Raw genomic sequence first — 57,671 nt, 5'->3', positions numbered from 1 at the left:
TGATACGGCTGGACGGAGTGCGTGGTCGTGGCCAGCACGTCGTTGAGGTCGTCGCTCAGCACCCAGTACTGCTCGGTGCGAAGGGTGAAGTCCTCCACGCCGGCCATGATCTCGTGCGAGCGCCCGAGCTCGGTGAGATCCACGGTGTAGCAGAGGAAGTTGTCGCGCTCGTCACCTTCGCGCGCATCGGGGTGCTTGGACGGATGGGTGGCGAACTGACCGCCGATCAGCTGCAGGTAGTCGGAGCTGTCGCGATACGAGTCAGCGATGCCGCCGTGCCACCCGGCCAGTCCCGTGCCCCGCTCGACGGCGCCGCGCAGGCCTTTGAGCGCGTCGGCCGAGATCTCGGACATCGTCACGCACTGCACGATCAGGTCGGTGCGGTCCATCTCGTCGCGGTCGGCGTAGACCTCGTTGGACTCCTCGATGCGCACGTCGAACCCCCGCTGCTCGAGGAAGGGCAGGAACATCTCGGTCGCCTCGACGGGTCGGTGACCTTCCCATCCCCCGCGCACGATCAAGGCGCGGCGTCCCTCGCGAGTCGTCGTCATCGACCTCATCCCTCCGCATCGACGGGTGCTACGCCGTCACAATGCCAGCCGACGGAAACGAAACGGATGAAGTTTGCGCAAAATGGTTGCATGACCGATGGTGCACGAGTGACCCTCAGCGCGGTGGCCCAGCGCGCGGGGGTGAGCATCGCCACGGCGTCGCGGGCGCTGCGCGCGCGCGGCGAGATGTCCGCCGATACGCGAGCGAGGGTCTTCCGCGCGGCCGCCGAGCTCGGCTATCCCGGCACCGGCGCAGGGAGGGGCCGACCGCGCCGCGGCACCGCGTTGATGTTCGACCTCGTGCTCGGGCACTTCCACGACCCGTACACCGAGGAGATCACCGCCGGCGCCCGCACCACCGCCTCGTCGCTCGGCTACGACCTCGTCCTGACAGCTGAGCGGGACGACCCGGCCGACGACTGGCCCGAACGCATCCGCTCCCGCGGCTCCGCCGGCGTCGTCACCGGTCTCATCACCCCCACGAGCGCGCAGATCGTCGCGATGCAGCGTGCCGGCATCCCCCTGGTGCTGATGGAGCCGCCGTCCGAGGCGTCGAGGCCCCTGCCGAGCGTCCGCACGACCGACCGGGCAGGAGGCTCGGCGGCCGCCGAGCACCTCATCTCGCGGGGAGCCCGTCGCTTCGTCGTCATCGGCGGCGCCCCCTCCTACCGCTACGGCCGAGCGCGCGTCGAGGGGTTCACCGCCACCCTGGGCGAGCTCGCGCCCCAGGCGCCGTGCGTGCGTACGAGCGCGGACTGGAGCGCGTGGGACGCTCGCCGCGCGTGTGCACGGGCGCTGTCGGAGCTCGGCGGCGAGGGGCCGGTGGGGATCTTCGCCTGCTCGGACGAGATGGCCGCCGGCGCCTATCGGGCCGTCGCCGACAGCAGGCTCACCATCCCCCGCGACGTGCTCGTGGTCGGCTTCGACGATGTTCGAGGCGCACGGTGGCTGCATCCGTCCCTCACGACGATCCGCCAGCCGATCCGCGAGATGGCGGCGACCGCGGTGCGGCTCCTCGCCCGCTCCGCAGCGGGCGAAGAGGTGGCACCCGATGCGATCGTCATGCCGACCGAGCTCGTCGAGCGCGGCTCGACCCGCGCCGCGATCTAGAGATCGGCGCAGCTACGCCGGGCGCACCGGGAAGTACACGGAGTAGCGCTCGTCGACCACCTCGTGCAACGGCACGAACCGGATCGCCTGCGGCTGCCCCACGCTGCGATGGCGCACGAGCCACTGGGTCCACTGCCGCTCGTCGTCGGGGGCGAGCATCGTGGCCGGGTCGCCGGGATCGCCGATGAGCGACACCTCGCGATCGACCAGGCCCGCCAGGACCGTCGGGCCCTCCACGAAGGCGACCGTCGACGGCTCGTCCGGGATCGGAACCGTCCGCACGGCGAAGGGGAACTCCACGGCGATCTCGGTCTCGCCCCCGGGATGATCGATCTCGAGCCACCGGTCGGCATGGCGCCAGGACGCCTCGGTGTGCACGCGGGGCGCGGCCGATATCCACGCCGGCACGCGCAGACGCACCCGGTTCGCGCTCCCCGTGACGGTGACGCGCACGCGCAGCGCGCGCGGACGATGGCGGTCGCCGCCGGGTCCGGCATTGGCGTCGGGGCCGACGTACCGCGCGTCGTCGAGGAGGACGATGTCGATGCGCGCGTCGCGCTCGGGGATTTCGGCTCGGACAGGCACGTACTGCGCCACCGTCACGGCGGCGCCCGGTCCGGCGTACACCGCTGACTGCGCATGACGGGTGTGCGCCTGGACGAGCGTGCCGTGGCAGCACCAGAAGTCCTCGGTGGGGCTGCCCCACTCCTTGCGCGCGCCGCCTTCGAGCGGGAGGAAGTACGCCACCATGCCGGTGCGCGGGTTCTGCTGGGCGAGCAGGCCGTTGTGCAGGTTGGTCTCGATGTAGTCCAGCGCCTCGACGTCTCCGGTCCAGCGGAAGATCACGCCCGCCAGCCGGATCATGTTGTACACCGAGCAGTGCTCCTGGGTCTTCGGCCCCCGACGGGCGGCGAAAGCGAAGGGCGGCGTCCAGATCTCACCCGAGGTCTGGCCGCCGGTGCAGAAGGTGCCGCGCTCGACGACCGCCGACCGCCAGTAGGCGGTAACGACCTCGCGCCACCGCTCGTCGCCGGTGACCTCGTACGCGCGAGCGGCTCCGAGCACCTCGGGAATCGTGGTGTTGGCGTGCATGTTGGTGAGCACGTCCTCTCCGGCCCGAAGCGGGTCGAAGAGGGTGCCGTGCCAGTAGCGGTCGAGCAGGTCCCGGTACCGCTCGTCGCCGGTGGCCTCGAGGAGATCGGCCCAGACCTCCAGCATCCCGCCGGTCTCGACCTCCAGGATCTGCTGGAATCTCCCGGGGTCGAACCCGCGCGCCCACCGTGCGATCGCCCCCGCCGCGCGGTGCGCGATCCCCAGCGCGCGCTCATCACCCACATCGCGCCACACGTCGACCAGTCCCATCAGCGTCTTGTGGATCGCGTACTGGGGCGCCCACGTCTCGCGACCCTCACCCAGTCGCCGCAGGAACGACTCGGGGGTGGCGAACACCCACTCGCCGCCGTTCTCGTCCTGGCACCGCTCCAGCCCCGCCACCACGTTCTCGAGGCGACCGCGCAGCAGCGGGTCGCCCGTGGTGGCGACCTCGCGCGCCGCGGCCGACATCCAGTGCCCGAGGAAGTGCCCGCGCAGGAGCGACCCCGGGGTCTCCCAGCCCCAGTGGCGATCGAGGCCGCGGTCGGCGAGGTCGGCGCGCGACGGATGCAGGTGCCACGCCTGATCGGTGACCCCGGCCTCGAGAAGGTGATTCTGCAGCAGATTCCGCTCGGTCAGTGACGCGACGTACTCGCGGTTGAGGCGTCGGCGGTTCTCGAACGTTCCGGACGTGAGCCGGATCCGGCCGGGCTCGAGGGCGGTGGCGGACGGAGCGGGCGAGCCAGGGGCGTCGGCGGCAGTGCGGGGCGCGGCCGAGCGGCGCGCGGCAGGGTTCGCAGTCACGGTTTCTCCTCGGTGAGATCGATCTCTGACTGTACTCCTCTGCACCTCGACCACCACAATGGTCCGTATGAGCGAACTTCGCGTGGTCCACCTGTCATCCGCCGACGTGTCGCTGGTGGTGGCCCAGCACGGGGAAGAGCTGCCGGCGATCGTGCACTGGGGCGCACGCCTGGACGTGTCCGGCGACGACCTGCGCACACTCGCCACCATCGACGATCGGCCGGGATTGTCGGCGGATTCCGACGTGCCGTACCGACCGAGCGTGCTCCCGGAGCACTCGCGCGGCTGGTTCGGACGACCCGGGCTGAGCGTGCACCGCGGGGGTCGCGCATGGTCTCCGCGCTTCCGCGCCGCGCCGATTCATGTGGCGGGAACCGCGGCCGCCGTCGGCGCGACCTCGCTCGGAGCGGCGGGCATCACCGTCGAGGCGAGCGACGAGTGGGCCGGCATCGCGGTCACCCTGGAGATCGATCTCACTGCCGGCGGCCTGCTGCGCACACGTGTAGGGGTGCGCAATACCGGCACCGGAGCGGGCGAGGTGGACGTCGTCGAAGCGCTGCTCGCACTCCCGGTGCCCCTGCGTGCGAGCGAGATCCTCGACTTCAGCGGCAGATGGGCTCACGAGCGCATTCCGCAGCGTCACCCCGTGGTCCGCGGCACCCATGCGCGGGTCTCGCGCCGCGGCCGCACGGGCCTGGACGCCACCACCGTCCTCGCCCTCGGCGTGCCGGGATTCGCCGCCGACACCGGTGAGACATGGCTCTGTCACGTGGGGTTCAGCGGCGACCACGAGCACGCCGTGGAGCGCACGGACGGCTTCCTGGCGTTCCGCGGCGGCGAACTGCTCCTTCCCGGGGAGGTGCGCCTGAAGGCCGGTGACCAGTACGTGTCCCCGTGGATCTTCGGCGCCTACGGCGACGGGTGGGACGCGGCATCCGCTCGGTTCCACGCCTACCTGCGGGAGCGCAATCGCGCCGGCACGCGTCCGCGACCGGTCACCCTGAACGTGTGGGAGGCGGTGTACTTCGATCAGGATGCCGCAACCCTCACCGAGCTGGCCGAACAGGGCGCCGCCCTCGGCGTCGAACGGTTCGTGCTGGACGACGGCTGGTTCCGCGGGCGACGGGACGACCGCGCCGGCCTCGGCGACTGGGAGCCGGATCCGCACGCGTGGCCGGACGGGCTCCGGCCCCTCGCCGATCGGGTGCGCTCGCTGGGGATGGAGTTCGGGCTGTGGGTCGAGCCCGAGATGATCAACGAGGACTCCGACCTCGCCCGCGCCCATCCCGACTGGATCCTCCGCGCCCGCGACACCCTGCCCGCACGCTACCGCTTCCAGCAGGTGCTGGACTTCACCAATCCCGACGCGTACGCGCACATCCTCGGCCGGCTGGACGCCCTCGTCACCGAGATCGGCGTGAGCTATCTGAAGTGGGACCACAACCGCGATCTCGTCGACGCCGGGCATCCGGCCACCGGCGCCCCGGCGGTCCACGAGCAGACTCTGGCGGTGTACCGGCTCCTCGACGAGCTGCGGCACCGGCATCCACAGCTCGAGATCGAGAGCTGCGCGTCGGGCGGAGGGCGGGTCGACCTCGGCATCCTCGAGCGCACCGACCGCATCCATCCCTCCGACAGTCACGACCCCGTCGACCGTTTCCACATCCTCGGCTGGACGGGCCTGCTCGTGCCGCCGGAGATGATGGGATCGCACGTGGCCTCGGCGGTCTCGAGCACCACCGGACGCACCTCCACGCTCGCGTATCGCTGTGCCGTGGCGTTCCTCGGGCACTTCGGCATCGAGTGGGACATCCGCGAGCTGACCGACGACGAGCGGGAGGTGCTCTCGACGTGGATCGCGCGCTGGCGTCGTCACCGCGACCTCATCTCCACCGGACGAGCCGTGTCGGGCTCGAGCGACCTCGCCGCCCCGTCGCTGCGGGGCGTCGTGTCGCCCACCGGCGACGAGGCGATCTACACCGTCGTCACGCCGGCCACCAGCGCCGACGCGATGGCGCACCTGCGTCTTCCCGGGCTGGACCCGAGCCGCCGCTACCGGCTGAGGGCGAGCGCGCCCGAGTCGCTGGGTCCGCCCTGGCAGGTGCCGGCCTGGCTCGACGCGGCGACGCTCGACGGCGACGACGACGCCGCGGCGCCCGTGCTCAGCGGGGCCGCGCTCGGGATCGTGGGGCTCGACTTCCCCGTCTTCCACCCCGAGCGCGCGGCCGTCCTGCACGTCGAGGTGGTCGACTGAAGGGCGTCAGCGCGGCGGTGCCCCGCGCCAGCGCGTGATCGCCTCGGCGACGGCGTGGTCGCCCGCTCCCCGCGCCGCTTCGGCGGCGTGTGCGGATGCCGCGGCGAAGACGTCGTCGAGGCGCACCGACTCACCGGACCGAGCCGAGGCGAGGGCGGCCTCGACCATCGCGAGGCTCCAGATGTTGGCCCGCACTTCGCCGGAGGGGGTCGGGCCGCCGTCCAGCGCGGCGACGAACTCGGCCAGCGCGGCATCGAGCCCTTCGTCCCCGTCCCCGACCGGCACCGTCCGCGGCTCTCCGTCGCGACCCTGGGCGCTCACCCCGGCTTCGCCGTCCCACGTCACCGAGCCGGCGGCGGCGCTCGCGCGCCACGATCCGTTCCACGAGGTCGTCAGGCCGTCGGCGCACCAGCTGCCCGAGTAGGAGAAGCGGGCGCCGTCGTCGAAGCGGAACACCGCTTCTGCCGCCGCGCCCCCGCGGTACCAGCTCCACGGCGGCGAGAACTCGTCGCAGTACACCGAGACGGGGTCGGCGCCGAGCACGTATCGCGCCTGATCGAAGGTGTGGATGGCCATGTCGATGAGGAGGGGCGATTCCATCTCGTCCCGGAATCCGCCGAAGCGCGGGTTCTGGAAGAACAGCGCTGTCAGCTGCGCCGCGCCCCCGGCGGCGGCCACCTCGTCGCGGAAGGAGCGGATGCCGGCGGAGTACCGCCGGGACTGGCTGGTGGCGAGCAGCACACCGGTGAGCTCGCTCACCGCGGCGAGCGCGAGCGCGTCAGACACGGTCGGGGTGACGGGCTTCTCACTCAGCACGGGCACGCCGTGCCGGAGCGCGGCTTCGCTGACCGCCCGGTGCGCCTCGGGGATGGTGACGTTCAGCAGCATCCCCGGGCGTCCTGCGGCGGTGAGGGCCTCGTCGACCGACGCGACGCACGGGATGTCCCACCCGCGCTCGTCGGCGGCCGCGCGTGCGGCCCCGACCGACACGTCCACGATCGCGCTCACGCGGAGGTCGTCGCGGCGGGCGACGGTGTCGAGCCACGCGCGTCCCATCCCGCCGGCGCCGACGACGACGACGTCCCTCATGCGAGCACCTCGCCGTCCCACTCGCGGGGCGTGTCGAACTCGCCGGCGCGGTGCATCGTGAGGCGCGGGACGACGCGGGGGCGCTCCTGCCTGGCCCACGCCGCCGCGTTGGCGAGCACCCGCTGGATCTCTGGCTGGTGGTAGACGGGGTACTCCTGATCGCCGGGCGAGAAGTAGAAGATGCGCCCGTGACCGCGCGAGAACGTCATGCCCGAGCGGAAGACCTCTCCGCCGGTGAACGTGGAGACGAACACCAGCTCGTCGGGGACGGGCACGTCGAAGAACTCGCCGTACATCTCCTGCGAGGGGATCACGATCGGATGCGGGACGCCGACGGCGATCGGATGCGTCGGCGCGACCGTCCACACCAGCTCGCGGTCGTCCGCCTGCCGCCAGCGCAGCGAGCACGTCGTGCCCATGAGGCGGATGAAGATCTTCGAGAAATGGCCCGAGTGCAGCACGACGAGCCCCATCCCGGCGAGGACGTGACGCTGGACGCGCTCGACCACGGCGTCGTCGACCGCGTCGTGGCGCAGATGACCCCACCAGAACAGCACGTCGGTCGCTTCGAGTCGCTCCTCGGTCAGGCCGTGCTCGGGGTCGTCGAGCGTGGCGGTCTCGACGACCGCGTCGTCCGGCAGCAGCCGGCGGAGTCCCGCCGCGATCGTGCCGTGCATGGTGTCGGGGTACAGCCGCTGCGTCGTCTCGTCGTGCTTCTCGTGGTGATTCTCGCCCCACACGAGCACGCGGATCCCTGGGTCCGGTGCTGATGTCGTCCGTCCTGATGTCACTGCGCTGACCTTCCTTCCGTGCCGTCCTCAGCCCACGCGGTCCGGCCCGCCCGGGCGAGGAGGATGCACCGGTCTCCGGACAGACGCACCCGCGCCTCGACGGGCCGATCGGCGGCCGACGGCCCCGCCGAGAGCATCACGACACCGGGGTCGACGGCCAGGCGGCCATCGGCGCCGGTGGCGGCCAGCCGTGCCGCCTCGAGGGTGAAGCGCACGGTGCGCCGCTGCCCGGCAGGCACGTGGATGCGGGCGAACCCGACCAGCTGCACGTCGGGGCGCACCACGGACGACGACGGGAAGGATGCGTAGAGCTGAACGACCTCGATGCAGTCCTCGCCGCCGTTGCCGACGGTCACCGCCACCTCGGCTGCTCCCGTCGTGGGGACGATGAGCGGCGTGGAGAGGTCCTCATAGGCGATCCGACCGGGAGTGAGGCCGAAGCCGAACGGGTACAGCGGGGTGGGGTCGGCCACCGTGATGCCCGCATTGTGCCGGCCCAGAGGCGGCTGCAGGTAGGTGCCGGCGGCGGCGGGCGACCGCGGGATCTGCACCGGCAGCCTTCCGCTCGGGGCCACACGCCCCGAGAGGACCCCGGCGACGGCGGCGGCCCCCTCGGCTCCGGGGAAGAACGCCTGCACGATCATGCCCGCCGCGCCGTAGTCACCGAGGGCGTACGGCCGCCCCGACACGACGACGAGCGCGGTCGGTGTGCCCGTCGCGAGGACCGCCCGCACGAGTTGGTCCTGGCGGCCGGGCAGTCGCAGATCGTCGGCGTCGCATCCCTCGCCAGAGGTGCCGGCGCCGAAGAGCCCCGCCACGTCGCCGACGACGAGGATCACCGCATCGCTGTCGCGGGCCAGGTCCACGGCCTGCGCGATCCGGGCGTTCTCGTCGCCCACGATCGCGCACCCGGGCTCGGTGACGACGACGGATGCCTCGAACTCGGCGCGCACCGCCTCGTCGATCGTGGGGATCGCGATGCCGGGGTCGTGTCCGGGGTACTTGGTGAGGACGTGGTTGGGGAAGGCGTAGCAGCCGAGCAGGCTGCGGTACTCGGCGGCGGCCGGGCCGATGAGGCCGATCTGCGCCCCCGGCCGCAGCGGCACCGTGCCGTCGTCCTTGAGCAGGACGATCGATTCCTCGGCCAGCCGCGACGACAGCGCGCGATTGCGGTCGCCGTCCAGGCATACCTGTTCCGCACCGTCCGGGACGATCGCCCCGCCGTCGAGGAGTCCCGCCTCGATCTTGTGGCGCAGGTGCCGGACGGCGGCACGGTCGATGTCACTCTCGTCCACCAGCCCCTCGCGCACCAGACGCGGCAGGGCGGCGTATGCCACCGTCGAGGGCAGCTCGACATCCACGCCCGCCCGGAGGGCCAGCGCACCGGCGGCCGCGGCGTCGGCGGCCACCCGGTGCATCGACACCAGGAACGGCACGGCCCAGTAGTCGGCGACCACCGTGCCGTCGAAACCCCACTCGGTGCGAAGCACGCCGTCCAGCAGCTCGCGGTTGGCGGTGCTCGGGATGCCGTCGACGTCGGTGTACGAGGTCATGACGCTGCGGGCCCCGCCCTGCCGGAGCGCCGTTTCGAACGGGGGCAGCACCGTGTCGGCGAATTCGCGCGGGCCCATGCTGACCGGGGCGTGGTTGCGGGCTGCGCGCGAGGCGGCATACCCGGCGAAGTGCTTGAGGGTGGCGATGACGCCGGCGCTCTCGAGCCCCGCGACGTAGGCCGCACCGATCTGGCCGACGACGTAGGGGTCCTCGCCGAGGGTCTCCTCGACGCGGCCCCAGCGGTAGTCGCGCACGACGTCCAGGACCGGGGCGAGTCCCTGGTGCACGCCGATCGCACGCATGTCCTCGCCGATGGCGCGAGCCATCTCGCGCACGAGATCTTCGTCGAAGCTCGCGGCCCACGCGAGCGGGGTGGGGAAGGCGGTGGCGCCGAACGCGGCGAGACCGGTGAGGCACTCCTCGTGCACCAGCGCCGGAATGCCGAGCCGCTGCTGCGCGATCACCTTCCGCTGCAGCTCGCGTAGCCGGGCCACGCCCTCGGGCACGGTCACCGGCGCCGTGCCGTACACGCGGGTCAGCTGACCCAGGCCGTGGGTGAACGGGTCACCGGCGTCGGAGGCGTCGGCGTCCGCCTCGAGCTTGGGGGCGAAGGCGTCGGCGGAATCGGTGAGCCACACCGACCCCAGCTGCGCGACCTTCTCTTCCAGAGTCAGTTCGTCGACGAGTGCCTGGGCGCGCTCTCGCGCGCTCAGCGTCGTATCGCGCCACCGACCCTCGTCGACGACGCCTGCGTTCACGCTCATCAGCCCTTGAACGCTCCGTCCATGATCCCGGCGACCATGCGACGGCCGACGAAGAAGAAGACGATCAGCAGCGGCAGGGTGGCCATGAACGACCCGCCCATCGTCAGCGCCAGGTCGATCGTACGGTTGGCCTGCAGCTGCTTCAGCACGATCTGGACCGTGAACAGCTCGGGCGACTTCAGCACGATGAACGGCCACATGAAGTCGTTCCACACCGCCGTGAAGGTGATGAGCCCGAGCACGAACGCCGCCGGACGCACGACGGGGAAGCCGATGCGCCAGAAGATCTGCCAGCTGTTGGCCCCGTCGATGCGCGCGGCCTGCATGAGCTCGTCGTTCAGCGTCGTGGCCATGTGCTGACGCATCCAGAAGATGCCGAAGGCGCTCGCCAGCCCCGGAACGATGATCGCCTGCAGCGTGTCGACCCAGTCGAGCCACGAGATGATCAGGTACTGCGGGATCACACTGAGCTGCGCCGGCACCGTCATGGTGAGCAGCACGATCAGGAACAGTGCGTTGCGGCCGGGGAACTGCAGTTTGGCGAAGGCGAAGCCGGCCAGTGCGCACAGCAGCGAGGCGATCACCGCGATCGACAGCGACACGATCACGCTGTTGAGCAGCGATTGGAAGAACGGCACGGTGTCGAAGACCTTGCCGGCGATCTCGAAGAAGTTGAGCCCGGGGTAGAGGCGCGGGGGGATCGAGGTGACCGCCGAGGCCCCCACCGACGCGATGACGAACATGTAGTACAGCGGGAAGACGCTGACGAGCACCGCGATGATGAGCATCAGGTAGACGGGCCACGACACGCGGCCTGCCCGGGCCCCGCGCCCGGGGCGACGCTTCTGCGGACGAGTGAGCGCCTCCTGGCCCGCCTGCGGGACCGCCTGATCGATGACGTCGGACATCAGCGCGCCTTCCGGGTGCGAGTGGTCAGGTAGAAGTTGATGAGCGACACGACGACGACGATGAGGAACAGTGCGACGCCGATCGCCGAGCCGTAGCCGAACTCGAACTGCCCGAAGCCCTGCTCGTAGAGGAACAGCGCGAGCGTCTGGCACTGGCGTCCGCCACCGCAGGTGAGCCCGGACTCGGGTGCCACGAGAAGCGGCTCGGTGAAGATCTGCAGCCCGCCGATCGTCGACATGATGACGGTGAAGATGATGATCGGGCGCAGAGACGGGATGGTGAGGTGGATGAACTGCTGCCACCCGGATGCCCCGTCGACCGAGGCCGCCTCGTACATCTCCCGCGGGAGCGCCTGGAGCCCCGCGAGGTAGAGCAGCGTGTTGTAGCCGAACCAGCGCCACATCACCATCGACGAGATGACGATCCACGACCCGACCTGCGAGGACAGGAAATTGACCGCGGGGATGCCGAAGATGCCGAGCACCCAGTTGATGAGGCCGAAGTTGCGGTCGAAGATCTGGGCGAAGACGAGCGCGGTGGCCGCCACGGAGGTGATGTAGGGCACCAGCAGGGCCATGCGGAAGAAGTTCGCCCACTTGAGCATGGCGTGGTTGAGCAGGTGGGCGAGCCCGAGCGCCAGCAGGAGCTGCGGGATCGTGGAGATGAGGAAGATGCCGAACGTGTTCACGAACGCGTTCCAGAAGCGGGGGTCCTGGAACAGCCGCTCGAAGTTGGCGAGTCCGACGAAGGTCTGCTCGCCGATGGGGTTCCAGTCGAACAGCGCCACGTAGAAGGTGAAGACGAGCGGGAACAGCCCGAAGATCGCGAAGATGACGAAGAACGGCGCGATGTAGACGTACGGCGCGATGCGCTCGCCGAAGCTCTGCCGGATGCGCGACGGCGGTCGGTCAGCTCGGCGGGTCTTGCGCACGGAGATGAGGGTGGCGGTTTCGGTCGCGGGAGCGGTGACGGTCATCTTCCTTAGCCTCGGTCGGGACGGTGGCCCGGGCGCGCCGGGCCACCGTCTGTCGAAGGGGGTCAGCCCCCGATGGCTGCTTTCGCGCTGTCGAGGCCTGTCTGCCAGGCATCCTCGGGCGCGACGTTGCCCGCCTGCATGTCCACGAGCGCGTTGAGCAGCGCACCGCCGATAGCACTGGTGTCGGGACCGTTGTAGAACGACTGGAAGTTCATCACCGAGTCGCTCATGATCTGACCGATCGGAGAGTCGCCGTAGAACGGGTCGGTGTAGCTCTTGACCTCGTCGCTCTCGAGCGCCGCTTCGGCCGCGGGGAAGGTGCCCGTCTCGGCGAAGTGCTCGGTCTGACCCTCGGGCGACAGCATCGTCTCGATGTACTGCCAGGCCGCCTCTTTGTTCTCAGCACGGGCGGGGATGGCGATGACGCTGCCGCCCCAGTTGCCGCCGACGCCGGGGATCGAGGCGATGCGCCACTTGCCCTCGGTGTCGGGGGCGTCGTTCTTGAGGCCCGAGAGGATCCAGGACGGCGCCGTGGTGACGGCGAACGCGCCGTTGGCCTTGCCGGGCGCCCAGCCCGAGGACCATGCCGGGATGTCGGCGCTGATACCGGCCTCGTAGGCGCGCACCGCGACGTCGAAGGCTTCCTCGACCTCGGGGTTGGTGTCGTAGACGAGCTCCCCTTCAGGCGTGTAGTACTTCTCGCTCACCTGGTTCACCGTGGAGAAGAAGACCGAGGTCTCGACGTTGTCGACGAACGGCTCGCCGGTGGCCTCGGTGTACTGCTCGCCCATGGCGATGAAGTCATCCCACGTCGACCACATCTCCGCCACCTCCGCCGGGTCGGTGGGCAGGCCCGCCTGCTCGAAAAGGTCCGCGCGGTACGCGAAGGCCAGGCCGCCGACGTCGGTCGGGATGCCGATGATCGATCCGTCCTCGGCGGTGGCCCCCTCGATGGCCCAGTCGAGGTATCCGTCGCCGATGTCGTCCCCGCCGAGCGTGCGCAGGTCGACGAAGTTGCCGGGGTTCTCGACGAACTTCGGCAGGTCGTCGTTCTGGATCATGACCAGGTCGGGCACCCGACCGCCTGCCAGGGCGGCCGTCAGCGCGGTCGCCGTCTCGGTGGTGCTGCCGACCTCCGAGAGCTTGACCTTCGCGTCGGGGTTCTTCTCGAGGTACCGGTCGACCGAGTCCTTCTGACCGATTCCGGTGAATGACCAGAACTCGAACTCGGCGTTCGGGTCTCCGGCCTCGGAGCCGGAGCCGGAGCCTCCTGAGCATCCTGAGATCAGCAGCGCGAGTGCGCCGACGGCGGCGATGGGCAGGGCCAGTTTGCGACGATTCACAACTGCTCCTCTTCCTTGGGGACATGTGAGTGCGGGAGACGACGGAATCTCACCGTTGCGAGAGATCGATCTCTCGTCCGCGAGCCACAGTAGCGATGCAACGTTGAAAAGCGCAAGCCTGCTCACGGAAAGCGCTTCTCCCAGACGTGCATTGCCGTTCCCACGGCACGCTGTCAGAGCGCAGCACGTCCCGAGCACGCGTACGTGCAATGATCGACGTGATCGTGAGATCGATCTACGGCGGATGTGCATTTCTTCGGAGGGGAAGCCATGGCCCGACCCACCATCGTCGACGTCGCCCAGGCGGCGGGCGTCTCACGCGCCACCGCCGCTCGCGTGCTCGCCGGGGCGACGAACGTCGACCCGGCGATGACGGAGGCCGTAGCGCGCGAGGCTCGGCGACTGGGCTACGAGACCAACTTCGCCGCACGGGTGCTGCGCGGCGGAAGGGCCGGCTCGATCGGCCTGGTCATCGCCTTCGACGAGCTCGGCAGTCTCAGTGGCACGTTCTTCACGGCCGTGCTCAAGGGTGCGGCGAAGGGCCTGTCGGCCGGCGAGGTGCAGCCGGTTCTGCTTCCCGCCGATCATGAGGACCTCGACCGGATCCCGCGGTTCCTGCGCTCGGGAGCACTCGACGGCGTGATCGTCATCCTGCAGCACGAGATCACCCATCTCGTCGAGAGCCTCGCCGAGTCGCCGATCCCGGTCGCCTGGGTGGGCAGACCGCACGCCGACATCGGCCCCGACCCGATCGTGATCGACTCCGACAACTACGGGGGCGGGGTCCTCGCCGCGCGTGCGCTCGTCGAGCGCGGGCGGCGTTCGATCGGCATCATCACCGGTCCGCTCGATCTCGAGCAGGCTCGCGAGCGGACGCGCGGATGGACGGACGAACTCGCCCGTCACGGCATCCAGCCCGGCCCGATCGTCCACGGCGACTTCACGCTCGACAGCGGCACCGCGGCGATGGCGCGTCTGCTTCAGCGCGACCCCGATCTCGACGGGGTCTTCGCGTCGTCCGACCTGATGGCCGCCGGTGCGATGCGCGTCCTGCAGGCGGCCGGTCGTCGCGTGCCGACGGACGTGTCGGTCGTCGGCTTCGACGACGTGCTCATCGCGAGCACGTCCGACCCCCCGCTCACGACGGTCCGGCAGCCCTTGGAAGAGATGGGCCGCGCGGCGGCCGACACGCTCCTCGCCACCATCCGGGGACTGCCAGCCGAGAAGGAGCAGCTGCTGCCCACGTCGCTCGTCCGTCGCGAGTCGCTCTGAGATGCCCGTCCCGCCGCACAAGGTGCTCATCAGCACGGATGCCGCGAACGAGGTCGACGACCAGTTCGCCGTCGTGCATGCTCTGCTCTCGCCCGTCCTCGACGTGCGGGGGATCCTGCCGGCTCACTTCGGACGATGCGGGCGGGATGACGGGGAGCGGCCGAGGGACGAGGTCGATTCGCGTCACCGCCGAACGCGGTAGCCGAGGTACACAGCCCCGTTGCCGAAGCGGCGCTCGTCGATCAGCTCGAGGTCGAGTCGCAGCCCCTCGTCGAGGAATCGGATGCCGCCGCCGACCACGGCCGGCGACACCACGACGTGCACCTCGTCGAGGATGCCGGCGCGCGCGGCCGCCGAGGCGAGCCGCCCGCCGCCGATCGCGACGGGTGCGGGCGAGGCATCCGCCATCCGTCGCACCTCGGCCACGTCGAAGTCCGGCCGCAGCGCGGTGCGGCTCGTCGTGACCGCGTCGAGCGTGCGTGAGTACACGATCTTGTCGCTCCCGCGCCACTCGAGCGCGAACGCGCGCTCCGGCGGCGACAGCTCGTCGAGGTCGAGCTCGTCCCACACCTTCATCACCTCGTAGACCCTGCGGCCGTACAGGTGCGTGCGGGCGGGCGCGACGAGGTCGTTGACGAACGAGTGCACTTCCTCATCGGGCACGGCCCAGTCCCAGCGGCCGTCCGGACCGGCGATGTAGCCGTCGAGCGAGGCGGAGTTGAAATACACGAGCGAGCCCATGAGTCGGCACGCTACTCGCCGCCGATCGGCGGCGTCACCACCCGGGGAGAGGCAGTCAGTCTTGTCAGGACTATTGAACATACGCACAAAGCCGGGCTAGGTTGTCGGAAGGCGCTTGCCGAAGACAGGACGACGAGGTCGCATCTCCTCCCCGTGACGACCTCGCCGGGGTCCTCTTCGGCGTGCAACGGCGCGTCACGGGAGTCTGTCGAACGAAGGAGTTGACGTGGTGAGAACCACCCCCCACCGGCCTCGATCCCCGCGACGCGCCGTCGCCACCACCGTCGGGTGCGTCGTGCTGACGTCGCTGGTGCTGCCGCCCGCCGCCGCGCATGCCGGGGCTGCCGCTCCTCCCGCCCATTCCAGCGCGCCACGGGCTGCCGGCTCCGGAGACCCGGCCGCGTTCACCCCGGCGACCGCGATCGAACCGCGGCCAGGCGTCTACGGCACGTTCACCGACACCTATCGTCAGAACGTCTCCGCGAACGACACCCCGCAGGCCAATCCCGCCATCGGGGTGTTGACGCCCATGCTCGACTACTTCACCCCGGGCTCCTCATGGAACGACGGGACGGTGCTGAACGCGCAGCTCCACGCCGAGAACATCGGCATCGTCGAGGACATCACCCGGAACCGCACCGACGCCGAGTCCGACCAGGCGTGGATCGATGACCGCCGCCACCAGAGCTACTCGCTGATCGCGGGCCTCGGCGAGGACGCTGAGGAGTTCGCGTCGCTGACCGGCGCCGGCACGACGATCACGGAGGTGCCGGCCGATGCGCTCACCGTCCGCTACAGCGACGAGGGCAACGCCAACGGCGTCTGGGCCGACGCCGACTCGCCCCTCGGTTCCGCCGTGCGCCTCGTGAACACGCTGCGCGGCCCGTACGCGTCGGGCAACCACGCGAAGTTCCACTACCAGTACATGCGGCCCTTCCGCTGGAGCTCCGACGTGGAGGTCGTGCCCGAGCTCGTCGTGCGCCTCGTGCCCGAGGCCGACGCCGCCTCCGACGGCGGGTTCCCGAGCGGCCACACCAATGCCGCCTTCATCGCGGGTCTCGCGCTCGCCTCTTCGGCGCCGGAGCACTACGACGAGTTGCTCATGACGGCTGCCGACCTCGGACGCACGCGGGTCGTCTCGGGCATGCATTCGCCGCTGGACGTGATCGGCGGCCGCATCCTCGCGACAGGCCTCGCCGGCGCGACGCTGGCCGACCCGGAGAACTCCGCGCTCATCGCCCAGGCGCGGACCGACACCCGCGAGCTGCTCGATCTGACGCCGCAGCTCGACGCCGACCGCGAGGCGTACCAGGCGGAGCTCGCGCGCTATCACGACCTGACGACCTTCGGGCTCACCCCGGTCGGCGCCTCGGGCGAGCCCGTGCACGTGCCGGCGGGTGCGGAATCGCTGCTTCGCTCCCGGTTCCCGTATCTGAGTGACGATCAGCTGCGCTGGGTGCTGTACTCGACCGCCGTCGACTCGTCGCTGCCGCTCGTGGGCGACGCCGAAGGATGGGGGCGCATCGACCTCTACTCGGCCGTCCACGGCTTCGGCACGCTCGACCGCGATGTGAGCGTGACGATGGATGCCGCGGCCGGCGGCACCGCGGCCGCCGATGTGTGGCTCAACGACATCGACGGCGCGGGCGGGCTGACCAAGCACGGCACCGGCAGCCTCACCCTGGCCGGAGAGAACTCGTTCGCGGGCGGCGTGCTCGTGGCGGGCGGCGACGTGGTCGCGACGCTCGCCGAGTCGCTCGGCGCGGGCGCGGTCGAGGTGCGCGCCGGCGCGTTGGTCGACACCGCCGCAGAGACGGTGCAGGTGGCGGACTCGTACGTCCAGGGACGCGACGCGACCCTGCGGCTCACCCAGGAGACCGCGTCCGCACCGGCGCTCGCCGTCGAGGGGACGGCGCGCTACGCGGGCACGCTCGAGGTCGACGTGGCGGGCCTCGGCGCGTCGGCGGACGGCGTGCGCGTCATCGAGCACGACCGGTCCAACGGACGGTTCGCGTCGGTGGCCGTGACCGGGGGCGCCGAGGGCACCCAGTACACCGTGGACTACCGCAAGGACGGGGTGTACGTGGTGGCCGTCGCACCGCGCGGACAGGCTGACGCTACTCCGGGCGCCGCGCCGGCAGCCGCCGGTGAGCCCGGTCTGCCGCGCGCCGTGCGGTTGATCGCGTAGCGCCGCGCCTCACCGCGGCAGCTCCCACAGGAGCCGGCCCCGCCCCCGTTCGCGCCGGAGGCGGGGCCGCTCCGGTTCGGCCGGCCCGCCGGCGTGGGGGAGGTACTCGACCGGGCGCCGGATCAGGGCTCGAGCGTGACGTCGACCTGGATCTCGGCCGCGAGACGCTCGAGCTCGGCCGTCAGAGCGTCCAGGTCGACGGATGCCGGAACCCGGGCGACGACCGACGCCTCGAAGAGCCGGCCGCCGTACATCGCCGCGTCGGTCGTCGTGGTGGTGAGACGGTCGATCGAGACGTCGTGGCGGTGAAGGACCGCGGAGATGTCGCGCACGATCCCGGGATGGTCGTTGCCGATGACCTTCAGGTGCAGCAGTCGCGCCGCCCCCGCCGGCGGCTCGGCCGATCCGGGGTGCACCGTGACCTCGAGCAGGCCGTCGAGGACGGCGAGCGCCTCGCGCAGCTCGGTGGCGCGCTCGGGCGCGACGGAGACCTCGATGATGCCCGCGAATGCGCCCGCCAGCTCGGCGAGCTGGCTGTTCTCCCAGTTGCCGCCGTGGTCGTCCACGACGTCGGCGACCGCGGCCACGAGTCCGACGCGGTCGTCGCCGACCACGGTGAGCACGAGCGTCGTCATGCGTTCACTGTAGCCAGCCGGGGTCGCCGGGTGCAGAGGAGATGCCGGTGCGCACTCCGGGACCGCCGCGCCTCACGCGGGGCGGAGCTCGTCGGTCACGGGGAACGGCAGGCGGAAGCGCTCCGGGTCCGCGCCGACAGCCGACGCCGCCCCGTACTCGTCGGCGACCACGGTGACGCCGCGGGAGCTCGCCTCGGCGATCCGCACCGGACGCTCGGTGCCATCGGGCAGGCGCAGCGTCCACCGGTCCGCGAGGTAGCCGATGCCGAGCTCCTCGAGGAGCCCCTCGGCAACGAGCCAGTCCAGTGGCCCTTCGGCACCCGCCGGTGTGCGCTCGCGCCCGAGCAGGTCGAAGACGCGGAAGCCCTCGCCGTGCGGCAGCATCCATCCCAGCAGCTCGCCGTCGGCGCGACGATGTTCGATCCAGTCGGCAGGCAGCACGACATCCGAGCGTAGCGAGCGCATCCGCCCGGCGTCACGCCGGTTCCCCACAACCCGCGGTTCCATCGGGGGGCGGTCGCGGCATCCCGATACGATCGGCGTCGAGAGTCGTGCGTGGGGACGCGCGGCGCGGACTCCTGGGGGAGTCGCATGGCCACATTCGGTACCGGTCCCGCCCGTCCGTCGGCGCGGGTTCGTCGTCGGCGCCTGTTCGCAGGCGTCGCCGGCGCCGTCGTCGTGCTCGCCGCCGTCGGCGGCACGATCGCGGCCGTGAGCTTCGCGCGCGCCGGCGCAGAGGCTCGCGCGACCCAGGCAGCGGCACCGCCGACGGCGCCGAGCCCCGAGGCGACGCCGGAGCCGACCCCGCTGACGCCCGAGCACGAGCTGCTCGCCACCACCTCCGACCCCGCGGCGTGCGTCGTCAGCTTCACAGGGGAGGGCGTCGCCGACGCCCCGATGCTGCAGACGCAGGGGGCGCTCTACGCCGACCTGCCGATCCCCGCGCGCGAGGGCCTCGTCTTCGCCGGGTGGTATGCGAACCCCGAGGATGCGGCGGCGCTCGCCATCCCCGGCCGCATCAACGGCTCGGAGACCGTGGTGTGCACAGATCGGCGCGCGACGCTGCACGGCGCGTGGATGAGCCCGGAGCAGAACGCGGCAGCGGATTCCCGCATCCCGATCCTGATGTACCACCAGTTCACCGCGAAGCCCGAGGGCGAGAGCGGGTGGCTGCGCGGCAACTACGCCTACATCGGCGACTTCGACGCCCACATGAACCACATCGCGACGACCGGGTTCTACCTGCCGACGTGGGACGAGCTCTCGGCGTTCATCGACGGGCGCCTGTTCCTGCCGCCGCACTCGGTGATCGTGACCGACGACGACTGCGACATGACGTGGCTGCAGATGGCTGTTCCGATCGTGGTCGAGAAGAAGGTGCTGACCACCGCCTTCTGCATCACCATCGACGGGACGGGTCCCTCGCCCTCCCCCTACGTGCAGCAGCGATCGCACACGCACGACATGCACCGTGCGGGCGACGACGGCGACGGCCGCATCGTGAACCTCTCGGTGCCGGAGATCGTCGCCGACATGGAGACCTCGGCGGCGGTGCTGGGCGTCAAGCAGGTGATGGCCTACCCCTTCGGCCACTACGACGACACCGCGAAAGAGGGGCTGCGCCAGGCCGGCTTCGAGATGGCGCGGACCATCGAGCCGGGCTCCGTCACGATCGGCACCGACAAGCTCGCCCTTCCGACGGTGCGCATCAACTACGGCATGGGCCTGGACGCCCTCGTCGGCCTCATCGGGTAGCGGGCGACCGGCGCCTCCGGGCCGGGCCGCTGCTAGAGCTCGCCGGGCGCCGTGGCCTGCGCGTCCAGCTCGTCGACGAAGCGCCGCGCAGGGCTGGGCGCGACTCCGGGCCTGCGGGGCGCGTAGACGACCAGAGAGTGGAACACGAACCGCACGAAGAACGCCACCACGAGCGTGATGGCCGTGGCCACCACGGCGGAGAAATGCCACGACTCGACCATCAGCGCGATGATCGGGATGCGGATGAGCGCCTCGGCGTTGTTGAAGGTGAACGACTTCGCGAAGCGCACCCAGCCGCCCGACGCCTGGTCGCGCATGTCATGGAAGACGAAGCGCTCGAGCAGCAGGAAGTTGCCGATGATCGTCACCTCGGCGGCGACGATCGCCGCGATGATGTAGTCGACCCCGAGTCCGGTGAGCGCCCACACGATCGCCACGTTGGCGACAGCCCCCAGCCCGCCGATGACGGCGAAGAGCGACATCTTGCCGAAGCGCAGCGCGGTGAGCTGGGTGAGGAAGTGCACGCCCTGCCGGATGGACGCCTTGGACTCGCCGGCATGGCGGTCGGCGAAGTCGAACGGCACCTCCGCGATGCGCATCGGACGCCGCGCGAGGATCTCGAGCAGGATCTTGAAGCCGCGCGGTCGCAGCAGCGCCTGATCCACGCTTCGCCGGTCGATCAGGAAGAAGCCGGTCATGGGATCGCTGACCTCGCGCAAGCGGACGGGGAACATCGCGCGCGTGAGGGCGGTCGAGGCCTTGGAGACCAGTACGCGCGTGCGGTCGGCGAGGCCGTGGGCGGTGCCGCCGCCGGCGTACCGCGACGCGATGACGACGTCGACGTCGCCGTGCGAGAAGCGCTCCCACATCTCGGGGATCTTCTCGGGCGGATGCTGCAGATCGCCGTCGATGACGAGGCACGCGTCGGCCGCGGCCTCGGCGAGCCCCTGGATCACGGCACCGCCGAGACCGCCGGTGGGCCTGTCGCGATGGATGAGCCTGACCGGCACGGGAGCGGATGCCGCCACCGTGCGGATCACGTCGGGCGTGGCATCCGTGCTGTCGTCCACGAAGAGGATCTCGGCCTCGACGCCGCCGGGCACCTCGGCGATCGCGGCCGCGATGCGACGCACGAGCTCCGTGACGTTCGGAGCCTCGTTGTACGTCGGGACGATGATCGACAGCTGCATTGCCGCATATCCTCCCATGCGCCGGTGATCGCGCGTCACCTCTCCCCCGGACGGATGCCGCAACCGCGGCTGGGCCGGCCCCCGCATGCGGCGCCCACCCAGGATTCCCGGGGGAGAATGGAACGATGACCTCCCCCACGACCATCACCATGTTCGGCGCGGACTGGTGCCGCGACTGCGTCCGCACGAAGAAGCAGCTCGACGAGCTGGGCGTCTCGTACACGTACGTCGACCTCGTCGCCGACCCGTCCGCCGCCGACGTCGCGCGTGACATCTCCGGCCGCACCAACATCCCCGTCGTGGTCTACCCCGACGCCTCGCACCACGTCGAGCCGTCCAACTCCGACGTCGAGGCGAAGCTCCGCGAGCTGTCCCTCATCTGACACGGATCGACGCACGGGCCTGACGGCGCGACGCCGCTCCTCATTAGGCTGAGGCCGTGAGCGTCGAACGCAACACCCGGGCGATCGAGGGGTCGGTGGTCACCGACTTCCAGGACCGCATGAGCTACGGCGGGTACCTCGAACTCGCCACGCTGCTGTCGGCGCAACGTCCCCTCAGCGACCCCGAGCACCACGATGAGCTGCTGTTCATCGTGCAGCACCAGACCACCGAGCTGTGGCTGAAGCTCGTGCTGCACGAGCTCGGCGCCGCCTGCCGGCTGCTGCGCGAGGATCAGCTCGCCCCCGCGCTCAAGTGCATCGCCCGGGTGAAGCACATCCAGAAGACCCTCACCGAGCAGTGGTCGGTGCTGGCGACGCTCACACCCGCCGAGTACGGCCAGTTCCGGGGCGTTCTGGGCAACGCGAGCGGCTTCCAGTCGGCGCAGTACCGCGCGGTGGAGTTCACCCTCGGCAACAAGAACGCCGGCATGCTGCGGGTCTTCGAGTCCGACCCCGGCGCCCACGCGCTCGTGACGGCGGCGCTGGAGGCGCCGAGCCTCTACGACGAGTTCCTGCGGCTCCTGGCCCGCTCGGGCTACCCCGTCCCCGCCGCGCTCCTCGACCGCGACGTGACCACCGCCTGGACCTACTCGCCCGAGCTCGTGCCGGTCTTCGTCGACATCTACCGCGACCCCCGCGCGCACTGGGCGGCGTACGAGACGTGCGAGGAGCTGGTCGACCTCGAGGACAACTTCCAGCTCTGGCGGTTCCGCCACCTCAAGACCGTCGAGCGGATCATCGGCCTGAAGACCGGGACCGGCGGCTCCAGCGGTGTGCCGTTCCTGCAGCGCGCGCTCGACCTCACGTTCTTCCCCGAGCTGTACGCGGTGCGGACGGAGCTGTGATGAACCACGATCCTCATGCGCTCCGCGCCCTCCTGGGCGACGACGCCGGACTCTGCCACCGGGCGATCACCGGAGAGCACGGCGTCTCACTGCCCCCGTTCACCGATCACCACGTGCACCTGCACCTCATCGACGAGAGCCGCCTCGCGTCGGGCGGGATCGCGGGCGTCGTGGACCTCGGCGGCGATCCGGTGGCCCTCGCCCGCCGCGAGAACCACAGCATTCCCCGCGTGGCATACGCCGGTGCGTTCCTGACCGCCCCCGGCGGCTACCCCGTCGGCCGGTCCTGGGCGCCGGCCGAGATCGCCCGCGAGATCAGCGATCCCTCCACCCACCCCGGCGTTCCCGGGAGCGCCGCCACCGCGGTCGACGAGCAGGCGTCGTTCGGGGCATCCGTCATCAAGGCGTCGCTCAACAGCGCTGCCGGGCCCGTGCTCGATCCGGCGACGCTGTCCGCCGTCGTCGAGGTGGCCCGCGAGCGCGGGCTGCCCGTGATCGCCCACGCCGAGGGCGAGGGGATGCCACGGCTCGCGTTCGAGGCCGGAGTGAGCGGCTTCGCCCATACGCCGTTCAGCGAGTACGTCGGGCGCGCCTTCATCGCCCACGCCGCCGCGGCCGGTCACGTGTGGATCTCGACACTGGCCATCCACCGGGACGACGCCGAGGCGGCGGAGTTCGCGCGGGTGAATCTGGCGGGCTTCGCCGCGGCCGGCGGACGCGTGCTCTACGGCACGGACCTCGGCAACGGGGAGCAGCCGGTGGGGGTGAACGCCGAGGAGGTCTCGGCGCTGGACCGGGCCGGTGTGCGCGGAGCGGCGCTGATCCGCGCGATGTCCGACCCGTGGCCGTTCGCCGAGCCGCCGTCGGGCGTCCGCACGTTCGTCCCGGGTCCGCCGCCCGGCCAGCTCGACGAGGTCGCCGAGTGGCTGCGCGGCGCGACCGTCGTCCCCACCGAGGAGCTCGTCCATGACGACCACTGATCCCGTCGCATCGTCGGACCCGGCCTCTTCCGGGTTCGGGGCGCACGACGGACGTTCGGGGCGCGTGCCGCACGCCCCGAACGTGCGGGACGCGCCCCGAACCCCCGGTCGTGCCGGGACCGGCGCGGTGGCGGACCTCGAAACGGATGCCGCGGCCCTCGACGCGGCCGATCCCCTGCGGACGCACCGCGAACGGTTCGTCGGAGCCGAGTCGTCGCTGGTCTACTTCGACGGCAATTCGCTCGGCCGGCCGCTGCGGGCGACCGTCGACCGGCTCGCGGCGTTCACGCGCGACGAATGGGGCGGCCGGCTCATCCGAGGGTGGGACGAGTCCTGGATGCACCTCCCCTTCGAGATCGGCGACGCCGTCGGGCGCGCCGCGATCGGCGCGGCCCCGGGGCAGACCGTCATCGGCGACTCGACCACCGTGATGCTGTACAAGCTCCTGCGCGCGGCGTTCGACGCCGCGGTGGCGGCCGACCCCGGCAGAGTCGAGATCGTCGTCGACCGCGACAACTTCCCCACCGACCGGTACCTCGTCGAGGGCATCGCCGCCGAGCGCGGCGGCCGGGTGCGCTGGATCGAGGTCGACCTCGCGTCGGGCGTGACGGCCGAGGCCCTGCGGGCGGCGGTCGGGCCCGAGACGGCGGTCGTGCTTCTCTCGCACGTCGCGTACCGCTCGGGATATCTGGCGGATGCCCCGGCTCTCACCCGCATCGCCCACGACGCCGGCGCGCTCATCGTGTGGGACTTGTGCCACTCGGCCGGCTCCGTCCCCGTCGAGGCGGACGCCTGGGGATTCGACGTCGCGGTCGGCTGCACGTACAAGTACCTCAACGGCGGTCCCGGCTCGCCGGCGTTCGCCTACGTGGCGACGCGGCTGCAGGATCGCCTCGCCCAGCCGATCCACGGTTGGATGGGCACCGCCGACGTGTTCGCCATGGGACCGCAGTACCGGCCGGCCGCGGGCATGCGGCGATTCCTGTCGGGCACGCCGCCGATCGTCGGCATGCTGGCGATGCAGGACACCCTGGCCCTCATCGAGGAGGTGGGGATCGAGGCCGTCCGGTCGAAGTCGGTCGCGCTGACCGAGTTCGCCGTGCGCGCCGCCGATGAGGTGCTCTCTCCGCTCGGCGTCGAGATCGCGTCTCCTCGCGACCCGAACCTCCGCGGCGGGCACGTGACGCTGTCGCACCCGCGGATGCGCGCGGTGACCGCCCGGCTGTGGACCGAGGACGTCATCCCCGACTACCGCGACCCCGGCGGCCTGCGCGTCGGCCTGTCGCCGCTGTCGACCTCGTTCGCCGAGACGCTCGCGGGTCTGCGAGCCGTCGAGGCCGCCGTCCGGGCCGAGGCCTGACCCGGCGCGCGGGGACCGCCGCCGTCCCCGGCACGCGGAGGCAGCGGCGAGACCGCGTGCCAGGCAGGGTGAGACTGCGTCCTGTCGCTGGGTCGACGTGACGTAGGATGCCCGAGACGGACGCCCCCGCGCACCGTCACCCTCTGCGTCGAAGGAGAGCACATGGCCGGCAGCGCCCCCGCCGAGGCGGAGACGACGGGTGACGCCCCGGGTGCGACGCCGGCGGCGCTCCCCGCCGCCGAGCGCGCCGCCCTCGACGAGGCGATCGCCCGTCTGGAGGACGGCTCGCGCGTGTGGGCCGCGCTCACCCTCGACCAGCGGGCACGACTGCTCGGCCGCGTGCGCGACGCCGTCGGAGCGGCCGCCGAGGACTGGGCCGACATCGCCACGACCTCGAAGGGCCTGGAGCCGGGGCATCCGCTGTCCGCGGAGGAATGGCTCGGCGGGCCGTACGCGATCATCAGCCTCCTCGACGCCCTGCGCGAGACCCTGCAGACACTGTCGAAGGGCGGGAACCCGCTCGACGGCGTGAGGCTCGACACGGCTCCGGGAGGGCGCCTCCGCGCCCACACCTTCCCGCTCAACGGCACCGAGCGTCTCCTCCTGTCCGGCTTCACCGGCGAGGTGTGGTTCCAACCGGGGGTGACGGCCGCCGACGCCCGGCGCGAGGCGGGGCTCGCCCAGCTGACGCCCACCGAGCCTGCGGGCGTCGGGCTCGTCCTCGGCGCCGGGAATGTGGCCTCGATCCCGGCCGCCGACGTGCTGTACGAGCTCGTCGCCGCCAACCGCGTCGCGCTGCTGAAGCTCAATCCCACCCAGGACACCCTCCTGCCGGTCTTCGAGCAGGCCCTCGCGCCGCTCATCGAGCCCGGCTTCCTGCGCATCGTGCGCGGCGGCGCCGCGACCGGCGCCTACCTGACGTCGCACCCGGGCATCGCGCACGTGCACATCACCGGATCCGCCGGCACGTTCGACGCGATCGTGTGGGGCGATCCGGCACGCCCGGCGAGCGACTCGGACGCCGGTGCCGGGACGACGGCGGCGGCGCAGAAGGGCGAACCGTCGCTCACCGTGCCGATCACGGCGGAGCTCGGCGGGGTGTCGCCCATCATCGTGGTGCCCGGACGCTGGTCGGCCGCCGACCTGAGATACCAGGCCCAGCACGTCGCGACGATGCGCCTGGTCAACGCCGGCCACAACTGCATCGCCGGGCAGGTGGTGATCCTGAGCGCGGACTGGCCCCAGCGAGAGGCGTTCCTGCGCGAGCTCCACGCCGCCTACACCGCCGCCCCCGTGCGCCCGGTGTGGTATCCCCGCAGCGACGAGCGGCTCGCGGCCGCGGCATCCGACTATCCCGACGCGGTGTGGAGCGCGGACGGCACCCGCGCCCTCGTCGAGGTCGGGCCGCACGCCGATGCCACCGCGATCGAGACCGTCGAGTACTTCGCGCCCGTCCTCGGGGTCGTGGAGGTGAGAGGAACCGGGCAGGAGTTCCTCGACGCCGCGGTCGCCCACGCCAACGAGAAGCTGACCGGGACCCTCGGCGCCAACGTGCTCATCGACCCCGCGACCGAGGAGGCCCTCGGGGACGGCTTCGAGCGCGCCATCGCCGACCTCCGCTACGGCGACATCGCGATCAACACGTGGACGGCGTTCAACTTCCTCACCGCGCGTCTCACGTGGGGCGGGTTCCCGGGCGCCACGCTCGCCGACGTCTCGAGCGGAATCGGGATCGTGCACAACGCGCTGCTGCTGGACCGGGTGGAGCGCTCGATCGGCCGCGGTCCGTTCCGTCCCTTCCCTCGATCGATGGGCGACACCCTGCGGCGGGTGCGCCTGGCCCGGCGCACGGTGCTGCCCACGCCGCCGTGGTTCGTGAGCTCGCGCACCGGCGCCGAGGTCAGCGCCGGCCTCACGCGCTACCTGATCGACGGCCGGGTCCCCGGGCTCGTGAGGACGCTCGCGAAGGCCATGCGGGCGTGACCGGGGCGGTGGCCACCCCCCGCCGGCGGGCAGCCCGGCGGTGGGACGTCGGCGCCTTCGGCCGCGACGGGCTGGAAGCGGACTACGTCGTCGTCGGCGCCGGTTCCGCCGGTGCCGCGCTGGCCGCACGGCTGAGCGAGGATCCGTCGGCCTCGGTGCTGCTGCTCGAGGCCGGTGGGCCCGACAGGGCGATCGAGCTGCACGTGCCGGCGGCGTTCTCGCGACTGTTCCGCGGCCCGTACGACTGGAGCTACGACACCGTGCCGCAGCCCGGGCTCGACGGCCGAACCGTCTACTGGCCGCGCGGCAAGACGCTCGGCGGCTCGTCGTCGCTCAACGCGCTCATGTGGATCCGCGGGTTCGCGGCGGACTACGACGAATGGGCGGATGCCGCCGGCCCGACCTGGTCGTGGGACGCGCTGGTCCCCTACTTCCGGCGCGTCGAGCGCACGACCGACCCGGCCGATCCGTCGCAGGGCACCGACGGCGCACAGCCCGTCGAGCCCCAGCGCGACCCGCGACCCCACACGGCGGCGTTCCTGGCGGCGGCCGCCGAGGCGGGGCATCCGCTCACTCCTCCCAACCTGCCCTCCGGTCAGGGCTTCTCGCAGACGATGGTGACCCAGCGCCGCGGTGCACGCGCGTCGACCGCCGACGCGTACCTGCGGCCGGCCGCCGCGCGCCGCAACCTGCGGGTGCTGACCGGTGCGCTGGTGCGCCGCGTCACGTTCGGCGCCGGTGGTGCCGGCGACGAGCGGCGCGCGAGCGGCGTGTACCTCGACATCGGCGGCGTGACCCGTCACGTGCGGGCGCGGCGCGAGGTCGTGCTGTGCGCCGGCGCGATCAACACGCCGCAGCTGCTGATGCTGAGCGGGATCGGGCCGGCCGATCACCTCGCCGAGCACGGGATCGGCGTCGTCGTCGACGCGCCGGGCGTCGGCGCGAATCTGCAGGACCACCTCGTGGCCGGCCTCGCCCCCGCCGTCGACGCCGGCACGCTGCACGACGCCGATCGCGTCGCCGAGCTGGTGAAGTACGTCACGCGGCGGCGAGGGATGCTGACCTCCAACGTCGCCGAAGCGTACGGGTTCGTGCGGACGGAGGTCGCCGAGCGGTCCGGCACCCCCGAGGGGCTGCCCGACATCGAGCTCATCTTCGCGGCGGTGCCCTACATCGGCGAGGGGCTCGTACCCTCACCCGGCCACGGCATCACCGTCGGCGCGATCCTGCTGCGTCCGCGCAGCCGCGGGACGATCCGCCTCGCGTCGGGCGATCCCGCCGACAAGCCGCTCATCGACCCCGCGTACCTGTCGGATCCGGATGGCATCGACGAGGCCACGATGCTCGCGGGCCTGGCGGAGTGCGAGCGGCTCCTCGACACCGACGCGCTGCGCGCCGTCACGACGGGCGGCTGGGTGCAGCCCGAGGGCGGCGAGCGCATGACCGCCGCCGAGCGCGCCGAGCTGTCGCTCCGCCGCTACTCCCATACGCTCTACCACCCGGTCGGGACGGCGCGGATGGGGACGGATGCCGCCTCCGTCGTCGACCCCGAGCTCCGCGTCCGCGGGGTCACGGGCCTGCGTGTGGCCGACGCATCCGTCATGCCCACCGTCATCCGCGGCCACACCAACGCCCCCACGATCGTCATCGGCGAGGTCGCCGCCGACCTGCTGCGCGGCCGCCGCTGACCCGTCCCCCGCCCTGCGACCCGCGCCTGTTCGTTTCCCCCGAAACACCGCATCCGTGGCGAGACACCACGCTGCGTCGCGGTGTCTCGTCGCGGATGTGGTGTTCACCCTGGGATGCCGAGGGCGCGACGACCCCGCCGACGGAAGCGCGGGGAAGCGCGGGGAAGCGCGGGGGGACGACAGAACCCCCCGCCCCATCAGGGGCGAGGGGTTCTGTCGGCGGGTCAGCGGCCGCCGCGGCGGTTGGTGCCGTTGGGCCGGACGACCGAGCCGACCATGAGCTTGCCGGTGCCGGCCGAGGAGGCGCGGCGGCCGGGCGTGCGCGGGTTGCCGGCGGGCTGAGCCGACCGGGTGTGACCGGCGCTCTGGTCGTGGCGCTGGTGCGCGGCCTTGTCGCGTGCCGCGGCGGCATCGCGGCGCGGCGCGCCGGTGCGCTGACCCGCGGCGGCGGGAGCGCCCTGGCCGGAGCCGCGGCGACGACGACCGCCGCCCGAACCCGAGCCACCCGAACCCGAGCCACCCGAGCGGGTGCCGGCATCCGTGTCGCGTGCGTCACGAGCCGCGCGCTTGCGCTGCGCGTTCGCACCCTGGCTGGTGCCGCGCGGGGTCTCGGCGACCGGAACGGGCTTGACGTACGGTGCGACCTGGCCGACGAGCTCGACGACCTCGGGCGAGGAGGCCGTCACGGCGACGGGCTCGACCGAGATCGCGGCCTTGCGCAGCAGCTGCGACACGTCGCGCCGCTGCTCGGGGAGCACGAGGGTGACGACGGCGCCCTCGGCACCGGCGCGGGCGGTGCGGCCGGAGCGGTGCAGGTACGCCTTGTGCTCGGTCGGCGGGTCGACGTGGATGACGAGCTCGACGTCGTCGACGTGCACGCCGCGGGCGGCGACGTCCGTCGCGACGAGCACCTTGACGCTGCCGCCCGAGAACGCCGCGAGGTTGCGGTCGCGGGCGGCCTGCGACAGGTTGCCGTGCAGGTCGACGGCGGGGATGCCCTCGCCGGTCAGCTGCTTCGCGAGCTTCTTGGCCTGGTGCTTGGTGCGCATGAACAGGATGCGCCGGCCGGTGCCGGAGGCGAGCGCCTTGACGACGTCCTTCTTGGCGTCGGCGTCGGCCAGCGTGAAGACGTGGTGCGTCATCGCGGCGACGGGCGAGTGCGCCTCGTCGACGGAGTGCAGCACCTCGTTCTGCAGGAAGCGGTTCACGAGCTTGTCGACCCCGTTGTCGAGGGTCGCGCTGAACAGCAGCCGCTGGCCGCCGGCCGGCGTGGCGTTCAGGATGCGCGTGACGCCCGGCAGGAAGCCGAGGTCGGCCATGTGGTCCGCCTCGTCGATGACGGTCATCTCGACCGCGTCGAGGCGCACGAAGCCCTGCTTCATGAGGTCCTCGAGGCGACCAGGGCACGCCACGACGATGTCGACACCGGCGTTGAGGGCGTTCACCTGGCGGTTCTGGTTCACGCCGCCGAAGATCGTGGTGGTCGTGAGGCCGTACGCCTTGGCGAGCGGGGCGAGGACCGCGTCGATCTGGGTCGCGAGCTCGCGCGTCGGCGCGAGCACGAGGCCGAGCGGGCGGCCCTTGCGGCGGTTGCCGCCGGCGAGCTTGCCGCCCAGGCGCGCGGCCATGGGGATCGAGAAGGCCAGGGTCTTGCCCGAGCCGGTCTTGCCGCGGCCGAGCACGTCGCGGCCGGAGAGGGTGTCGGGGAGCGTGTCGACCTGGATCGGGAACGCGGTGGTCTTGCCGTCGGCGGCCAGCGCGTCGACGAGGGGCTGCGGCACGCCGAGCGCGCCGAAGGAGGTTTCAGTCATGGATGGTTACATCTCCGGGCACAGTGGTGCCCTGTCGGTGGCCGGGGGCGGATCTCGCCCACGGGTCGCCGTACGAATGTCATCACCGGCATCGCGCGGGGCGCGGCGGCGGAAAGGAAGCGTTCTACGACGCGAGAAGCGCATCGGAGCGCTGCAAGGCTACCCACCCTACCAGTGCGCACCTGAGCGTTGCCCGCCGCCCGGAGGCAGGGCTATGCGGCGCCGGACTCGCGCGCGGGTTCCGTCGTGTCGATGCCGGGGGCGACGGATGCCTCGCCCGCGGCCTCGTCCTCGACCGCGGCGTCGTCATGCTCGTCGCGCGGATCATCGACCTCGACGGCGCCGTGCCCGTCGTGCGCGTCGGCCGCGAACCGATCGGTGGCGGCGCGCAGGGCGGCGGCGATGCCGGGCTCGGACGCCGCGTGCGCGGCATCCGGAACCATCGTGAACTCGGCCTCGGGCCACGCGCGGTGAAGGTCCCACGCCGTCATCGCGGGCGTGCACAGGTCGTACCGGCCCTGCACGATCACGGCGGGGATGTGCCGGATGCGCTCGACGCCGGCGATGAGCTGGCGCTCGTCGAACCAGCCGCCGTGGAGGAAGTAGTGGTTCTCGATGCGTGCGAACGCGACGGCCGCGCGAGGCTCGGTCATCGACTCGATCAGTGCGGGATCGGGAAGAAGGGTGAGGTTCGCGGCCTCCCAGCGCGACCAGGCGATCGCGGCGGGCACGTGCACCTCGGGGTCCGGGTCGGTGAGGCGGCGGTGATAGGCCTGCATCATCTGCGACCGCTCGAGGATCGGGATGGGGGCGACGAAGTCCTCCCACAGATCCGGGACGATCGACGCGGCGCCGCCCTCGTAGAACCACTCCAGCTCGTGGCGGCGCAGCGTGAAGATGCCGCGCAGCACGATCTCGCTGACCGCGCGCGGGTGCGCCTGGGTGTAGGCGAGAGCCAGCGCGCTGCCCCACGAGCCGCCGAAGACCTGCCACTTGGCGATGCCGAGGTTGCGGCGCAGCAGCTCGATGTCGGCCACGAGGTGCCACGTCGTGTTGTGCCGCAGGTCGGCGTGCGGGTCGCTCGCATGCGGAGTCGACCGGCCGCAGCCGCGCTGGTCGATGAGGATGATGCGGTAGCGCTCCGGGTCGAAGAAGCGACGGTGCCACGCGGATGCCCCGGCCCCCGGGCCGCCGTGCAGGAACACCACGGGCTTGCCGTCGGGGTTGCCGCACTGCTCGTAGTAGATGCGGTTCCCCTCGCCGGCGATCAGGGTGCCGGTGTCGTAGGGCTCGATGGCGGGGTAGAGGATCTCGTCGAGGTGCTCGTTCACAGACTTCCCCCGGCGACGCCGAAGGTGTCGCAGGCGGACGGGCCGCTCTGGTAGCCCGTCTCGAACCACCGCTGCCGCTGCTCGCTGGACCCGTGGGTCCAGCTCTCGGGGTTCACCGTGCCGCCGGTTTCCTGCTGGATGTGGTCGTCGCCCACCGTCCCCGCGGCGTTGATCGCGTCGGCGATCTGCTGCTGCGTCGGCGCCTTCAGATACGGCACCCCGTTGTCGTCCTCCAGCTCGGTCATGTCGCCGACCCAGGCCCCGGCGAAGCAGTCGGCCTGCAGCTCGGTGCGCACGCCGTTGCTGTCGGGACCCGTGCCGTTGTTCGGGTGCTGCTCCATGACGCCGGTGATGTACTGGACGTGGTGCCCGTACTCGTGCGCGAGCACGTACAGCTGGGCGAGGTCGCCCGCGGAGGCGTCGAACTGCTGGCGCAGCAGGCCGAAGAAGGTCGGGTCGATGTAGACGGTCTCCTCGGGCGGGCAGTAGAACGGTCCGGTCTGGTTGGAGGCCGTGCCGCACTGCGTGCCGGTCTGCCCGTCGACGATGACGAGCTGGGGCGCCCGGTAACCCTGCACCTGCGTCTCCCAGTACTCGTCGAGCACGACGCTGCCCGCTGCGAGTCGGCAGGCGTCGTCGCGGTTGGCGTCGGCCCCGGTCTCGCACTGCTGGATCTCGGACTCCGCGCCCGACCCCGTCTGCGGTGCGGGCACGAGGCCCGACAGGTCCTGCCCGGTGAAGAGCTGGAACAGCAGCACCGCGATCGCGCCGATACCCGCGATGCCGCCGCCGGCGACCGCCGCCCCGGCTCCCCGACGCCTCGCCCGGTTCCCCCCGACGTTGGCGTTCTCATTGAACGTCATGGCAGTCACGGTACCCCGATGCACGCCTTCCGCCGAGGAGCCTCCCCGTATCCCCGCGAAAGGGTAAAATGCCGCGGGCATAGGCTCGAGCCATGACGAACACGCCCAGGACCGTGACCATCACCGGCGGCGGCGGACAGATCGGCTACGCCCTCATGTTCCGCATCGCCGCGGGCGACATGCTCGGCCCCGACGTGCCGATCCGCCTGCGCCTGCTCGAGATCCCGCAGGGCATGCGCTCGGCCGAGGGTGCGGCGCTCGAACTGCAGGACTGCGCGTTCCCGCTGCTGCGCGAGGTCGACATCGCCGACGATCCCCTCACCGCGTTCGACGGCACGCACATCGCGATGCTCGTGGGCGCCCGGCCCCGTTCGGCCGGCATGGAGCGCGGGGATCTCCTGGCGGCGAACGCCGGCATCTTCGGCCCCCAGGGGGCGGCGATCGGCGCGGTCGCCGACGACGACGTCCGGGTCGTCGTGGTGGGCAACCCCGCGAACACCAACGCGCTCATCGCGGCGGCATCCGCCGGCCCGGACGTGCCCGTGGAGCGCTTCAGCGCGCTCACCCGCCTCGACCACAACCGGGCCGTGGGTCAGCTCGCCGAGACGCTCCGGATCGGGGCCGGCGAGATCGAGGACGTCGCCATCTGGGGCAACCACTCGGCGACGCAGTTCCCCGACGTCTCGCACGCGACCGTGCCGCCGGCGGAGGGATCGGGAGGACGGATGCCGCTCCTCGAGGTGCTCGCCGAGCGCCTCGGCGGCCGCGACGCGGCGACGTCGTGGCTCGACGAGGTCTTCATTCCGCGCGTCGCCAAGCGCGGCGCGGAGATCATCGAGGTCCGCGGCTCGTCGTCGGTCGCGTCCGCCGCCAACGCCGCGATCGACCACGTGCGCGATGAGCAGCAGGGGACGCGCGGGGGCTGGACGTCGGCGGCCGTGGTCTCCCGCGGCGAGTACGGCGTGCCGGAGGGGATCGTGTGCTCGTTCCCGGTGACCTCGCGGGGGGACGGCTACGAGGTGGTGGAGGGGCTCGACCTCGACGAGCGCGCACGGGGCCGGCTCGCGGCATCCGTCGACGAACTGGTCGCCGAGCGCGACGCGGTGCGGGAGCTCGGCGCACTCTGACACCCGGCGGCAGTCGCTGCGGCACGCGCTGGCCGAGCTCGACGCGGATCGGCTCAGCTTCGAGCTGCGGCTCGGGGACCAGGACTGACGTCGCCGGGTGAGACAATGGGGCGAGCGAAGGGGCCCCCATGACCGACACGACGAAGACGCCGGATGCCGCGCGCACGCACGCCGCCGCGACCGCGCAGTCCGTCGGCGCCGACACCGCGCCGCTGCACCTCCCACACCCCGCCGCCGAGTGCCCGAAGTGCTTCACCGAGCTGCAGCAGGACCGCAACTGGTGGCTGGCCCAGCCCGCCGGCTCGCGCCTGGTGGGCCTGGTGATCTCCCGCGACGACATGCCCTCCGTCGTCGAGCAGCGCAACGATCTCACGCGTTTCGGTGTGCCGATCGAGGGCTTCCGCCACCCGGCCCCCGAGACCCTCGAGTCGTGGGAGGAGCGGCTGGTGCGCCTCTTCGGCACGCTCGTGCGGGGCGACGTGCTCGTCGTCGCCAACGTGCACGCGCTCGGCCGCGACATCGACGAGGAGACCCGCACGGTCGCCGAGCTCCACCGCCGCGGCGTGGTGGTCAAGGTCGTCAGCCATGGCGGACGCCACCTCTACGACGCGGGGCGCTGAGCCGACGCTGCGGCGCGCCGCTTGCGGGATCGCCGGGCGGGCGGATCAGGCGTCGTCGTCCGCGTTCCCGCTCACGCCGTTGCGCGAGTCCTCGCGCTCGATGTCGAGCAGCGGGAGGTCGTCGCGGGTGACGAGGCGCGCGGCGATCGCGTGCTCGACGAGGCGCACCCGGCGGTTGGTGGCGTAGGAGCGCACCCCGCCGCGCATGCCGGGCACGCCGATCTTGTCGAGCTTGTCGCACACGTTGTCGAGCTTGCGGTTGAAGCGGGTCAGCGTCCAGCCCAGGCGCTCGGCTGCCTGCGCCGAGGTGGGCAGCTCGCTCATGCCCGTCCCGTCGCGTCGCAGCACCGGCTCGGCGAGAGCCAGGATCATGACGCGCTGACTGTGGGTGAGCGGCACCTCGCCGATGGTGCTGAGGCCCTCGTCGTCGGCCGGGGGCTGCGACTCGCGGAACGTCGGCTCCGACGCGTGGATCGTGAGCTCGTACGTCGTCGGACCGGCGCTGAAGATGACGGATGTCGCGGCGAAGACGAGCGGAAGGCGCGCACCGGGTGCGAGCCAGGCCTGCACCCGCCCACCGGAGTCGGTGACGGTGGCCGACAGCCGCGATCCGACGTTCGACAGCAGCCACAGGCCGTCGACGTTCTGGATGGTGAGGAAGTTGCGATGCAGGAAGAGGTTGTCGTCGATGGCGAGGTCGCCCTCGCGGCCCACCGTGAACACCGTGTCGGGCTCGACCGAGAACTCCTCGCCGGCGAACTCGACGGTGAGCGCGTCGGCTTCCGCGACGGTCATGGCGTGCACCCCCTGGTCTTCTCGGGATCCTGCTGCTGCGTGCCGTTGGCGCGGACGAGCGTGACGTCGACGCAGGTCTGACCCGATGCGGCGGCGGGCACGGTGATCTCAGCGGTCTCGACCGTCTCGACGACGGGCGTGCTGTCGGCGAGGTCGACGATCTCGACGATGTAGAAGTCGCCGTCCTGCGGATCGGCGTTGGTCCACGTGAATCTCACGCCGCCCTCGACCGGCGTGCCCGTGACCTGCTCGACCGGCGGGACGATCGCCGCGATCGGGTCCTGCGGGCGCGACGAGGCCGTCGGCTCGCTCGTGGACGGGCCCGTCCCGGAGAGCATGCCGGGAAGCGAGACCGCCACGATCACCGCGACGATGACGAGGGCGACGGCGCCGAGCCCGATCCACAGCCCGGTGCGCGGACGCCGGGGCGCGGCATCCGTGCCCGTCACCTCCTCCGGCGCGGCGACGGTCTCGAACGCGGTCGGCGCCGGCACGGGGACGGATGCCGCGGGCGGTGCCGCCGGTGCCCGCAGGATCGTCTCGTCGGGAAGCGCCTCCCCCGGGCTCCGGCGGCGGACGGTCTGCTCGAAGGCCGCCGCGGGTGTCGCGCGCAGCACCGTCTCGGTGTCGATCGCAGCCGGTTCGAACACCGGGGCGTATCCGGCGCTCGGTGCCGTCTTCGCCGAGGGGCGGGTCGCCCCCGCGGCGGGCGCGGTCTCGGGGCTGATGCTGACGACGCCGCGCACCCGCGTCAGTCCGTCGTCCTCGTCGGCCTCGATGTCTTCGGGAAGCTGGTCGTCGAGGATGTCGATCGGCGTCACCGAGTGCGACAGCTCGATCTGGACGGTCTGCAGAGCGCGGGCGAAGGCGAGCGCGCTCTCGTGCCGATCGGCCGGGTTCTTGGCCATCGCCCGCTCGAGCGCGCGCTGCAGCGACGCCGGTACATCAGCGCGGCCGAGGGCGGGCAGCGGCTGGGACTCGATGCGATGGATGAGCTCGGCGGCGCCGTTGCGCTGACCGGGCAGCTCGAACGGCGAGCGGCCGGCGAGCAGGGTGTACACGGTGGCCCCGAGCGCCCAGACGTCCGAACGCGGATCGCTGCGGGGTACGTCCGCGAACGACTCCGGCGGCGACCACGGGATGGACAGTCCCGCCGATTCGGCGGCGGCGCTCGTCGTCGAGGCGATGCCGAAGTCGGTCAGCGCCGGCCGGTTGTACTCCGTCACCAGGATGTTGGCCGGCTTGATGTCGCGGTGGAGCACCCCCGCGCGGTGTGCGGTCTCGACCGCCGCCGCGACCTGCACCCCGACCCGCAGCGACTCCGCGATCGAGAACGCCTCCCGCCGGTACCGCACCTGGAGGTTGGGCCGCGGGCAGTACTCCATGACGAGGTACGGCCGGCCGTCGCCGGCGACGCCCGCCTGGTAGATCGTGACGATCGCCGGGTGGGTCGAGAGCATCGCCATGACGTTGGCCTCGGCGGTGAACTCCTCGACCGACCCGCTGGACATGCGCTCGGTGAGCAGCACCTTGACCGCGACGCGCCGCTTCGGCAGCTGCTGCTCGTACAGGTACACGTCGGCGAAGCCGCCGGAGCCGAGCAGGTCGACGTACGTGAAGCCGGGGAGGTCCGGCGGCGCCATCGGCGCGCGCTTGGCGCTCACGACGGCTCCTCGATGTGGACCGTCACGCCGTCGCCGAGGTCGAGCACGTCGCCCGGGACGACGACGGTCCCCTCGCCCGGGTGCAGCCGCACCGGATCGGCGCCGGACCGCAGCAGCGTCGTGCCGTTGGTCGTGCGCAGGTCGGTCGCGACGATGCTCTCGCCCTCGACCCGCAGCTCGACGTGGCTGCGGGAGATGTCCTGCTGCGGGCTGTCGACGGCGACGAGGTGGGGCAGGTCGGTGCCGCTGACGCGGGTCGAGCGCGGACGGCGGCCGATGACGACGGTGCGGTCGAGCGCGACGACCTGGCCGGTCGAGAGCCGCACGCGGCCGGGCGCGGGCGGACGGGGCGGGGCCAGCGGCGCCGGGGCCGAATCGGCCGGGAGAGCGGATGCCGCGCCCGCCGCGTCCTCGGACGCACCGGCGCGCAGCGCCCGCGCCTGGGCGAGGGAGATGGTGGCGCCGTCGTGGTCGCCGATCACGGTCGCAGGGACGCCCGGGACGGGGGCCGGGATGCCCGGCACGGGCGCGGGGACGCCGGGTACGCCCGCGGTGGCGTCGCGGGGCGAACCCGGCTCGTCGAGGGGTCGCAGCACGGTGGCGCCGACCTCGGCGTCGAAGCCCGCGGCGTCGTCGGAGTCGTCAGGCTGGGCGCCGGCGGTGTCCGGTGCACCGGGGGGCACCGCGACGGGGTGCAGCGCGGAGTCGAAGGGCAGCAGCGTCTCGGCGTCCGCCACCGACGGCACGGAGCTCGAGTCGATCAGCATGCCCGATGCCGCCGCGACAGCGGGGGGCGCGGCGCGCCGCGGGCCCGGAGCCGGCGCGGCGGGCTCCTCCTCGGCGTCGGGGCCCGGCTCGGCCGGATCGTCCTGGCCCTCGGGCTCGTCACGGCGGCCGGCAACGGGCGCGTCGGCGGCAAGCCGAGGCTCGTCGGCGGGAGCGGGCGCGGCGGTGGGAGCCGGCGCCTCGATGGGAGCCGGCGCGTCGGCGGGGGCCGGCGCGTCGGCGGGGGCCGGCGCGTCGGCGGCCGCGGCCGCGACGGAGCGCACGGGCGCGGCATCCCAGACGATGGTTCCGGCGAGAACGATGCCGTCGGCGATCTCGAACTCGGCGGGCGCGGCATCCGGCTCGGACGAGGTGAGCGTGACGCGCTGGACCGCGGGGATCACGCGCTCGGTCCACGTCGTGACACCGGCGCCCGACACGCGCTCGGCCGCTCCCGCGGCCACCTCGAACGCGAAGTCGCCGCGCACGGCGACGCGGACGCTCTCGCCCTCCACGAGCGCGACGGCGAAGCCGGGGATGGCGGTGAGCGAGGCGCCGTACGCGCCCGTGAGCGCCTCGATGACGCCGCCGAGGCCGCGCCCGTCGGCGAGGAGCGACCGGATCCGCCCGAGCAGCGCCGCCGAGGCGCCCGCTTCGAGCGCGGCGAACCCGCGCGTCGTGACGGCGACCGGCGTGGCGCCGGGTGCGTACAGCGTCGGCATCAGAGACCTCCTGTGACCGCTGCGCGCGGCAGCGTGTCTCCGTCGATGTCGACGACGGGAGCGGTGGGGGCGCTCACCGGCACCGTATCGTGTTCGACCGACCGGTTCGCGCGGCTGCGCACCGAGAGCGCATCGACGACGATGGCCGTGATGTTGTCGCGCCCGCCGCGCACCATGGCCTCGTGCACGAGCCGCGTGGCCGCCGCCTGCGGATCGGGCTCGGCGAGGAGGATGCCGTGGATCGCGTCCTTCTCGAGCTCGCCCGAGAGCCCGTCGGAGCAGACCAGGATGCGGTCGCCGTCTTCGGCGGGGATGAGCCAGTAGTCCGGATCGGCGTCGCTGCCGGCGCCGATCGCGCGCGTGATGACGTTGCGACGCGCATCGCGCTGCGCGGCGTCGGCGGCGAGCTCGCCGCTGTCCACGAGCTCCTGCACGACCGAGTGGTCCACGCTCACCTGCTCGAGCCGGCCCTCGCTGAGGCGGTAGGTGCGCGAGTCGCCCAGGTTGACCGCCAGCCAGTACCCCTCGCCGTCGACGTCGGCGACGACAACGCCGGCCAGCGTGGTGCCGGCGCCCGCGCCCCCGCCCGCCGGAAGCGCGGCGACGCGGCGGCGAGCGGTCGCCACGGCGGTGTGGACGTCGTCGATGGCGAGGCTCTCGCGGCCCACGAGCGCGGCGAACTCGTGGATCACCGTCGCGCTGGCGATCTCGCCCGCGTTGTGTCCGCCCATGCCGTCGGCGACGAGGAACAGCGGGGCGGCGGCGAGGTACGAGTCCTCGTTGATCCGCCGTCGCAGCCCGGGATCGGTCGCCGCCCCGAAGGCCAGCGTGATCGGGGTCGCCGCGGCGGTCATCGGCCTGCTCCCACCGTGACGCGGCGATCGCCGAGCTCGAGGCTGTCACCCGCACGGAGGGACGTGGGCAGGCCGGGCACGAGCGGGATGCGGCTGCCGTCGCGCACGAGCGTGGTGCCGTTCGTCGAATGACGGTCGGCGATCCACGCGCCTGCGACGTCGCCGCCGATCTCGAAATGCGTCTTCGACAGGGACAGCGTCTCGTCGCGCACCGCGATCGCGACGGCGCCCTGCTCGGACGCGGGGTTGCGGCCGTACAGAGTCCGGCCGTAGACGGCCATCCGCGTGCCGTCGTCCCACGTGAGGACCGCGATCACGGGGGCATCGGCGTACAGGGCGGCGCGCTGCGCGGGCGGCGGCACGGCCGCGCGGGTGGCGTCCACGTCGTCGGCGGGTGCCCACGCCAGCACCGTCGTACCCGCGGCCGCCATGGCCGGCTGCGGCGCGGGGCGCGCGTCGGTCGTCACCGCCGGTGAGAGCCCGCGTGGGACGGCCGCGCCGAACGGCTCGGTGGTCGTCGCGGCGGGGAACGGCGTCGTGACGCTCGGGAACGCGTCGACGGGCTCCGCACGCGTGGCGGCCGGCTGCGCGGGCGCTGCCTCCTCGCCGCGGAACAGCCACGACAGGTCGGCGACCGGCCCGGTCGGCTGATGGGCGGTGGACAGCGGGGGCGCCGCGGAGCGGTCGGCGGTCGCCGACGGCCGCGCCGGCGCAGCGGACGCGGTGGCGGGCGGCCATCCCGGCACGGCGGACGCGGACGGCCATCCCGGCGTGGCGGACGCGGTCGCCGGCGGCCAGGCGGGCGAGGCCGTCGCGGTGCGGTCGAGCAGTGGGCTCGCCGGCGCCGGCATCGGCAGCGCGGGTGCCGGCGGGACGGGGCTCGGGATGCCGGCGGCCGCCGGCGCTCCGGTCGGCCGGCGGGAGGCGGCCGAGCCGGCGGCGCGGGCTGCGCGCACGTCGACGACGACCGCGCCGGAGGCCATGTCGTGCCAGCCCTGCCGGCGCGCAGACGCGTCGAACAGCGGGGTGAAGTAGCCGACGACGATCGATCCGGCCAGCCCGAAGACGATGTTGCGCCACACGGCGCGCCAGAAGCCGATCGGCTCCCCCGAGCCCGCGTCCGCCAGCCGCAGGCCGAGCAGACGCTGTCCGATGGAACCGTGCCCGCCCTGCATCCCGGAGTAGACCAGCCACCACCCGAGGAGCAGCAGAACCAGGCCCGACCAGGCGAACAGCATGACCGCCGCGAGCTCGTCGGGCTGCAGGGCGCGTGCGAGGGCGACCGTGACACCGGCCACGATGCCGACGATCACGCCGGCGACGAGATACGCGAGGGCGATGTCGATCGCGAACGCCCCGACGCGGCGTCCGATGGTGCCCGAGGGGGCGTCGCCGGGCGGACTCACGGTCATTCGGACTCCTGTGCGGGGCGGGCGGAGTGCTCCGATGCACCCCGCGACTTGTCGGCACGGCGGCGGGATGCGCGCGTCGACGGCCTGTCGGCGGCGGTCGCCGTCGGGTCGTCCGCCGTCGCGGCCGCCGGCCCGGAGGATGCCGCCGCCTCCGGCGGACGCGACGCGGTGCGCGGCACCCGCGCAGGCAGCTCGAACCGCGTGCCCTCCAGGAGCGAGCGGACGCTGAGCCGCGCCCGCAGGCGCTGCCACAGCGATCTTCCGCTGCCCATGCCGCCGACGATCTCGTCGACCTGCGTCCAGAACGCCTCGATGTCATCGGGCGTCGGCTCGACCGGGCCGAACACCTGGGCATCGGCCCGCGTGGCGAGCGTCGCCACGCGCGGCTCCGCCAGCGCCGCCGTGAGCACGCCCGCGTCCTCTTGACGGGTCGATCCGGCGCGCACCGGAGCGCCGTAGTCGGACGCCCTGTCGACGAGCTCGTCCCAGCCGCCCGAGATGCGGTCCGCGGCGCGAGCGGCCTCGCGGCGCTGACGGCGGCGAGCCGCCTTCAGCGCACCGATGACGATGAACGGGGCGAGCAGCACGGCGAGGATGCCGAGCACGCCGACGCCGATGGTGACGATGGTCCACAGCAGCGCCGCATCGAACCCGTTCTCGTCCTCGGACCCGCGGTCGTCGGCGACGGTGGGCGGCAGGTCCACCTGCTCCTGCGGCGGAGGCGGCGGCTGCAGCACCTGCGGCTTGGGGTCGGCCTTGGGCTTGGTCGTCTGGTCGCTCGGGACCTGGTCGTCGGGCGGGGTGGGATCGAACGGCACCCAGCCGGCGTCCTCGAACGCGACCTCGACCCAGGCGTGCAGGGTGTCGCCGGTGGCCGTGAAGGAGCCCTCCGCCGCCTCGTCCTCCGCGGGGTAGAAGCCCATGACGACCCGCGCGGGGATGCCGAGCTGACCGGCCAGCAGCGCCATCGCCGTCGCATACTGCTCATCGTCGCCGACCATCTGCTGCGATCCCAGGAGCGTCTGGATGCGCTCGGCGCCGTGGCCCGCCCGCGAGAGAGGCTGGCCCGCGAGGCCGTGGCTGAAGTAGCCGCCCTCCGAGAGCATCTGCTGAAGTGCGCGGGCCTGCTCGACGGGCGTCTCGGCCTCTGCGACGGCCTCCGCCGCGATCTCGGCGAGGGACTCGGGCACGCCCTCCTGCTTGGGCATCTTCAGCGGCGCGAAGGACTGGTCGCCCAGCTGCTCGTCGCTCGGGACCTCGGGGATGACGGCCTGGAGGGTGTACTCGTCACCCTCTTGCAGACCGGCGGTCACCACACCGGTCGTGGTCGACTCGTTGTAGTGCGCGGTGCGGCGGAGGTCGTCGGCCCGGTCGCCGTCGAACGTGACGCTGCGGACGGCGCCGGCCTCCGGCATCCACACCCCCTCCAGCGCGCCGATCTCGACGTGGACCGTCGCCGGCGTGCCCTCGACGTCGGCGGACATGTTCGTGCGAGCAGGCGTGAAAGCGCTGGAGCTGCCGGTGCCCGAGTCGGACACGTTGTAGACGGTGCCGTTGTAGGCGTCCATGGTCGCCAGGCGCACGCGCGCACCTTCCGGCAGACCGCGCGCGGTGAAGAGCGCCTCGTCAGGGTGATCGCGCACGTACGCGCGGAACGACTGCAGGGGACTCGGGAACTCGCGGATGTCGAACGGCGGGATCACGACGTCGCGCAGCACGTACCGGGGGGAGGAGGGTGCGGCGAAAGCGCTGGTGGCCACGCCGACGAGCGCGGCGATCGCGATCACCGCCGCTCCCATCAGCAGCCGGCGGACGCCGGCGCCCCGCGCTGCCGAGCCCTCGCCCACCGAGATCGCCGCCGTCTGGGGCTGCCACGCCTGTCGCACGGCGAGCCACGCCACGGCCACCAGGCCGAAGACGATGCCCTGCACGACCGGCACGATGGGCTCGGAGGTGCCCAGCGCGATCTCGATCGCGAGGAAGGCGGCGGCCGGGATGAGCGCCCACGCGGCGCTGCGCAGGCGCAACGCCAGCGATGCCGTCAGGACTGCGGCGACGAGCGCGAGGAGGAACGGCACGATGAGGTGTCCGCCGTCGGTCGCCACGGGTGCGACCGTGGTCAGCAGCTGCTTCCACGACATGAACGTGCCGAGCCCGAGGAGGCGGATCGTCTCCAGGGTGGGGATGACGCCGGCGACGGTGGTGTGCGGCAGGGCGAGGGCGCCGCCGAACAGGAAGTACACCACGACGGTCGCGGCCGCGATGAGCAGGATGCCCCAGTGGAGCAGCCTTCCGAGCACCGCGAGGGCCACCCCGAGCACCAGTCCGCCCAGCGCCGCCACAAGGTACAGCGGACTGTCGAAGGTCGGCTGGAACCCGATGATCGGCACCAGCAGGAGGGCGAGCACCGCCCCGAGGTCGAGCACCCAGCGGCGCACCGGGAGCGCCTCGGCCTCCGGCCGCGCGGTTCGCGACGCCCGCGCGGCGACCGGTGCGGCGACCGGCTCCGGGCGCTCCGCGCGGGAGCGGCGGGGGCGCAGGGGCGCGGGGGCGGTCATGCGAGCACCTTCCGCAGCGCGTTCGGCAGCTGCTCGAGCGCTCCGAGCGTCACGACGTCCGCATCGCCGATGCGGCGCAGTGTCGGCGATGCCGCGGCGGAGGCCGCCACGACGGCGAGCGCACGCGCACCGAACGGCAGGCGACTGCACGCGGTGCGCAGGTCGCCGGTGCCGACCCGGCTGCCGCATACCAGCACGACGACGCTCGCCAGCGGCAGCGTCGCGGCGACCGACCCGGCGAGCTCGACGATGCCGCCGGCCCGGGGCTTGGACTTCTCCAGCGCCGAGAGCGAGTCGAGGAACTGCTTGCCCGTTCCGGACGGCAGCGCGCGCTCCTGCACCCGCACCTCGACGCGGTGGGAGTCGCGGAGGGCACGCAGGCCCAGCGACCCGGCTGCCGAGATCGCGAGCTCGAACTCCTCGTCGTCGCGGTAGTCGGCGGGGCTCGTGGACAGGCCGATGACGAAGTGCGAGCGACGGGTCTCCTCGTACTGGCGGACCATCATGCGGCCGGTGCGCGCCGTCGACTTCCAGTGCACGTGGCGCAGGTCGTCGCCGGGCTGGTACTCGCGCAGGGCGTGGAACGAGACGTCGTCGGGCGAGAGATCGGTGGCGGGAAGCCCCTCGAGGTCGCGGAGGAAGCCCAGCGACTGGCCGTCGAAGAGCACGGTCCGCGGATGGACGAAGAGGTCGACGGGCTCGTCGCGGCGGTGCACGCGCTCGAATAGCCCGAGCGGATCGCCGCGCACGACGCTGACCGGACCGACCTTCACCACCGCCCGGCGGGAGGTGGGGATGGCGAAGAGCTCCTCGGCGGACTGGCCGGCCGCGAGCCGGTCGACGTCGAACACGCCACGGCCGTTGCCCACGGGCAGCAGCACGCGCGACGGCAGGATCGCGCGGGACCCCGTGTTGGCGAGCGTCAGCGCCCCCACGGCGCGCTCCCCGACGACGACCCGCGTGCGGTTGAGGTCGAGCGACACGTCGTACGCGGTGCGGCCGATGAGGAACAGCAGGCACAGCAGCAGTACGACGGCGACCACGACCGCAGCCACGGTCAGCTCCCACCACCCGAGCGCCTGCCCCGCGATCCACAGCGCGACGGCGCCGGCGCTCAGCACCCAGGCGGCGGGGCGCACGACCCCGAAGACGCGGCCGAGCGCCGCACCGGCGGGCCGCAGCACCGCGAGCGCCAGCTCGCCGTACTGCGCCCGCCGATCCTCCGCGGCCGTCGCCTGCCCGAGTGCCTCCGTCGCCATCAGGCCGCGGACCTCGCCTGCGGCGCGGCGACGGCGTCGAGCACGCGCGCGACGACCGCCTCGGCCGTCGTGCCGGCGAACTCGGCCTCGGGGTCGAGCACGATGCGGTGGGTCCACACCGGAGCCACGAGCGCCTTGATGTCATCGGGCAGCACGAAGTGGCGGCCCTGCGCCGCTGCGTACACCTTGGCGACGCGGATCATCGCCAGCGAGCCGCGCACCGAGACGCCCAGGCGTGTGGCCGGGTCGTTGCGGGTGGCCTCGGCGAGCTGCGCGGTGTACCGGAGCACGGCGGGGTCGACGTGCACCGTGCCGGCGAGGTCGGCCATGTCGGCGACGGCGCCCGTGGTGATGATCGCGGGCAGGTGCGCCGACGGGTTGCGGTCGGCCGCACCGGCGAGGATGCGCTCGGCCACCGCGAGGTCGGGGTACCCGATCGAGGTCTTCACGAGGAAGCGGTCGAGCTGCGCCTCGGGGAGCTTGTAGGTGCCCGCCTGCTCGATGGGGTTCTGCGTCGCGATGACCAGGAAGGGGCGGCCCACATCGTGCGCGACGCCGTCGACCGTGACCCGCGACTCCTCCATGACCTCCAGCAGCGCCGACTGGGTCTTCGGCGACGCGCGGTTGATCTCGTCCGCGAGGACGATCGAGGCGAAGACCGGACCGCGGTGGAACTCGAAGCGGTGCGAGGCCTGGTCGTAGATCGTGACGCCCGTCACGTCCGAGGGGAGCAGGTCGGGCGTGAACTGGATGCGGCTGCTCGTGCCCTGCACGGTGGCGGCCAGCGCCTTCGCAAGGCTCGTCTTGCCGGTGCCCGGGGCATCCTCGAGCAGCACGTGGCCCTCGGCGAGCATCGCAGAGAGCACCAGTCCCACGACCTCGCGCTTGCCCATCAGGGCCTGGTCGACGTTGTCGACCAGGCGTGAGAAGGTGCCCTGGAACCAGGCCGCCTGTTCGGGGGTCATCGTCATGTTCGTCTCGTTCTCTCGTTGCGTGAAGTGGTGATGGCGGATGCCGCGGCTAGTACCAGTTCATCGGCGCGGCGTCGCCCCAGCCCACGATGGTCACCCAGACGCGGGCGCCGGGGTAGCCGTGGTAGCAGTTCGCTCGGGCCCGGCCGTTCTCCGGCACCCACGTCGTGCTGCCGCCACCCCACGAGCTGTTGCCGTCGTTGCAGCGCAGCGCGTAGTTGCCGGCCGGGAAGTTCGTCACGTCGACAGCCATATAGGCGCACGATGCCGACCCGCAGTCGCTCCAGCTCCCCGACGCGCCCTTGACCGTCTGCGCGGTCGGCCGCGGACGATCGACGGTGGTGGCGGCATCCGAGACGACGTTGCTCCACTGGCCTTCGGCGTCCTGCGCGCGGGCGTCGATCGTGTGGCGCTCGCTGTAGCCGTAGTTGTTCGTGCGCGAGCCGTTGTTCGCCACGTTCTGCCAGCCGCCGCCGTCGATGCGGATCTGCATCTGCGTGATCTTGCGACCGTTCTCGGCGGGTGCGCTCCATTGGAAGGTGATGCTCGTGCCGTCGCGCGTCGCCGAGACACCGGGGTTGCGCACCGGTCCGTACGGGACCGCTCCGTTCGACTGTGCCGACGGGTCGCCGTTGTAGCGCACGCCGTCCATCGCGGTGTACGCCCGCAGACGCACGGTGTACGTCGTGCCGTTGCTGACGCCGCCGATCGTGCGGCCGCTGAACGCCTGCCATCCGCCGCCGTTGAGCGAGTACTCGTACTGCAGTTCACCGGCGTTCGCGCCGTTTCCGGGAGCGGGCGTGAACGTCACGTCGATGGTGCTGTCGCCGCGCGGGGTCGTCGCCTGCACGTTCGTCGGGGCGCCCGGCACGCCGAAGGCGCGGCGCGGAGCGGAGGACGCGCCCCACTCGCCCCAGCCGGCCTTGTTCGAGGCGCGGACGCGGAACGTGTAGTCCGTCGTCGAGGTGGTGACGTTGACGGCCTGGCGGGTCTGCGAACCGGGGATGCCGGTGATCGTCCGCACGACGGACGAGCCCTGCATCACCTGCAGCTCGTAGCCCGAGATGGCATCGCCGTTGTCGGCGGGCGGGTTCCACACGACCTCGAGCTGCGCCTGGTCGCCGACCGGGTCGAGGCGGTTGACCGAGGGCGCACCGGGCGCGTCGGGCGCGCGGGCCGGGATCTCGCTCACCGACCACGGGCTCCAGCTCGACGGCTCGGGCGCGCGGTTGTGCGCCTGCACGCGCACCTGGTACGCGACGCCGTTCTGCAGTCCGTCCCACACCAGCGAGTTGCCGACGACGTCGGTCTTCTGGCTGATCCCCGACGGCGGAGCCGGCGAGATCTCGAGCGAGTACTTCTCGACCGGCGAACCGGGCGTGGTGGGGGTGACCCACGAGACAGTGAGGCTCTGGTCGCCGAACTGCAGCGCGGGGGCCGCCGGGGTGTCGGGCCGTGCGTCGGGACGCGCGGTCTCGGACGGTGCCGACGGGTCGGACGGGCCGACGCGGTTCTCGGCGACGACGACGAAGTTGTACTCGACGTTGTTGGTCAGGCCGTCGAGCGTGCACGTCGTCGCGAGGCACTCCTTCTCGTAGTTTCCTGCGGTGGAGCTCACGAGGTAGCGCTCGATCTCGGCGCCGTTGTTCGCCGGCGGCGTCCACGACAGCACGACGGTGCGATCCTGCACGCTCGAGACGACCGGGGTCCCCGGTGCGTCGGGCTTGCCCTGCACCGTCAGGCGGATGCGCCCCTCGACCTCGCGGTCGGGGTCGCCGGTCGCATCCTGCACGCGGTAGCGGACGACCATCGTGCCGAAGAACTCGGCGTCGGGAGTGACCCGGACCTCACTGCCCGACACCTCCGCGTCGCCCTGGCCGGTCTCCATGACCGCCGTGGTGATCTTCAGGGGCGTCTCGGGGAACGGGTTGACGTCGTTGCCGAGCACGGGCACCGAGACGGTCTTGCCCTGGTGCGCCTCGTCGACGATGTCGTCGTTCGCGGTCGGCAGCTCGCGCGTCGATGCGATGACACGCACGCTGACGGAGCCCTCGATGGGATCGGTCGTGCCGTCGGTGATGCGCAGCTCGATCGTCGCGGCGGTTCCCTTCTTGGTGTCGGCCGCCGCGCTCACGCGCAGCTCGCCCCGTTCGATCTGCGCCGACATGCCGCTCGGCGACCCGCCGACGATCTCGAACCGCAGCTTGTCGGCGTCCTCGGGGTCGGGGTCGGTCGTGAGGCCCGCGAGGTCGAGCACCGCCGCGTCCTCGCCGGGCGCGACGTCCATCTGCCCGTTGACGAACGTCGGCTGCTGGTTCTCGGGCGGCAGCACCGTGATCGGCAGCGTCAGCGTCGCCTTGCGGCCCTCGGGGTCGTCGGGACCCGATCCGTCGGTCACCTCGAAGGTGATCGCGTCGGGGCCGAAGTAGCCCGCGGAGGAGGTGTAGACGAGCGTCGTCTGGTCCTTCACCAGAGACGAGCCGTCGCTGTGGGCCGCGGTGACCTTCGCCGCCTCGGTGATGATGACGGGGCCCCCGCCTGCGGCGCGCACGTGCTCGTCCAGCGAGAGCTCGACCGTCTCGCCGCTCTTGACCTCGACCGGCTTCACGCTCACGAGCGTGGGCGGCAGCGACGACAGCGCGGGGATGTGGATGAAGGCGGATGCCTCGTTCCCGTCGCGGTCGGTGATGGTGTAGCCGGCGAGGCGACCGCGGTCGCCGAGCGTGATGCGCACGGTGCCGTCCGAGAGGACGCGCGAGTCAGCGTCGTCGACGGTGAGCTCGAGGTCGTCCACCGTGCCGTCCGGATCCTCGTCGTTCGCGAGCACTTCGAGGTCGACGACGCCGTCCTCGACGTCGGCGGCGCGGACGTAGTCGTCCCGCGCGATCGGCCGCTGCAGCGGGACGTCCTCGGCGACGGTGATCTGCAGCACCGCCTTCGACTCGGCGCCGCGCGCGTCGCGGATCGTGTACTGGAGCGACGTCTCCACCGGCTCGGAGGGCGATGTGACGACCACCCGGTTGCCGTCCACCTTCGCCTTGAGACCCGAGACGTCGGGGAGGATCAGGCCGTCGCGGACGAGGCCGAACTCATCGCCGTCCGGGTCGGAGTCGTTCGCGAGCACGGGCACGGCGACGGCGCGCCCCGGACGCATCACGACGGCGTCCTTGACGGCGTACGGCGCCTGGTTGACGCCCTCTGGCGGGGCGATGCCGACGCGGATGGACGCTGTGGCCTCGGCGCCGAGGCGGTCGCGCACGCGGTAGGTGAAGGTGTCGACCCCCGCGGTCTCGTCGAACGCCTCGTAGATGAGGTAGTCCGAGCCGGTCTCGACGACGCGGCCCTTGCCGGGCGACGACGCCAGGCCCATGAGCTCGACGGAGTCGCCGTCGGAGTCGATGCCGTCCAGGGGCACGGCGATACGGACGCGGCTGCCGCCGAGCACGCGGGCCGTCAGGTCGCGCGGGCGCGGGGCGGCGTTGGTGTCGGCGTCCACCGGCAGCACCTGGATGGTGATGTAGCCGGCGTCCTTCTGACCCGTGCTGTCCACCGCCTCGTACGTGGCGTACACCGTGCCCGGCTCGTCCGAGGCTCGGAAGCGGACGGTGTCCTGCGAGACGAAGATCTCGCCGTCCTCGGGCTCGACCAGGGGCGGGACGAGGTCGGGCGCGACATGGATCGTGTCGCCGTTGGGGTGGTAATCGTTGTCGAGCACGGGGATCGTCACGACGTCGCCGGCGCGCACCACGACCTGGTCGTCGTTGGCCACGGGCGGTCGCAGCTGCGACGGCGCCGGGATCGGGATGACGATGACGTCGCCCTCGGCGGACTTGGATCCGTTGGAGATGCGGTACGAGATCCGCACCTGCTCCGAGAGCGCGGCCTGGTCGCTGATGCGGAGCGTCTCGTGATTGAGCACGGCCACCGCGATGCCCGAGTTCGGCTCGACCGTCACGGACTGCACGACGAGGATGCCGCCGGAGGGGTCGGAGTCGTTCGTGAGCACGTTCACGAGCACCTCCCCGCCGCTCGGCAGAAGGGCGACGTCGCGCACCGCGACGGGCGGGAGGTCGGTCTCGCCCTCGGCAAGCACGTCGACGCGCACGATGCCCGGCACGCCCGCGGCGCCCGCCGCGACCATGTACTGCACGTAGTAGGTGCCCGGAGCCGAGGAGCGGAAGGTGAAGGTCTTGTTGGCGTAGTCCGGAACGATGTCGGCGCCCGACACCGGATCGACCCGGGCGAGGCGCAGCGGCTCGCGGCCGGCGCCGACGTCGTTGGCCAGCGGCGCGACGGTCGCGGTCTGCCCCGCGCGCACGGCGATGTAGTCGGCGTTGGTGACCGGGTCGATCGAACCGACCGGTCGCACGTCGAAGCGGATGATGCCCACGGCGACGTCGGAGCCGTCGGACACCGTGATCTCGACGTCCTTGCGACCCTGCGTGCCGCCGACGGCACGATAGGTGATGCGGCCGTCGGACGTGTAGTCGGCCTCGTCCCCTTCGGCGGGGGTGACCGAGCCGAGGAAGATGTCGTCGCCGTCGGGGTCGATCCAGTCGGGCAGCACGTTGTAGGTGATCGTGCCGCCGGCCTCGACGGCCACCGTCGTGACCCGCTTCTGCTCGGGAGCCGCGTTGACGTCCCAGCCGCGCACCGCGAGGGAGACCCGCGCGGTGTCGGTGCCGCCGCGGCCGTCCGAGACCTCGTAGGTGAAGGATGCCGACCCGGAGGCGTCCTCGGGTACGGCGATCTGCAGCGAACGGCCGTTGTCGATCGACTGCACCTCGCCGACCGAGGGACCGCCCTCCAGCACCCGCGCGGTCAGCACGTCGCCGTCGGGGTCGCTGTCGTTGTCCATGATGGGCAGGATCGTGGTGCGCCCGGGTCGCACGCCGAGGTCGTCGTCGTTCGCGTCGGGCGGGGTGTTGACCTCGGACCGCTCCGGCAGGACCGTCTCGGTGGTCTCCTCGGTCGTCTGCTCGGTGTCTTCGGTCTCGCCCTCGGGCGGGGTGATCTCGTCCCAGTTGTCGACGCGCTGCATGTCTTCCGCGGCCATCCAGGTGGCGCCGCCGATGATGTCGTTGAGCACCACGACGTCGCGGTTGACGCGGAACTTCAGCAGGGACGTCGGCTCGACGCCCTCGATGTCGACGGTGAGGTCGTCCGCCTCACCCGCGCAGTCGCGCACGAAGCGGCCGGAACCCGTCCATGCCGCGTAGCCGCAGCCCTCGAGCCACACCGGCTCCGCGGGCGCGCCCTCGCCGCCCGCGGGGATCGCGGTCGGCTCCGAGCCGTCGAGGGGCACGCGCAGGAACGCGGACTCGGTCGACAGCGAGACGGCGTCCGCCGCGGCGGACGGCTGCTGCAGCACGGCGCTGCGACCGCCCTCGACGAGGGTCTCGCGACCGTCCACGATGACCGTGCCGGTCGCCGCGTCGAGCACCACGGGCTTGTCGGCGACGGCCGTGACCGTCAGCTCCGCCTTCTCGTCGACGCCGGGAAGGCCGGTCCGCACCGGCTCCTCCGGGGTGTCGTCGGTCCCCAGGCGGATTGTGATGAGCTCGGCGGTCTCGGAGGATGCCGCGTAGACGACGCCGTCCACGCCGACCGCGACGTCCGCTCCCTTGCCGGCATTGGCGACGGGGTCGGAGCCCTCGATCTGGAAGGTGCCCGCGCCCTCCACGGGGAGCGCCCAGATGTCTCCTGACGCGCGGTCGAGGATGGCGACGGTAGACCCGCCCAGGGCGACCTCGGCGTCACCCGGCAGGCTTGCTGCCCCCGCGAGGGCGACCATGCCGGGGTCGATCACGCTGACGGCGGAGTTCGCCCTGTCGACGAGGAGGACGTCCGAGCCGGACTGCAGGATGTCGTAGTCGTCGCTCGTGGTGCGCAGCCCGCCGTCCAGCACCTGCGACTCGTGGTTGAAGTGGCCGACCATGAGGCTCGACTGCTTGGTGACCCAGACACCGCCGTCGTGGAGGTCGACCTCGGTGGTGGGAACGCCCTGGTAGACGAAGGCGAGGGTGGTCAGCGTGACCGCGGCGGCCGTGACGGCGCCTGCGGACGCGAATGCGCGCGGGCGCGCACGAAGCCATGCGAAAGACCTCATCGAACCTCGGCCTCCTCCGGGGTGTCGTGCGTCTTTACGTGGCGTCGGGACCCGACGTGGGGCATCGGGCGCTCACACAGAAGACCTGGGGACGATTCAGCCTAACCCGAGCCACCACGGGGATGGGACGGGCAGTGCCATCGTGTCGATGCTAATCGCCCAGGTCAGAGGCTACCGATGGGGACAATCACCCACCCTCCGGCGGACTCAGCGTACGGCGGCGACGTACTCGCGCAGATGGTGGGCGGTGAGGGTGTCCGCGGACGCGACGAGGTCGGCGGGCGTCCCTTCGAACACGATCGCGCCGCCGTCGTGCCCGGCACCAGGGCCGAGATCGATGATCCAGTCCGCGTGGGCCATCACCGCCTGGTGGTGCTCGATGACGATGACGCTGTTGCCGGCCTCGACGAGGCGGTCGAGCATCCCGAGCATGTTCTCGACGTCGGCCAGGTGCAGGCCCGTCGTCGGCTCGTCGAGCACGTAGATCGCGCCCTTCTTCGCCATCGAGATGGCGAGCTTGAGCCGCTGCCGCTCGCCGCCCGACAGCGTGTTGAGCGCCTGCCCGAGGGTGAGGTAGCCGAGCCCCACGTCGATCATGCGGGTCAGGGTGGTGTGGGCGGGACCCTTGGAGAAGAAGACGGATGCCTCCGCCGCCGACATCGCCAGCACCTCGGCGATGTTCTTCCCGTCGAGGGTGAACTCCAGCACCTCGTCGCTGAAGCCGGTGCCGTCGCACAGCTCGCACAGCGTCTCGACCGTCTGGGTGAACCCGAGGTTGGTGATGATGACGCCGAGACCCCGGCACGCCGGGCAGGCGCCTTCGGAGTTCGCGCTGAACAGGGCGGGCTTGACGCCGTTGGCCTTGGCGAAGGCCGAGCGGATCGTGTCGAGGATGCCGGTGTAGGTCGCCGGACTCGACCGTCGGTTGCCCTTGATGGGCGACTGGTCGACGACCACGACGTCGTCGAACGCCGGGACGTTGCCGTGGATGAGCGACGACTTGCCCGACCCGGCGACCCCCGTGACGACCGTCAGGATGCCGAGCGGGATGTCGACGTCGACGTCCTTCAGGTTGTGCTGGGTCGCCCCCCGGATCTCGAGCGCGCCCTTCGCCGGTCGGGTCGTCGCCTTCAGGCGCGCGCGGTCGTCGAGGTGGCGCCCGGTGATGGTGCCCGAGGCGCGCAGACCGGCGACGTCGCCCTCGTACTGCACCTCGCCGCCCGCGCGGCCGGCTCCGGGGCCGAGGTCGACGACGTGGTCGGCGATCTCGATGACCTCGGGCTTGTGCTCCACGACCAGGACGGTGTTCCCCTTGTCGCGCAGCTGCTGCAGCAGACGGTTCATCCGGGCGATGTCGTGGGGGTGCAGACCCGCGGTGGGCTCGTCGAAGACGTAGCTGATGTCGGTGAGAGGCGAGCCCAGGTGCCGGATCATCTTGGTGCGCTGTGCCTCGCCGCCCGACAGCGTGCCCGACGCGCGGTCCAGCGAGAGATAGCCGAGGCCGATGTCGATGAACGAGGCGATGGTCTGGCGCAGTCCCGCCATGAGCGGGGCGACCGACGGATCGTCGACCGTGTCGAGCCACGTCGCCAGATCGGTGATCTGCATGGCCGCGGCATCCGCGATGCTGGTCCCGTCGATCTTCGACGAGCGGGCGCCCTCGTTGAGCCGGGTGCCTCCGCAGCCGGGGCACGGCATGAACTTCACGGCGCGATCCACGAACGCGCGGATGTGCGGCTGCAGCGAGTCGCGGTCCTTCTGCAGCATCGACTTGGTGATCTTGGGCACCAGGCCCTCGTAGGTCATGTTGATGCCGGCGATCTTGACCTTCGTCGGCTCCTTGTGGAGGAAGTCGGCGAGCTCCTGCTCGGTGTAGTCCTGGATCGGCTTGGCGGGGTCGACGAACCCGGACTCGGTGAACCCCTTCACCATCCACCCGTCGACGCTGTAGCCCGGGATCTTCAGGGCCCCGTCGGCGAGCGACTTCGTCTTGTCGTAGAGCTCGTCCAGGTCGACGTCGCTGACCTCGCCCAGACCCTCGCAGCGTGGGCACATGCCGCCCGTGATCTCGAACGACCGGCGCTCCTTGACCTTCTTGCCGCCCTTCTCGAGGGTGATGGCACCGGCGCCCGACACGGACGGGATGTTGAACGAGAAGGCCTGCGGCGAGCCGACGTGCGGCACGCCGATGCGGCTGAACAGCAGGCGCAGCATCGCGTGCGCGTCCGTCGCGGTGCCCACCGTCGAGCGGGCGTTGGAGCCCATGCGCTCCTGGTCGACGATGATCGCCGGGCTGACGTTCTCGAGCGCGTCGACCTCGGGTCGGCTCAGCTGTCCCATGAACTGCTGCACGAAGGTCGGATACGTCTCGTTGATGAGGCGCTGCGACTCGCTCGCGATGGTGCCGAAGACGAGCGAGGACTTGCCCGAGCCGCTGACGCCGGTGAAGACGGTGAGCCGCCGCTTGGGGATCTCGACCGACACGTTCTTGAGGTTGTTCTCTCGCGCGCCGACCACCCGGATGACCTCATGCGAGTCAGCGATATGGGATGCCATGCGCACGAGTATGCCGGGCGACCCGGACACCCCGCTTCCTCGATCCTGCTCGGTCCCGGGTCGCCACCGGGTTCGGGGCGCGCCGCGACCGTTCGGGGCGCGCGGCGTGCGCCCCGAATGCGCGGCGTGCGCCCCAAACCCGGAAAGGACGGGAGACGGATGCCGCGGCTCAGGTGGCCGCGCCCTGGCCCCTCTTCCGGGTTTGGGGCGCGTCGCGACCGTTCGGGGCGCGCTGCGTGCGCCCCGAACGTCCGGGGTGCGCCCCAAACCCGGGAGAACGGGCGCCCGGACGCCCGGTCGGCTACGGGATCGGGAAGAGCACCGTCGCCCCTGACGGGACCGCCGACGTGACGATGCGGGTGTCGAAGGTCGCCAGCAGCGCGTCGTTCGAGGCCGCGAGGTGCAGCAGGTAGGTGTCGGTCACCTGCGAGCTGGCCAGCAGCCGCTCGGTGTGGACGGAGCTGTCGAGCAGGCTGACGGTGTCGGGGAGGAACGCATGGTCCTCTCGCGCGGCGAGGCTCGCGAGGCTGGCCAGCACGACCGGCGCCGGCTGGCTGTTGGAGTACTTCGGGTGGCTCACGACCCGGACGACGCCGTTCTGCACCAGCGGGCAGGTGTGCCACGGCGCGCCGCCGCGCGACGCGAACCAGCGGTGCGCGCGCTCGTGGTGCACGTGCAGGGGGTCGATGAGCGCGATCACCGCGTTCACGTCGAGCAGGTGGCGGGTCACGCGGAGTCGTCCCGCAGCTCGTTGACGTCGTCCAGGGTGGCGCGTCCCGCCCCGGGCGGCGTGGGCAGGAGCACGATGCCGTTGCGGGTGCCGCCGTGGCGCTGCCGCTCGGTCAGCGTCGCCCGGGCCAGCTGCGACACGGCCTCGCCGAGCGTGATGCCCCGCGCGTCCGCGAACTGCTTCGCCGCGGCGAGCACGTCGTCGTCGATCGTGAGAGTGGTGCGCATGCATCGATCATCATGCATCACGCATCACGCGTCAACGGGCGGCCCGCCAGCGCTCCCGGTCACCAGCCGGGAGGGACCACGGACGCGCTGCCGAGTATCTCTTCGAGGGCATCGGCGGCATTCCGCTGGGTACACCACACGTCGACGAAGAATGCGAGACCGGGCTGCCGGAATGCCCGCGCCATCAGTGCCCAGTTCCGCGCGCCGTCGTCGCCCTCCAGCGCGCGGGCCGAGAGGATGCGGTTGGACGGCGGACCGTAGCCGAGGTACCCGTCCTCCCCTGCCGCGGCGACCTCCTCCTCAGGCCAGCCGACCCACCACGCGACGAGCCGGTCTGTCGCGACTTCGTCGTCGGGCGCCGCGCGGTCGGTCTCGTCAAGGCGCATCTGCTGGAAGTCGACGGTGCAGTCCCCGTCAGAGGACGTGTAACCCCAGGCTCCCCCGTCGTCAGGCGTGGTGAGTGTCCACGCGCCTTCGACGAGCGCGGAGTCCTGCCAGACGGACTCGTCGGGCACATGTCCGGCGGTCGCCTCGAAGTCGACAGGATCGTCGGGGCGTCGGACGTCGACGGTCAGGTCGTCGAGCAGCAGGTTCGCCGCCGCGATGGCGTCCGCGCCTTCGGGACACTCGATCCTCATCGACAGCTCGGTGTCGGCGGTCACCAGCACGCGCGTCGAATGCACGAGAGCATGTTCGCCCGTCCCCTCCCGAGTGGCGGCGATGGAGTGGAACTGCAGCCGCGACGGCGTGCCCGAGATGCTCGCCGTGCTCTCGAAGACGAGATCGCCGAAGGACGTGGGATCCACCTCGCTGAACACAGCCAGTGCGGCGTCCGACGCGGTCAGATCGTCGCTGTCGTCGACGTCGTGATCTTGGATCAGGAGGATGTCGCATCCGGTCGACGTCTGCGTGTAGTTCCACAGTCCCTCGTCCTGACTTCCGGTCGACAGCACGTAGGTGTAGCCGCCGCCCCACAGGCGTGTGTGATTCCACCCCACGCGCCATGGCCCCGAGCGCAGGCCGTCACCGGCGGCGAACGTCACGACCTCAGGCAGTTCGGACGACGTGCGCCATGCCGCCGTGCCGGCCGAAGGGCTCGGTGAGGGTGACGGCGGCGCCGTCGCGTCCGGATCGACGACACGAATCGGCGTGCATCCACATAGCAGCATGCATGCTGCGACGGCGGCCCCCAGAGCGCGCCGCGCCCCACTCCCCATGACCGGATGATGGCCCCGGGCCGACCTGCTGTCAAGGTCCTCCACGCGCCCCGGAATGGGCGTCCCCGCCGCGGGGGTGGCCTACGCCCGCCAGCACCCCTCGACGTGGTCGTCGACCATCCCGGCCGATTGCATGAGCGCGTACATCGTGGTCGGCCCCACGAACCGGAACCCGCGCTTGCGCAGCGCCTTGCTGAGCGCGTCGGACGCGGCGGTCGTGGCGGGCACGTCCGCGAAGCTGAGGGGACGGCGGTGGGATGCCGGTGCGAACGACCACATGAACTCGTCGAGCTCTCCCGGCGCGAGGTCGGCGACCAGGCGGGCGTTGGAGATCGTGGCCTCGATCTTGGCGCGGTTGCGGATGATGCCGGCATCCGTCATCAACCGCGCGACGTCACCCTCGCCGAATGCGGCCACGACCTCGGGCTCGAAGCCGGCGAACACCTCGCGGAATCGCGGTCGCTTGCGCAGGATCGTGATCCACGACAGACCGGCCTGGAAGCCCTCGAGGCTCATCTTCTCGAACAGCGCCCTGTCGCCGTGCAGCGCGACGCCCCACTCCTCGTCGTGGTAGCGGGCGTACTCGAGGTCGTCGCCGACCCACGCGCAGCGCGCGCGGCCGTCGGCGCCGAGACGGACGTCGGTGCTCACCGCGCCAGCCTAGGGCCGGCCTGGACTGTCAAGCCCCTCTGGGGAGAACGGTGCCGCACGTAACGTGGCGGCCATGACTGATCTCACCGGAAAGAAGGTCGCGTTCCTCGCGACGAACGGATACGAAGACAGTGAGCTCACCTCCCCCTGGGAGGCCGTCACCTCTGCCGGCGCTACCGCTGTGATGGTGGCACCGGAGGGCGGCGAGATCGAGGGCAAGAACGGACACCGGCAGTCGGTGGACGTCTCGGCGTCGCAGGCGGACGCCGCCGAGTACGACGCGCTCGTGCTTCCCGGCGGCGTCGTGAACGCCGACCACCTGCGGATGGACGTGGACGCCGTCGCGTTCGGCCGGGCGTTCTTCGAGCAGCACAAGCCTGTCGGCGTGATCTGCCATGGCGGCTGGCTGCTCGTCGAGGCCGACGTCGTCGGCGGTCGAACGCTGACGAGCTATCCGAGCCTCAAGACCGACCTGCGCAACGCGGGTGCGACGTGGGTGGACGAGGAGGTCGTGGTCGACCAGGGACTCGTGTCGAGCCGGACGCCCGACGACCTGCCGGCCTTCAACGCCAAGGTCGTCGAAGAGATCGCTGAAGGCACGCACTCGGGCCAGACCGTCTGACCCCCGGCACCGGCCGCCGCTGCACGGGCAGTCGTGCGGCGGCGCTCGCGCGCCCGCGGGATGGCGTACCCCGGAGGGGATCGCGGGGTCGCGGCATCCGTTCGCCACCCGGTCGTCATCCCGCGATTGCCCGAGCGGGCCGCACGTCGCTTACGGTGGAATGTCGGGCGGCCACCGCTCGCCCCGGCGGGAGGGAACAGCATGAGGATCGTCGCGTCATCGGATTGGCGGGACGCCGTCCCCTTCGAGACCCCGGTCCTCGTCGCAGACGTCGTTCCTGGCGAGCCGACGCGGTGCTTCACGTGCGGGGCGGATTCCGAGCCGCTTGCGCGCACCGAGCTGTGGGCCTTCAAGCACCGCCACCCCAAGAACCACGACGGCTACGTGCGGTTCTACTGCGCCGCACACGTCCCGCAGGCGCAGCGCCGGCCGGAGCCGGCCACGACGCCGGCGACCCGCGCACGGGCGTCGCGCCCCGCAGCCGAGCGGC

The 57,671-nt window shown here is 72.0% G+C and carries 45 protein-coding genes (2 of these 45 only partly in view); 16 read left to right on the top strand and 29 right to left on the bottom strand.

Features of this window, described 5'->3' with window-relative positions:
- Positions 1-551 carry the 5' portion of a ThuA domain-containing protein gene (locus tag ACFRAL_RS03345; RefSeq protein ID WP_336393814.1) on the bottom strand. It extends 163 nt beyond the left edge of the window, so the window shows 551 of its 714 coding nt (coding positions 1-551); its start codon is at positions 549-551; the stop codon falls past the left edge of the window.
- A 90-nt stretch (positions 552-641) separates the two neighbouring features.
- On the opposite strand from ACFRAL_RS03345, the gene ACFRAL_RS03340 reads away from it, so the two are divergent.
- Positions 642-1,661, top strand: coding sequence for a LacI family DNA-binding transcriptional regulator (locus tag ACFRAL_RS03340; protein ID WP_336393815.1), 1,020 nt, complete (start codon positions 642-644; stop codon positions 1,659-1,661).
- A gap of 12 nt (positions 1,662-1,673) precedes the next feature.
- Here ACFRAL_RS03340 and ACFRAL_RS03335 read toward each other — a convergent pair whose 3' ends face one another.
- Positions 1,674-3,557, bottom strand: coding sequence for a beta-L-arabinofuranosidase domain-containing protein (locus tag ACFRAL_RS03335; protein ID WP_378879714.1), 1,884 nt, complete (start codon positions 3,555-3,557; stop codon positions 1,674-1,676).
- Positions 3,558-3,624: 67 nt separating this feature from the next.
- Between ACFRAL_RS03335 and ACFRAL_RS03330 the strand changes: the two genes are divergently transcribed.
- Complete coding sequence (locus ACFRAL_RS03330; protein ID WP_378879711.1) at positions 3,625-5,811, top strand: alpha-galactosidase; 2,187 nt, start codon at positions 3,625-3,627, stop codon at positions 5,809-5,811.
- Positions 5,812-5,817: 6 nt separating this feature from the next.
- Here the strand turns inward: ACFRAL_RS03330 and ACFRAL_RS03325 are convergent, their stop codons facing one another.
- From ACFRAL_RS03325 to ACFRAL_RS03300, 6 genes are all read right to left on the bottom strand, one after another.
- Positions 5,818-6,900: a Gfo/Idh/MocA family protein gene (locus tag ACFRAL_RS03325; protein ID WP_378879708.1), complete on the bottom strand. Its 1,083-nt coding sequence runs from the start codon at positions 6,898-6,900 to the stop codon at positions 5,818-5,820.
- Positions 6,897-7,652 carry a ThuA domain-containing protein gene (locus ACFRAL_RS03320; RefSeq protein ID WP_378880223.1) on the bottom strand — a complete coding sequence of 252 codons (756 nt, stop codon included), beginning with the start codon at positions 7,650-7,652 and terminating at the stop codon, positions 6,897-6,899. Before ACFRAL_RS03320 ends, ACFRAL_RS03325 begins: the two co-directional genes overlap by 4 nt.
- Positions 7,653-7,687: 35 nt before the next feature.
- Entirely contained in the window at positions 7,688-10,009 is a 2,322-nt protein-coding gene (locus tag ACFRAL_RS03315) for a beta-glucosidase (protein WP_378879705.1), read from the bottom strand.
- Positions 10,009-10,917 carry a carbohydrate ABC transporter permease gene (locus ACFRAL_RS03310; protein ID WP_378879702.1) on the bottom strand — a complete coding sequence of 303 codons (909 nt, stop codon included), beginning with the start codon at positions 10,915-10,917 and terminating at the stop codon, positions 10,009-10,011. Before ACFRAL_RS03310 ends, ACFRAL_RS03315 begins: the two co-directional genes overlap by 1 nt.
- The gene (locus tag ACFRAL_RS03305; protein ID WP_336393821.1) at positions 10,917-11,894 is read right to left on the bottom strand and encodes a sugar ABC transporter permease; all 978 of its coding nucleotides are present in this window, start codon (positions 11,892-11,894) and stop codon (positions 10,917-10,919) included. Before ACFRAL_RS03305 ends, ACFRAL_RS03310 begins: the two co-directional genes overlap by 1 nt.
- Positions 11,895-11,956: 62 nt before the next feature.
- Positions 11,957-13,237: an ABC transporter substrate-binding protein gene (locus ACFRAL_RS03300; protein ID WP_378879698.1), complete on the bottom strand. Its 1,281-nt coding sequence runs from the start codon at positions 13,235-13,237 to the stop codon at positions 11,957-11,959.
- 270 nt (positions 13,238-13,507) lie between these two features.
- Between ACFRAL_RS03300 and ACFRAL_RS03295 the strand changes: the two genes are divergently transcribed.
- Together ACFRAL_RS03295 and ACFRAL_RS03290 are read left to right on the top strand one after the other, a co-directional pair.
- The gene (locus ACFRAL_RS03295; protein WP_378879695.1) at positions 13,508-14,509 is read left to right on the top strand and encodes a LacI family DNA-binding transcriptional regulator; all 1,002 of its coding nucleotides are present in this window, start codon (positions 13,508-13,510) and stop codon (positions 14,507-14,509) included.
- Position 14,510: 1 nt separating this feature from the next.
- Positions 14,511-14,711 carry a hypothetical protein gene (locus tag ACFRAL_RS03290; RefSeq protein WP_378879692.1) on the top strand — a complete coding sequence of 67 codons (201 nt, stop codon included), beginning with the start codon at positions 14,511-14,513 and terminating at the stop codon, positions 14,709-14,711.
- On the opposite strand, the gene ACFRAL_RS03285 is transcribed toward ACFRAL_RS03290, so the two are convergent.
- Entirely contained in the window at positions 14,693-15,250 is a 558-nt protein-coding gene (locus ACFRAL_RS03285) for a dihydrofolate reductase family protein (RefSeq protein WP_378879689.1), read from the bottom strand. The genes ACFRAL_RS03290 and ACFRAL_RS03285 overlap by 19 nt on opposite strands.
- Before the next feature lie 226 nt (positions 15,251-15,476).
- Here ACFRAL_RS03285 and ACFRAL_RS03280 point away from each other — a divergent pair, with 226 nt between their 5' ends.
- Positions 15,477-17,438, top strand: a complete 1,962-nt coding sequence (locus ACFRAL_RS03280) for a phosphatase PAP2 family protein (RefSeq protein WP_378879686.1) — start codon at positions 15,477-15,479, stop codon at positions 17,436-17,438.
- A 122-nt stretch (positions 17,439-17,560) separates the two neighbouring features.
- Here the strand turns inward: ACFRAL_RS03280 and ACFRAL_RS03275 are convergent, their stop codons facing one another.
- Together ACFRAL_RS03275 and ACFRAL_RS03270 are read right to left on the bottom strand one after the other, a co-directional pair.
- Positions 17,561-18,073 (bottom strand): ACT domain-containing protein, encoded by a 513-nt coding sequence (locus ACFRAL_RS03275; protein WP_336393827.1) that lies wholly within the window; start codon positions 18,071-18,073, stop codon positions 17,561-17,563.
- A 72-nt stretch (positions 18,074-18,145) separates the two neighbouring features.
- Positions 18,146-18,514 (bottom strand): hypothetical protein, encoded by a 369-nt coding sequence (locus tag ACFRAL_RS03270; RefSeq protein WP_378879682.1) that lies wholly within the window; start codon positions 18,512-18,514, stop codon positions 18,146-18,148.
- Positions 18,515-18,664: 150 nt separating this feature from the next.
- Between ACFRAL_RS03270 and ACFRAL_RS03265 the strand changes: the two genes are divergently transcribed.
- Positions 18,665-19,828 carry a xylanase gene (locus ACFRAL_RS03265; protein ID WP_378879679.1) on the top strand — a complete coding sequence of 388 codons (1,164 nt, stop codon included), beginning with the start codon at positions 18,665-18,667 and terminating at the stop codon, positions 19,826-19,828.
- A 32-nt stretch (positions 19,829-19,860) separates the two neighbouring features.
- Here ACFRAL_RS03265 and ACFRAL_RS03260 read toward each other — a convergent pair whose 3' ends face one another.
- Entirely contained in the window at positions 19,861-21,018 is a 1,158-nt protein-coding gene (locus ACFRAL_RS03260) for a glycosyltransferase (protein WP_378879676.1), read from the bottom strand.
- A 125-nt stretch (positions 21,019-21,143) separates the two neighbouring features.
- Here ACFRAL_RS03260 and ACFRAL_RS03255 point away from each other — a divergent pair, with 125 nt between their 5' ends.
- From ACFRAL_RS03255 to ACFRAL_RS03230, 6 genes are all read left to right on the top strand, one after another.
- Positions 21,144-21,401: a glutaredoxin domain-containing protein gene (locus ACFRAL_RS03255; RefSeq protein ID WP_336393831.1), complete on the top strand. Its 258-nt coding sequence runs from the start codon at positions 21,144-21,146 to the stop codon at positions 21,399-21,401.
- 56 nt (positions 21,402-21,457) lie between these two features.
- Positions 21,458-22,306 carry a tryptophan 2,3-dioxygenase gene (gene kynA / locus ACFRAL_RS03250; RefSeq protein WP_378879673.1) on the top strand — a complete coding sequence of 283 codons (849 nt, stop codon included), beginning with the start codon at positions 21,458-21,460 and terminating at the stop codon, positions 22,304-22,306.
- Complete coding sequence (locus tag ACFRAL_RS03245) at positions 22,306-23,286, top strand: hypothetical protein (RefSeq protein ID WP_378879670.1); 981 nt, start codon at positions 22,306-22,308, stop codon at positions 23,284-23,286. Before kynA ends, ACFRAL_RS03245 begins: the two co-directional genes overlap by 1 nt.
- Complete coding sequence (locus ACFRAL_RS03240) at positions 23,273-24,646, top strand: kynureninase (RefSeq protein WP_378879667.1); 1,374 nt, start codon at positions 23,273-23,275, stop codon at positions 24,644-24,646. Before ACFRAL_RS03245 ends, ACFRAL_RS03240 begins: the two co-directional genes overlap by 14 nt.
- Positions 24,647-24,808: 162 nt before the next feature.
- Complete coding sequence (locus ACFRAL_RS03235) at positions 24,809-26,629, top strand: aldehyde dehydrogenase family protein (RefSeq protein WP_378879664.1); 1,821 nt, start codon at positions 24,809-24,811, stop codon at positions 26,627-26,629.
- Complete coding sequence (locus ACFRAL_RS03230; RefSeq protein WP_378879661.1) at positions 26,626-28,317, top strand: GMC family oxidoreductase; 1,692 nt, start codon at positions 26,626-26,628, stop codon at positions 28,315-28,317. Before ACFRAL_RS03235 ends, ACFRAL_RS03230 begins: the two co-directional genes overlap by 4 nt.
- Before the next feature lie 224 nt (positions 28,318-28,541).
- Here ACFRAL_RS03230 and ACFRAL_RS03225 read toward each other — a convergent pair whose 3' ends face one another.
- The 3 genes from ACFRAL_RS03225 to ACFRAL_RS03215 all read right to left on the bottom strand — a co-directional run bounded on the left by ACFRAL_RS03225 (position 28,542) and on the right by ACFRAL_RS03215 (position 32,322).
- Positions 28,542-30,128 carry a DEAD/DEAH box helicase gene (locus ACFRAL_RS03225; protein WP_378879658.1) on the bottom strand — a complete coding sequence of 529 codons (1,587 nt, stop codon included), beginning with the start codon at positions 30,126-30,128 and terminating at the stop codon, positions 28,542-28,544.
- A 212-nt stretch (positions 30,129-30,340) separates the two neighbouring features.
- Complete coding sequence (pip, locus tag ACFRAL_RS03220; protein WP_378879655.1) at positions 30,341-31,459, bottom strand: prolyl aminopeptidase; 1,119 nt, start codon at positions 31,457-31,459, stop codon at positions 30,341-30,343.
- Positions 31,456-32,322 carry a neutral zinc metallopeptidase gene (locus ACFRAL_RS03215; RefSeq protein ID WP_378879652.1) on the bottom strand — a complete coding sequence of 289 codons (867 nt, stop codon included), beginning with the start codon at positions 32,320-32,322 and terminating at the stop codon, positions 31,456-31,458. The genes pip and ACFRAL_RS03215 overlap by 4 nt, the downstream gene beginning before the upstream one ends.
- Before the next feature lie 92 nt (positions 32,323-32,414).
- On the opposite strand from ACFRAL_RS03215, the gene ACFRAL_RS03210 reads away from it, so the two are divergent.
- A complete protein-coding gene (locus ACFRAL_RS03210) occupies positions 32,415-33,449 on the top strand; it encodes a malate dehydrogenase (RefSeq protein WP_336393840.1) in 1,035 nt (344 codons plus the stop codon).
- Positions 33,450-33,577: 128 nt separating this feature from the next.
- Positions 33,578-34,069, top strand: a complete 492-nt coding sequence (locus ACFRAL_RS03205) for a recombinase family protein (protein ID WP_336393841.1) — start codon at positions 33,578-33,580, stop codon at positions 34,067-34,069.
- Between the two features lie 45 nt (positions 34,070-34,114).
- Here the strand turns inward: ACFRAL_RS03205 and ACFRAL_RS03200 are convergent, their stop codons facing one another.
- From ACFRAL_RS03200 to ACFRAL_RS03135, 14 genes are all read right to left on the bottom strand, one after another.
- The gene (locus tag ACFRAL_RS03200; RefSeq protein WP_336393842.1) at positions 34,115-34,864 is read right to left on the bottom strand and encodes a hypothetical protein; all 750 of its coding nucleotides are present in this window, start codon (positions 34,862-34,864) and stop codon (positions 34,115-34,117) included.
- Positions 34,861-36,528, bottom strand: coding sequence for a serine/threonine-protein kinase (locus ACFRAL_RS03195; protein WP_378879648.1), 1,668 nt, complete (start codon positions 36,526-36,528; stop codon positions 34,861-34,863). Before ACFRAL_RS03195 ends, ACFRAL_RS03200 begins: the two co-directional genes overlap by 4 nt.
- A complete protein-coding gene (locus ACFRAL_RS03190) occupies positions 36,525-38,015 on the bottom strand; it encodes an FHA domain-containing protein (protein ID WP_378879645.1) in 1,491 nt (496 codons plus the stop codon). Before ACFRAL_RS03190 ends, ACFRAL_RS03195 begins: the two co-directional genes overlap by 4 nt.
- Positions 38,015-38,869: a PP2C family protein-serine/threonine phosphatase gene (locus ACFRAL_RS03185; protein ID WP_378879642.1), complete on the bottom strand. Its 855-nt coding sequence runs from the start codon at positions 38,867-38,869 to the stop codon at positions 38,015-38,017. The genes ACFRAL_RS03190 and ACFRAL_RS03185 overlap by 1 nt, the downstream gene beginning before the upstream one ends.
- Positions 38,866-40,281 (bottom strand): RDD family protein, encoded by a 1,416-nt coding sequence (locus tag ACFRAL_RS03180; protein ID WP_378879639.1) that lies wholly within the window; start codon positions 40,279-40,281, stop codon positions 38,866-38,868. The genes ACFRAL_RS03185 and ACFRAL_RS03180 overlap by 4 nt, the downstream gene beginning before the upstream one ends.
- Entirely contained in the window at positions 40,278-42,839 is a 2,562-nt protein-coding gene (locus ACFRAL_RS03175; RefSeq protein WP_378879636.1) for a transglutaminase family protein, read from the bottom strand. The genes ACFRAL_RS03180 and ACFRAL_RS03175 overlap by 4 nt, the downstream gene beginning before the upstream one ends.
- A complete protein-coding gene (locus ACFRAL_RS03170) occupies positions 42,836-44,098 on the bottom strand; it encodes a DUF58 domain-containing protein (protein ID WP_378879635.1) in 1,263 nt (420 codons plus the stop codon). Before ACFRAL_RS03170 ends, ACFRAL_RS03175 begins: the two co-directional genes overlap by 4 nt.
- A complete protein-coding gene (locus tag ACFRAL_RS03165) occupies positions 44,098-45,069 on the bottom strand; it encodes a MoxR family ATPase (protein WP_336393849.1) in 972 nt (323 codons plus the stop codon). Before ACFRAL_RS03165 ends, ACFRAL_RS03170 begins: the two co-directional genes overlap by 1 nt.
- A 49-nt stretch (positions 45,070-45,118) precedes the next feature.
- Entirely contained in the window at positions 45,119-51,178 is a 6,060-nt protein-coding gene (locus ACFRAL_RS03160; protein WP_378879631.1) for an Ig-like domain-containing protein, read from the bottom strand.
- Positions 51,179-51,385: 207 nt separating this feature from the next.
- On the bottom strand, positions 51,386-53,734 hold the full coding sequence (locus ACFRAL_RS03155; RefSeq protein WP_378879628.1) for an ATP-binding cassette domain-containing protein: 2,349 nt from the start codon (positions 53,732-53,734) through the stop codon (positions 51,386-51,388).
- A 301-nt stretch (positions 53,735-54,035) separates the two neighbouring features.
- A complete protein-coding gene (locus ACFRAL_RS03150; RefSeq protein ID WP_336393852.1) occupies positions 54,036-54,464 on the bottom strand; it encodes a TA system VapC family ribonuclease toxin in 429 nt (142 codons plus the stop codon).
- Positions 54,461-54,691: a hypothetical protein gene (locus ACFRAL_RS03145; protein WP_336393853.1), complete on the bottom strand. Its 231-nt coding sequence runs from the start codon at positions 54,689-54,691 to the stop codon at positions 54,461-54,463. Before ACFRAL_RS03145 ends, ACFRAL_RS03150 begins: the two co-directional genes overlap by 4 nt.
- A gap of 59 nt (positions 54,692-54,750) precedes the next feature.
- On the bottom strand, positions 54,751-55,734 hold the full coding sequence (locus ACFRAL_RS03140) for a hypothetical protein (RefSeq protein ID WP_378879624.1): 984 nt from the start codon (positions 55,732-55,734) through the stop codon (positions 54,751-54,753).
- Between the two features lie 255 nt (positions 55,735-55,989).
- Positions 55,990-56,559 (bottom strand): DNA-3-methyladenine glycosylase I, encoded by a 570-nt coding sequence (locus ACFRAL_RS03135; RefSeq protein WP_378879621.1) that lies wholly within the window; start codon positions 56,557-56,559, stop codon positions 55,990-55,992.
- Between the two features lie 73 nt (positions 56,560-56,632).
- On the opposite strand from ACFRAL_RS03135, the gene ACFRAL_RS03130 reads away from it, so the two are divergent.
- Both ACFRAL_RS03130 and ACFRAL_RS03125 read left to right on the top strand, forming a co-directional pair.
- Positions 56,633-57,181, top strand: a complete 549-nt coding sequence (locus ACFRAL_RS03130) for a type 1 glutamine amidotransferase domain-containing protein (RefSeq protein ID WP_378879618.1) — start codon at positions 56,633-56,635, stop codon at positions 57,179-57,181.
- Between the two features lie 201 nt (positions 57,182-57,382).
- Positions 57,383-57,671: the 5' portion of a glucose-6-phosphate dehydrogenase gene (locus ACFRAL_RS03125; RefSeq protein WP_378879615.1), read on the top strand. 110 nt of this gene lie beyond the right edge of the window; 289 of the gene's 399 nt are visible here — the first part of the coding sequence; its start codon is at positions 57,383-57,385; the stop codon falls past the right edge of the window.

This window comes from Microbacterium sp. NPDC056736, assembly GCF_042790415.1.
Lineage (GTDB): Bacteria > Actinomycetota > Actinomycetes > Actinomycetales > Microbacteriaceae > Microbacterium.
Note: the sequence above shows the minus strand (reverse complement) of the source record. Positions and strands in the feature narration are given on the sequence as shown.

What these genes read in the sequence shown, in the direction of transcription:
- ACFRAL_RS03340 (WP_336393815.1), top strand. Translation starts at nt 642, where the DNA reads ATGACCGATGGTGCACGAGTGACCCTCAGCGCGGTGGCCCAGCGCGCG.
- ACFRAL_RS03330 (WP_378879711.1), top strand. Translation starts at nt 3,625, where the DNA reads ATGAGCGAACTTCGCGTGGTCCACCTGTCATCCGCCGACGTGTCGCTG.
- ACFRAL_RS03325 (WP_378879708.1), bottom strand. Translation starts at nt 6,900, where the DNA reads ATGAGGGACGTCGTCGTCGTCGGCGCCGGCGGGATGGGACGCGCGTGG.
- ACFRAL_RS03315 (WP_378879705.1), bottom strand. Translation starts at nt 10,009, where the DNA reads ATGAGCGTGAACGCAGGCGTCGTCGACGAGGGTCGGTGGCGCGATACG.
- ACFRAL_RS03310 (WP_378879702.1), bottom strand. Translation starts at nt 10,917, where the DNA reads ATGTCCGACGTCATCGATCAGGCGGTCCCGCAGGCGGGCCAGGAGGCG.
- ACFRAL_RS03305 (WP_336393821.1), bottom strand. Translation starts at nt 11,894, where the DNA reads ATGACCGTCACCGCTCCCGCGACCGAAACCGCCACCCTCATCTCCGTG.
- ACFRAL_RS03295 (WP_378879695.1), top strand. Translation starts at nt 13,508, where the DNA reads ATGGCCCGACCCACCATCGTCGACGTCGCCCAGGCGGCGGGCGTCTCA.
- ACFRAL_RS03290 (WP_378879692.1), top strand. Translation starts at nt 14,511, where the DNA reads ATGCCCGTCCCGCCGCACAAGGTGCTCATCAGCACGGATGCCGCGAAC.
- ACFRAL_RS03285 (WP_378879689.1), bottom strand. Translation starts at nt 15,250, where the DNA reads ATGGGCTCGCTCGTGTATTTCAACTCCGCCTCGCTCGACGGCTACATC.
- ACFRAL_RS03275 (WP_336393827.1), bottom strand. Translation starts at nt 18,073, where the DNA reads ATGACGACGCTCGTGCTCACCGTGGTCGGCGACGACCGCGTCGGACTC.
- ACFRAL_RS03265 (WP_378879679.1), top strand. Translation starts at nt 18,665, where the DNA reads ATGGCCACATTCGGTACCGGTCCCGCCCGTCCGTCGGCGCGGGTTCGT.
- ACFRAL_RS03260 (WP_378879676.1), bottom strand. Translation starts at nt 21,018, where the DNA reads ATGCAGCTGTCGATCATCGTCCCGACGTACAACGAGGCTCCGAACGTC.
- ACFRAL_RS03255 (WP_336393831.1), top strand. Translation starts at nt 21,144, where the DNA reads ATGACCTCCCCCACGACCATCACCATGTTCGGCGCGGACTGGTGCCGC.
- ACFRAL_RS03245 (WP_378879670.1), top strand. Translation starts at nt 22,306, where the DNA reads ATGAACCACGATCCTCATGCGCTCCGCGCCCTCCTGGGCGACGACGCC.
- ACFRAL_RS03240 (WP_378879667.1), top strand. Translation starts at nt 23,273, where the DNA reads ATGACGACCACTGATCCCGTCGCATCGTCGGACCCGGCCTCTTCCGGG.
- ACFRAL_RS03235 (WP_378879664.1), top strand. Translation starts at nt 24,809, where the DNA reads ATGGCCGGCAGCGCCCCCGCCGAGGCGGAGACGACGGGTGACGCCCCG.
- ACFRAL_RS03225 (WP_378879658.1), bottom strand. Translation starts at nt 30,128, where the DNA reads ATGACTGAAACCTCCTTCGGCGCGCTCGGCGTGCCGCAGCCCCTCGTC.
- ACFRAL_RS03215 (WP_378879652.1), bottom strand. Translation starts at nt 32,322, where the DNA reads ATGACGTTCAATGAGAACGCCAACGTCGGGGGGAACCGGGCGAGGCGT.
- ACFRAL_RS03210 (WP_336393840.1), top strand. Translation starts at nt 32,415, where the DNA reads ATGACGAACACGCCCAGGACCGTGACCATCACCGGCGGCGGCGGACAG.
- ACFRAL_RS03205 (WP_336393841.1), top strand. Translation starts at nt 33,578, where the DNA reads ATGACCGACACGACGAAGACGCCGGATGCCGCGCGCACGCACGCCGCC.
- ACFRAL_RS03200 (WP_336393842.1), bottom strand. Translation starts at nt 34,864, where the DNA reads ATGACCGTCGCGGAAGCCGACGCGCTCACCGTCGAGTTCGCCGGCGAG.
- ACFRAL_RS03190 (WP_378879645.1), bottom strand. Translation starts at nt 38,015, where the DNA reads ATGCCGACGCTGTACGCACCCGGCGCCACGCCGGTCGCCGTCACGACG.
- ACFRAL_RS03185 (WP_378879642.1), bottom strand. Translation starts at nt 38,869, where the DNA reads ATGACCGCCGCGGCGACCCCGATCACGCTGGCCTTCGGGGCGGCGACC.
- ACFRAL_RS03180 (WP_378879639.1), bottom strand. Translation starts at nt 40,281, where the DNA reads ATGACCGTGAGTCCGCCCGGCGACGCCCCCTCGGGCACCATCGGACGC.
- ACFRAL_RS03175 (WP_378879636.1), bottom strand. Translation starts at nt 42,839, where the DNA reads ATGACCGCCCCCGCGCCCCTGCGCCCCCGCCGCTCCCGCGCGGAGCGC.
- ACFRAL_RS03170 (WP_378879635.1), bottom strand. Translation starts at nt 44,098, where the DNA reads ATGGCGACGGAGGCACTCGGGCAGGCGACGGCCGCGGAGGATCGGCGG.
- ACFRAL_RS03165 (WP_336393849.1), bottom strand. Translation starts at nt 45,069, where the DNA reads ATGACGATGACCCCCGAACAGGCGGCCTGGTTCCAGGGCACCTTCTCA.
- ACFRAL_RS03160 (WP_378879631.1), bottom strand. Translation starts at nt 51,178, where the DNA reads ATGAGGTCTTTCGCATGGCTTCGTGCGCGCCCGCGCGCATTCGCGTCC.
- ACFRAL_RS03155 (WP_378879628.1), bottom strand. Translation starts at nt 53,734, where the DNA reads ATGGCATCCCATATCGCTGACTCGCATGAGGTCATCCGGGTGGTCGGC.
- ACFRAL_RS03145 (WP_336393853.1), bottom strand. Translation starts at nt 54,691, where the DNA reads ATGCGCACCACTCTCACGATCGACGACGACGTGCTCGCCGCGGCGAAG.
- ACFRAL_RS03130 (WP_378879618.1), top strand. Translation starts at nt 56,633, where the DNA reads ATGACTGATCTCACCGGAAAGAAGGTCGCGTTCCTCGCGACGAACGGA.